General features: G+C 70.4%; 53 protein-coding genes (2 of these 53 running past the window's edge). 18 read left to right on the top strand and 35 right to left on the bottom strand.

The genetic code is table 11. The features are described 5' to 3' along the window. The 5 genes from NOSIN_RS25085 to NOSIN_RS25065 form a co-directional block, all read left to right on the top strand. Positions 1-219: the 3' portion of a DUF6507 family protein gene (locus NOSIN_RS25085; protein ID WP_077693089.1), read on the top strand. The gene continues 144 nt to the left of window position 1, outside the view; only the last 219 of its 363 coding nucleotides appear in the window; its start codon lies beyond the left edge, outside the window; the stop codon is at positions 217-219. Between the two features lie 159 nt (positions 220-378). Next, a complete protein-coding gene (locus tag NOSIN_RS25080; protein WP_227014623.1) occupies positions 379-3,372 on the top strand; it encodes a DNA/RNA non-specific endonuclease in 2,994 nt (997 codons plus the stop codon). Next, positions 3,369-3,836 (top strand): hypothetical protein, encoded by a 468-nt coding sequence (locus tag NOSIN_RS25075; RefSeq protein ID WP_077693087.1) that lies wholly within the window; start codon positions 3,369-3,371, stop codon positions 3,834-3,836. The genes NOSIN_RS25080 and NOSIN_RS25075 overlap by 4 nt, the downstream gene beginning before the upstream one ends. Before the next feature lie 61 nt (positions 3,837-3,897). Continuing rightward, the gene (locus NOSIN_RS25070) at positions 3,898-4,104 is read left to right on the top strand and encodes a hypothetical protein (protein WP_077693086.1); all 207 of its coding nucleotides are present in this window, start codon (positions 3,898-3,900) and stop codon (positions 4,102-4,104) included. A gap of 115 nt (positions 4,105-4,219) precedes the next feature. After that, the gene (locus tag NOSIN_RS25065; RefSeq protein WP_077693085.1) at positions 4,220-5,104 is read left to right on the top strand and encodes an immunity 49 family protein; all 885 of its coding nucleotides are present in this window, start codon (positions 4,220-4,222) and stop codon (positions 5,102-5,104) included. Positions 5,105-5,222: 118 nt separating this feature from the next. On the opposite strand, the gene NOSIN_RS25060 is transcribed toward NOSIN_RS25065, so the two are convergent. Then, a complete protein-coding gene (locus tag NOSIN_RS25060) occupies positions 5,223-5,711 on the bottom strand; it encodes an ATP-binding protein (protein WP_077693084.1) in 489 nt (162 codons plus the stop codon). 205 nt (positions 5,712-5,916) lie between these two features. Here NOSIN_RS25060 and NOSIN_RS25055 point away from each other — a divergent pair, with 205 nt between their 5' ends. From NOSIN_RS25055 to NOSIN_RS25045, 3 genes are all read left to right on the top strand, one after another. After that, complete coding sequence (locus NOSIN_RS25055; protein ID WP_077693083.1) at positions 5,917-6,753, top strand: helix-turn-helix domain-containing protein; 837 nt, start codon at positions 5,917-5,919, stop codon at positions 6,751-6,753. Next, positions 6,740-6,925, top strand: coding sequence for a DUF397 domain-containing protein (locus NOSIN_RS25050; protein WP_073700589.1), 186 nt, complete (start codon positions 6,740-6,742; stop codon positions 6,923-6,925). The genes NOSIN_RS25055 and NOSIN_RS25050 overlap by 14 nt, the downstream gene beginning before the upstream one ends. A gap of 910 nt (positions 6,926-7,835) precedes the next feature. Further along, positions 7,836-8,714: a metallophosphoesterase gene (locus NOSIN_RS25045; RefSeq protein ID WP_077693082.1), complete on the top strand. Its 879-nt coding sequence runs from the start codon at positions 7,836-7,838 to the stop codon at positions 8,712-8,714. Positions 8,715-8,909: 195 nt separating this feature from the next. Here NOSIN_RS25045 and NOSIN_RS25040 read toward each other — a convergent pair whose 3' ends face one another. Next, entirely contained in the window at positions 8,910-9,374 is a 465-nt protein-coding gene (locus NOSIN_RS25040; RefSeq protein WP_077693081.1) for a hypothetical protein, read from the bottom strand. Between the two features lie 874 nt (positions 9,375-10,248). Here NOSIN_RS25040 and NOSIN_RS25035 point away from each other — a divergent pair. Then, on the top strand, positions 10,249-11,538 hold the full coding sequence (locus NOSIN_RS25035) for an NHL repeat-containing protein (protein WP_077693080.1): 1,290 nt from the start codon (positions 10,249-10,251) through the stop codon (positions 11,536-11,538). 453 nt (positions 11,539-11,991) lie between these two features. On the opposite strand, the gene NOSIN_RS25025 is transcribed toward NOSIN_RS25035, so the two are convergent. After that, the gene (locus NOSIN_RS25025; RefSeq protein ID WP_077693079.1) at positions 11,992-12,249 is read right to left on the bottom strand and encodes a hypothetical protein; all 258 of its coding nucleotides are present in this window, start codon (positions 12,247-12,249) and stop codon (positions 11,992-11,994) included. Positions 12,250-12,398: 149 nt separating this feature from the next. Here NOSIN_RS25025 and NOSIN_RS25020 point away from each other — a divergent pair, with 149 nt between their 5' ends. Both NOSIN_RS25020 and NOSIN_RS25015 read left to right on the top strand, forming a co-directional pair. Then, the gene (locus NOSIN_RS25020; protein WP_143833004.1) at positions 12,399-13,016 is read left to right on the top strand and encodes a winged helix-turn-helix domain-containing protein; all 618 of its coding nucleotides are present in this window, start codon (positions 12,399-12,401) and stop codon (positions 13,014-13,016) included. Then, the gene (locus NOSIN_RS25015; RefSeq protein ID WP_077693077.1) at positions 13,013-14,251 is read left to right on the top strand and encodes an MFS transporter; all 1,239 of its coding nucleotides are present in this window, start codon (positions 13,013-13,015) and stop codon (positions 14,249-14,251) included. Before NOSIN_RS25020 ends, NOSIN_RS25015 begins: the two co-directional genes overlap by 4 nt. A gap of 22 nt (positions 14,252-14,273) precedes the next feature. Here NOSIN_RS25015 and NOSIN_RS25010 read toward each other — a convergent pair whose 3' ends face one another. Further along, positions 14,274-14,669, bottom strand: a complete 396-nt coding sequence (locus tag NOSIN_RS25010; RefSeq protein ID WP_375539654.1) for a DUF4229 domain-containing protein — start codon at positions 14,667-14,669, stop codon at positions 14,274-14,276. A gap of 473 nt (positions 14,670-15,142) precedes the next feature. Between NOSIN_RS25010 and NOSIN_RS25005 the strand changes: the two genes are divergently transcribed. Next, entirely contained in the window at positions 15,143-15,343 is a 201-nt protein-coding gene (locus tag NOSIN_RS25005) for a BldC family transcriptional regulator (RefSeq protein ID WP_017535950.1), read from the top strand. Between the two features lie 168 nt (positions 15,344-15,511). Next, positions 15,512-15,868, top strand: a complete 357-nt coding sequence (locus NOSIN_RS25000) for a PLD nuclease N-terminal domain-containing protein (RefSeq protein WP_077693075.1) — start codon at positions 15,512-15,514, stop codon at positions 15,866-15,868. 144 nt (positions 15,869-16,012) lie between these two features. On the opposite strand, the gene NOSIN_RS24995 is transcribed toward NOSIN_RS25000, so the two are convergent. Continuing rightward, on the bottom strand, positions 16,013-17,296 hold the full coding sequence (locus NOSIN_RS24995; RefSeq protein ID WP_077693074.1) for a pectate lyase family protein: 1,284 nt from the start codon (positions 17,294-17,296) through the stop codon (positions 16,013-16,015). Positions 17,297-17,482: 186 nt separating this feature from the next. Here NOSIN_RS24995 and NOSIN_RS24990 point away from each other — a divergent pair, with 186 nt between their 5' ends. Continuing rightward, complete coding sequence (locus NOSIN_RS24990; protein WP_077693073.1) at positions 17,483-18,472, top strand: LacI family DNA-binding transcriptional regulator; 990 nt, start codon at positions 17,483-17,485, stop codon at positions 18,470-18,472. 232 nt (positions 18,473-18,704) lie between these two features. On the opposite strand, the gene ccsB is transcribed toward NOSIN_RS24990, so the two are convergent. The 9 genes from ccsB to NOSIN_RS24940 form a co-directional block, all read right to left on the bottom strand. Beyond that, the gene (gene ccsB, locus NOSIN_RS24985; protein ID WP_077693072.1) at positions 18,705-19,715 is read right to left on the bottom strand and encodes a c-type cytochrome biogenesis protein CcsB; all 1,011 of its coding nucleotides are present in this window, start codon (positions 19,713-19,715) and stop codon (positions 18,705-18,707) included. A 3-nt stretch (positions 19,716-19,718) separates the two neighbouring features. Beyond that, positions 19,719-21,377 (bottom strand): cytochrome c biogenesis protein ResB, encoded by a 1,659-nt coding sequence (gene resB / locus NOSIN_RS24980; protein WP_077693071.1) that lies wholly within the window; start codon positions 21,375-21,377, stop codon positions 19,719-19,721. After that, positions 21,377-22,195, bottom strand: a complete 819-nt coding sequence (locus tag NOSIN_RS24975; RefSeq protein ID WP_077693070.1) for a cytochrome c biogenesis CcdA family protein — start codon at positions 22,193-22,195, stop codon at positions 21,377-21,379. Before NOSIN_RS24975 ends, resB begins: the two co-directional genes overlap by 1 nt. Next, entirely contained in the window at positions 22,195-22,956 is a 762-nt protein-coding gene (locus tag NOSIN_RS24970; protein ID WP_227014595.1) for a TlpA family protein disulfide reductase, read from the bottom strand. The genes NOSIN_RS24975 and NOSIN_RS24970 overlap by 1 nt, the downstream gene beginning before the upstream one ends. A 252-nt stretch (positions 22,957-23,208) precedes the next feature. Further along, positions 23,209-23,412: a helix-turn-helix domain-containing protein gene (locus NOSIN_RS24965; protein ID WP_013155995.1), complete on the bottom strand. Its 204-nt coding sequence runs from the start codon at positions 23,410-23,412 to the stop codon at positions 23,209-23,211. Positions 23,413-23,664: 252 nt separating this feature from the next. Beyond that, the gene (locus NOSIN_RS24960) at positions 23,665-24,462 is read right to left on the bottom strand and encodes a phosphatase (protein WP_077693069.1); all 798 of its coding nucleotides are present in this window, start codon (positions 24,460-24,462) and stop codon (positions 23,665-23,667) included. A 258-nt stretch (positions 24,463-24,720) separates the two neighbouring features. Continuing rightward, on the bottom strand, positions 24,721-25,881 hold the full coding sequence (locus NOSIN_RS24955; RefSeq protein WP_077693068.1) for an acetoin utilization protein AcuC: 1,161 nt from the start codon (positions 25,879-25,881) through the stop codon (positions 24,721-24,723). Positions 25,882-26,074: 193 nt separating this feature from the next. Next, a complete protein-coding gene (locus NOSIN_RS24950) occupies positions 26,075-27,637 on the bottom strand; it encodes a DUF1109 domain-containing protein (RefSeq protein WP_227014619.1) in 1,563 nt (520 codons plus the stop codon). A gap of 578 nt (positions 27,638-28,215) precedes the next feature. Then, entirely contained in the window at positions 28,216-28,812 is a 597-nt protein-coding gene (locus NOSIN_RS24940; RefSeq protein ID WP_077693066.1) for a TetR/AcrR family transcriptional regulator, read from the bottom strand. 177 nt (positions 28,813-28,989) lie between these two features. Here NOSIN_RS24940 and NOSIN_RS24935 point away from each other — a divergent pair, with 177 nt between their 5' ends. Beyond that, entirely contained in the window at positions 28,990-29,949 is a 960-nt protein-coding gene (locus NOSIN_RS24935) for an alpha/beta hydrolase family protein (protein WP_077693065.1), read from the top strand. Between the two features lie 53 nt (positions 29,950-30,002). On the opposite strand, the gene proC is transcribed toward NOSIN_RS24935, so the two are convergent. From proC to NOSIN_RS24915, 4 genes are all read right to left on the bottom strand, one after another. Further along, a complete protein-coding gene (proC, locus tag NOSIN_RS24930) occupies positions 30,003-30,797 on the bottom strand; it encodes a pyrroline-5-carboxylate reductase (RefSeq protein WP_077693064.1) in 795 nt (264 codons plus the stop codon). Positions 30,798-30,876: 79 nt separating this feature from the next. Next, entirely contained in the window at positions 30,877-31,821 is a 945-nt protein-coding gene (locus NOSIN_RS24925) for a sugar phosphate isomerase/epimerase family protein (RefSeq protein ID WP_077693063.1), read from the bottom strand. A gap of 277 nt (positions 31,822-32,098) precedes the next feature. Further along, entirely contained in the window at positions 32,099-32,707 is a 609-nt protein-coding gene (locus NOSIN_RS24920; RefSeq protein ID WP_077693062.1) for a C40 family peptidase, read from the bottom strand. A gap of 227 nt (positions 32,708-32,934) precedes the next feature. Then, positions 32,935-33,852, bottom strand: coding sequence for an SGNH/GDSL hydrolase family protein (locus NOSIN_RS24915; protein ID WP_077693061.1), 918 nt, complete (start codon positions 33,850-33,852; stop codon positions 32,935-32,937). A gap of 299 nt (positions 33,853-34,151) precedes the next feature. On the opposite strand from NOSIN_RS24915, the gene radA reads away from it, so the two are divergent. Then, positions 34,152-35,534: a DNA repair protein RadA gene (gene radA / locus NOSIN_RS24910; RefSeq protein ID WP_077693060.1), complete on the top strand. Its 1,383-nt coding sequence runs from the start codon at positions 34,152-34,154 to the stop codon at positions 35,532-35,534. Positions 35,535-35,599: 65 nt separating this feature from the next. Here the strand turns inward: radA and NOSIN_RS24905 are convergent, their stop codons facing one another. The 3 genes from NOSIN_RS24905 to NOSIN_RS24895 form a co-directional block, all read right to left on the bottom strand. Next, complete coding sequence (locus tag NOSIN_RS24905) at positions 35,600-35,974, bottom strand: SSI family serine proteinase inhibitor (protein WP_077693059.1); 375 nt, start codon at positions 35,972-35,974, stop codon at positions 35,600-35,602. 150 nt (positions 35,975-36,124) lie between these two features. After that, positions 36,125-36,856 carry a histidine phosphatase family protein gene (locus NOSIN_RS24900; protein WP_077693766.1) on the bottom strand — a complete coding sequence of 244 codons (732 nt, stop codon included), beginning with the start codon at positions 36,854-36,856 and terminating at the stop codon, positions 36,125-36,127. Positions 36,857-37,152: 296 nt separating this feature from the next. After that, on the bottom strand, positions 37,153-37,884 hold the full coding sequence (locus tag NOSIN_RS24895; protein ID WP_171986683.1) for a hypothetical protein: 732 nt from the start codon (positions 37,882-37,884) through the stop codon (positions 37,153-37,155). Positions 37,885-38,013: 129 nt separating this feature from the next. Between NOSIN_RS24895 and NOSIN_RS24890 the strand changes: the two genes are divergently transcribed. Beyond that, the gene (locus NOSIN_RS24890; RefSeq protein WP_077693057.1) at positions 38,014-38,889 is read left to right on the top strand and encodes an HhH-GPD family protein; all 876 of its coding nucleotides are present in this window, start codon (positions 38,014-38,016) and stop codon (positions 38,887-38,889) included. A gap of 41 nt (positions 38,890-38,930) precedes the next feature. Here the strand turns inward: NOSIN_RS24890 and NOSIN_RS24885 are convergent, their stop codons facing one another. The 7 genes from NOSIN_RS24885 to lysX form a co-directional block, all read right to left on the bottom strand. Continuing rightward, positions 38,931-39,629 (bottom strand): DUF3105 domain-containing protein, encoded by a 699-nt coding sequence (locus NOSIN_RS24885; RefSeq protein WP_143833003.1) that lies wholly within the window; start codon positions 39,627-39,629, stop codon positions 38,931-38,933. 275 nt (positions 39,630-39,904) lie between these two features. Then, positions 39,905-42,415 carry an ATP-dependent Clp protease ATP-binding subunit gene (locus tag NOSIN_RS24880; RefSeq protein ID WP_077693056.1) on the bottom strand — a complete coding sequence of 837 codons (2,511 nt, stop codon included), beginning with the start codon at positions 42,413-42,415 and terminating at the stop codon, positions 39,905-39,907. An 818-nt stretch (positions 42,416-43,233) separates the two neighbouring features. Next, complete coding sequence (locus NOSIN_RS24875) at positions 43,234-43,575, bottom strand: histone-like nucleoid-structuring protein Lsr2 (RefSeq protein ID WP_077693055.1); 342 nt, start codon at positions 43,573-43,575, stop codon at positions 43,234-43,236. A 215-nt stretch (positions 43,576-43,790) separates the two neighbouring features. Then, positions 43,791-44,072, bottom strand: a complete 282-nt coding sequence (locus NOSIN_RS24870; protein ID WP_077693054.1) for a hypothetical protein — start codon at positions 44,070-44,072, stop codon at positions 43,791-43,793. Between the two features lie 433 nt (positions 44,073-44,505). Beyond that, positions 44,506-45,120: an amino-acid N-acetyltransferase gene (locus NOSIN_RS24865; protein ID WP_077693053.1), complete on the bottom strand. Its 615-nt coding sequence runs from the start codon at positions 45,118-45,120 to the stop codon at positions 44,506-44,508. A gap of 121 nt (positions 45,121-45,241) precedes the next feature. Then, entirely contained in the window at positions 45,242-45,565 is a 324-nt protein-coding gene (locus NOSIN_RS24860) for a helix-turn-helix domain-containing protein (protein ID WP_077693052.1), read from the bottom strand. Between the two features lie 704 nt (positions 45,566-46,269). Then, on the bottom strand, positions 46,270-47,772 hold the full coding sequence (gene lysX, locus NOSIN_RS24855; RefSeq protein WP_077693051.1) for a bifunctional lysylphosphatidylglycerol synthetase/lysine--tRNA ligase LysX: 1,503 nt from the start codon (positions 47,770-47,772) through the stop codon (positions 46,270-46,272). A 192-nt stretch (positions 47,773-47,964) separates the two neighbouring features. Between lysX and NOSIN_RS24850 the strand changes: the two genes are divergently transcribed. After that, entirely contained in the window at positions 47,965-48,912 is a 948-nt protein-coding gene (locus tag NOSIN_RS24850; protein ID WP_077693050.1) for a cation diffusion facilitator family transporter, read from the top strand. A 50-nt stretch (positions 48,913-48,962) separates the two neighbouring features. Here the strand turns inward: NOSIN_RS24850 and NOSIN_RS24845 are convergent, their stop codons facing one another. The 7 genes from NOSIN_RS24845 to NOSIN_RS24815 all read right to left on the bottom strand — a co-directional run. Beyond that, positions 48,963-49,745 carry a type III pantothenate kinase gene (locus NOSIN_RS24845; protein ID WP_077693049.1) on the bottom strand — a complete coding sequence of 261 codons (783 nt, stop codon included), beginning with the start codon at positions 49,743-49,745 and terminating at the stop codon, positions 48,963-48,965. A 64-nt stretch (positions 49,746-49,809) separates the two neighbouring features. Beyond that, positions 49,810-52,494, bottom strand: a complete 2,685-nt coding sequence (locus NOSIN_RS24840) for an L-aspartate oxidase (protein WP_077693048.1) — start codon at positions 52,492-52,494, stop codon at positions 49,810-49,812. Between the two features lie 79 nt (positions 52,495-52,573). Next, positions 52,574-53,452 carry a pantoate--beta-alanine ligase gene (gene panC / locus NOSIN_RS24835; protein WP_077693047.1) on the bottom strand — a complete coding sequence of 293 codons (879 nt, stop codon included), beginning with the start codon at positions 53,450-53,452 and terminating at the stop codon, positions 52,574-52,576. A gap of 64 nt (positions 53,453-53,516) precedes the next feature. Continuing rightward, on the bottom strand, positions 53,517-54,401 hold the full coding sequence (locus NOSIN_RS24830; RefSeq protein WP_077693046.1) for a Rossmann-like and DUF2520 domain-containing protein: 885 nt from the start codon (positions 54,399-54,401) through the stop codon (positions 53,517-53,519). Positions 54,402-54,570: 169 nt separating this feature from the next. After that, positions 54,571-54,813 carry a hypothetical protein gene (locus NOSIN_RS24825; protein ID WP_077693045.1) on the bottom strand — a complete coding sequence of 81 codons (243 nt, stop codon included), beginning with the start codon at positions 54,811-54,813 and terminating at the stop codon, positions 54,571-54,573. 454 nt (positions 54,814-55,267) lie between these two features. Beyond that, positions 55,268-55,507, bottom strand: a complete 240-nt coding sequence (locus NOSIN_RS24820; protein ID WP_077693044.1) for a chaplin family protein — start codon at positions 55,505-55,507, stop codon at positions 55,268-55,270. A 244-nt stretch (positions 55,508-55,751) separates the two neighbouring features. Further along, on the bottom strand, positions 55,752-56,758 hold the 3' portion of the coding sequence (locus NOSIN_RS24815) for a PH domain-containing protein (protein ID WP_375539653.1). It continues 493 nt past the right edge of the window; 1,007 of the gene's 1,500 nt are visible here — the last part of the coding sequence; the start codon falls outside the window, past its right edge; the stop codon is at positions 55,752-55,754.

The raw sequence follows: 56,758 nt of genomic DNA, 5'->3' as shown, positions 1-56,758 counted from the left end.
GCCAACAGCGCACCCGTCAGCGTCGCCCTGGGCGAGTTCGCCCAGCACAACTTCGACCTCATGGGCGACATGGCCTCGCTGACGGTGAGCGCCGTCAGCGGAGCCAGCGAGGCGACCACGCAGTACGTCAACGGCAACCTGGACATGGCCGCCGAGGCACAGGAGAACGCGGGCGTGGTCCCCGAGCCCCCGACGTACGGCCCCAACGTGCCCGTGTAGGCGCCGTGCGGGTGCCGTGTCAGGCACCGCCGCGCGGGCGCTCCTCCCCCGCCTCCCGTCCCCCGCCGTTCCCCTTCCCTCCCGTACGGTCCCCCGGCCCCGGAGACCCCCACCACGATCCTCCTCCGGCTCTCAGATGGAGACATCCCCGTGACCGAGATGTGCACACCCACCGGTGGTCTGATCAACCCCGCGAACTTTCCGGTTCCCACGGCCAGTCCCGGCACCCTGGAGATGCACGCGAGGGCCCTGCGGCGCAAGGGGTCCACGGTGTCCGGGCTCGGCAGCGACATCAAGAGCGACTGGGCGGGGCTGACCTCCTGCTACTCCGCTCCCGAGGCCGAGACCCTGTACGCGGTGGTCGACCCGGTCGCCGCGGACGGCGACAAGGTGGAGACCTCCTTCGGCAAGGCCGCCACCGCGCTGGAGAACTTCGCCGACGCGGTCCGGGACATCCAGGGCAAGTGGGCCACGCTCAAGACCGACTCCTACGCCTTCCTCAGCTCCATCGAGGGCGACGAGGACTGGCGCGAGGCCGACGGGTTCATCGACGGCCTGCTGGGGCGTGAGAGCGACAAGGTCGGGGAGCACCAGGCGCTGCTCGACCGGGCCGACGCGCTGCGCAGGGAGTACGAGACGGCCGAGATCGCCTGCGCCAACGCCCTCAACGCCGACATCCAGGGACGCACCAGGTTCGTCGCGGGCGACGGCGACGGCAAGCCCCCCGCGCCGGGCGTGTACGAGCACGGCTACGACGGCTACCTCGGTGACGTCGACATGGCCTGGGGCGGTTCCGTCGAGACCGACCACGGCTGGTGGGTCGACGCCGGCTCCGCGGTGAAGGACTACGCCGTGGGCATCGCCGAGGACCTCGGCGGCATGACCGGGATGTACAGCTCCGAGGGCTGGTTCCAGAAGTCCTGGGGCGACGCGCTGTTCGAGTACCACGAGGGCAACCTGCAGTCCCTGGCCTCCCTGGCGGGCATGTACGACTCCGAGAACGACAGCTGGGGCTGGTCGGGCTGGGACACCGTCGGCAACGCCTGGAAGGACGCCGCGCACGCGGTGGTGCCCTGGGAGGAGTGGGGCGACCGCCCCGGCTACGTCATCGGCACCGCCCTGCTCAACATCGGCGCGACCGTCGGCGGTGCCGTCCTGACCGCGACCGGCGTGGGCGCCGTCGTGGGTGTGCCGCTCATGGCCTGGCGCGGTTCGGCGATGCTCAACAAGATGGGCGGCGACGGACCGGGCACGCCCGACGTGGACGTCCCCGACATGAGCCAGATCAGGCTGCCCGACCTCCCGCGCTTCGGCGGCAACTCCCTGGCCGACCTGAACATCGACCTGAGCCGCTTCACGGGGGGATCGTTCAGCCCCTCCCAGCTCTCCGGGATGCGGACCCTCCTGGAGCGGCTGACCAGTCAGAACGCGATCGACAGCGGCGGCGGGAACACCCCGCAGACGCCCGACTCCTCCGTCAGGCCGGTCGTGAACGACGGCGGCGAGGACACCCCCGCGAACAACCGCCGCAACGTCGACCCCACCACGCAGAACCTCCAGGACACCGCCGACTTCCTGGAGATGATGAACAACCCGGACATGAACTCCCTCGACGTGGAGCTGGACCGGCGCTACCAGAACGGGTTCGCCGAGAACGACGGCAAGCCCCAGCCCGACCGGGGCCGCGGAGAGGGTCCGTGGGAGGGCGACGACATCGGGCCCGACCGTCCCGACGACGGCCTGGAGAACGAGCCCGCCCTGGTCCGCGTGGGCGGCGACGACACCCTCACCGCGGAGGCCGACGCGCCCCGCGACCGGACCGACCAGGTCATCGGCGACCGCAGCGCCATCGACTCCGACGCCCTCGGCGACCTCGGCGACGGGTTCGACGACATCGTCGGCGACCGCTTCGACACCGACGGCCCGCAGATGCGCGACCGCACCTCTCCCGTCATGAACAGCGACGGTGACGGCGGCGACCCGCTCGACGGCACCGGTGACCCCCGTGGCGGCACGGACGTCCCCGACGAGTCGCCCTCCGGTGACGGCGGCGGTACGGGCAGCACCGGAGGCGGCGGGCAAGGGGCGGGCGACACACGGCCGACCAACGTCGGGGGCGACCTCATCGGTGGCGGGGGTGACCAGAACGGCGGCTCGGAGAACACGTCGATCAAGGACCAGCCCGAGCTTCACCGAGGCAGCACGGACGACCCCAGAGTCCAGAGGCTTCTCCCGGAGAACGGCCTGCGCTTCGCGGAGTACAGGGACGACAGCGGTGATGTCCAGAACATCAAGCTGGAGGAGGACAGCAGGTACGTGGTCGTCGAGGAGGACGGCAACCGGCGTACCGAGTACATCACCGACGGAGAGGGGAACATCAAGGAGATCCGTGCTGGTTCCCAGGGTTGGGACTCCAAGCACCCGGAGTTCTTGGCCCCCCGGCCGGACATGACCTACAACGTGGACGGCTACACGTACAGGACTGATGAGTACGGTCGTACGGTCTCCGTCGAGGGGACACTGCACAAGGACCCGAACGTTCGCAACGACGACGAACAGTCCAAGGTCAACAGCCAGGGATCGGATTACTACAAGGAACTCAACAAGCAGAACAGGGCTCAGTTCGAGGCGGATCACGGCCGTCCACCGGAGCCGGGCGAGATCCCTGAGTACCAGGGCATCCAGTGGGACGGCGGCCATCTGATCGGATACGCCGAGTTCTTTGGGATCGGTGAGCGCCTGAACCAGGTCCCCATGCGGTACGACGTGAACCAGAACAGGACCGAGACCGCCCTGGATGACATTCCGGAAGATGTGCGCGGCGGCATCGAGGGAAGTTACAGAAACATCGAGCGGTCCTGGCGCGGGATCATGAACCATGGCGCCAATTGGCATAATTTCGACAACCCGAAGTTCAACGACGGGAGCTGGAATGACGCACTTGCGCTGAATCCGGACAGCCCGAAGGTCGAGGTCAAGATCACGAACATCTACAATCCCGAACTGCCCGTGTTGGAAGACAAACACGGAAATCCGCTCCCGCCTCCACCAAGCAAGATCGTAGTAGAGTGGAGCCTGAATGGGGTGGACATGAAACCGCAGGAATACAATAACATTCCACCTAAAGTAAAAACGGGAGGACGAGAGGCATGATCAGCCCTTACGCCAAGAAAGGCCATCTAGGGCCAACTGAGCAGCAGGATATCCTTCAGGAGGTCGGTGTCCGAATACTGGACCGGGCACCGAAGGGATGGGCGAAGATTACCTATACCAGGGAATCTGTCATCGAGCACGCTTCCAGTATCATTATTGTCGAGTTCGAGGACGGGACGACCCAGAGGAAATCTCCACCTCCGGAGATCAGCGTTATGCTCGACAACCTCAGGGCTGGAATGTACCAGGAGGGCAAGGGCACCTGGTTCTCCCTTGAGTACGTCATAACTCCGCCCGGGAAGTTCAACGTCAACTACAACTACGACGAGGACCCCGGTATCACCTTCCCCACCGCTTTCGGCTTCACCAACGATCTGGAGTATTTCCCCCGCAACGAGGAATACATGACCGACTGGCTCCGCGAGAAGCTCCAGGAAGAGGCCGAGGGCCGGGCGATGGAGTGATCCGAATGCCCGAAGCACCTCCATCGGCCACGGCGGGGACCCTGACACGTTTACCGCCGGCATGAGCGACCAGGCGTCCCGGTTCCGGAACAGAGCCGACGGCGACGAAGCGGGTGATGGCAACGGTGCCGCTGGCCGCATCCGTGGCGTGGCGGCTCCGGGCCGCCGCGCCGTTCAGGCACGGTCTGTCGTGGTCAAGGCGGGGCTGATGGACGACCTGCTCACCGGTCGGGTCCGCGTGAACCAACTCAAGGACCTCCCCGTCTGACCACCCCAGACACACGTGTGGCCCGGGAACAAGAGGAGGGAGAAGAAGGAACTGGTCCTGCCCGAGATCAAGGTGCGTCCCGAAACCGGTTCGACCTGTCGGAGAAGAAGGCTTCATGACCACCCGCGTGTCCCGTCATGAGATCGACCACGGAGTGGACCAGGATTTCATCGAGCATGAGACCAAGCGTCGCGCGAAGCTGATCCGCAGGCTCGAACGGGACTGCTCCAACATCGACCTGTACCTCTTCCCCGTCTACGACCTCGCGGAGACGATGCTCCTGCTGGACCCCGAGGCCGCGACGGTGGAGACATGGGAGTCGTGGGCGATCGCCATGCAAGTGCATGGCACGGTCTTCGCCGTCTCCGAGGCCGAGAAGGGCTCCCGGGTCGAGTACATGATCGACCACGAGGTCCGCGAGCTCACCGCCCCCGACATGCTCTACTGCGCCGACCCCTCCACCTGGGAGATGGCTTTCCACCTGGCGGTGGTGTGCCGGGACAACGCGCACGCCGAGGCGCTGTGCAGGGTCCCGGTGGAGCGCCTGCGCGAGGCGGCCCGGGGCGCGAAGGTGGAGTACAACGACTACCTCTACCACTGGGTCGCCGCCCTCCAGGCCTTCGTCAACGGCACCGACGACCTGGCCTCCGAACTGCGCCGGGCCATGGAGCTGTCCGATCCCCGCGGGGGCGCCTTCGGCGGCGAGACCCTGGACCTGCTGGTCTTCCCGAAGATGGAGGTCTTCCGTCAGCTCCTGTCGGGGGACTCGGCCAAGTTCAACGAGGCCCTCGCACACGCCCTGGAGAGCCACAAGCGCTACCACACCAGCCGGGAGGACGAGAACAGGGTGAGCGGCATCGTTCCGCTGTCTCTGCTCGCCCTCGCCTGCCTGGCCCACGACACCGCCGAGCGCACCCCGGGCTTCTCCCTGGACGTGGAGTCGGAGTACCTGCCCAAGCACCTCGTGCAGAGGTCCTGGTACGGCGAGTTCCCCGTCTGAGACCCGTAGAGGCCTCCTGAGGACTCACCACACGGCGGTCGGCGGCGGTCGAGGCTCCACCGACCGCTGCCGTCGCCTTCTCGGGCCGGACACGGATCCGGGCCCGCCGCCACGAACCTCACGCCTGCGCGTGCGGCAGGTCCAGCTCGAACCACACCGTCGTGCGGTTCCCGTCGTGGAAGGTGCCCCAGCGGTCGGCCTCGGCGTCCACCAGGCGCAGGCCCAGCCCGCCCTCCCGTCCCGGGTCGACCGGACGCAGGTGCGGGGAGGAGGCGCCCGCGTCGCGCGGTCCCTGGTCCACGACCTTGACCTGGATCCGGCCGGGCAGCCGGTTCACGGCGACGACGACCTCGCCGCCCTCGTCCCCGCTGCGCGAGTGGGTGACGGCGTTGTTGAAAAGCTCGCTGGCCAGCGTCAGCACCGTGTCCGTGACGGAGTACGGCACCACGGCGGTCAGGCGACCGCGCAGCGCGTGGGCCTGCTCCGGCAGCCCCGGCACCCTCATCGCGTGGCCGGGGTGGTGCGACGGTGACCGGCTCAGCGTGATCGGTGCCCGCACCTCGGAATCGGTGACCCGCTGAGGCAGAGTTCCGACCATGTCGGTCATGTGGCTTTTGCTTAGATTTATGTGAATCACTGACCCACCTTGAATTCATCCCCCGGTCGCCACACCCCCTGTGGCTCGTGGCACCACCTTGGGCAGCGCCGTTCGGGCGCGCCACGGATATCACCAAAGGGTCACACTTCGTCGTTCTCCGCACTATCGAGTCGTGCCCTGGTCTTGCATTGGTGATAGTGGCGATAACCCGGAAATGGGGGTCGTATTGAGTCGCAGTGCCAACCCCAGGTGGAGACGTCTGGGGAAGAAGGTCAGCAACTGCCGCAGGCAGGCCGGGATGACGCAGGGCCAGGTGTCACAGGCGCTGCGGGTGGTGCAGTCGACCGTGTCGGCGTGGGAGCGCGGCACCCGCGGGCTGCCCTCCGACCGGGCCGCGGAACTGGACGAACTGTTCGGTGCGTCGGGTGCGATAAAACAGGCGTGGAACACCGCGAACGCACCCGACGCACTACCGCCCTGGTACACCGAGGTCGGCCAACTGGAGCGCGAGGCGGTCGAGCTCCGCGAGTACCAGCCGGTGATCTTCCCCGGCCTGGTGCAGTGCGAGGCGTACACCAGGGGCCTCCTCGCCGACACCGTCCCCTGGTTCTCCGCGAAGAAGGTCGGCCAGATGGCCTCCCTGCGGATGGAACGCCAGGAGATCCTGAAGGGGGCGAGCCCACCGCTGGTGTCGGTCGTGGTGGAGGAAGCGGTACTCCGACGGACCGTGCAGGGTGGAAAACCGGTTCTTCGTGAACAGATCGGTCGGGTTCTCACATTAATCGACAAAGGGGTGATCCGTTTCCAGGTGATCCCGTCGGACACCGAGTGCCATCCGGGAGGATCAGGCCCGTTCCGACTCTATACATTTCCCGACAAACCCACAGTCGCGTCCGCAGAACACATGGAGGGTGAGCAACTCATGGATGACATGATGCGGGTACAACACTGCGCAACTCTCTTCGGCGTTCTCCAGTCGGAGGCGATGTCGCCCCGTGCGAGTCGGGAACTGATCAGGAAGGTCAAGGAAGAACTCGATGACAAAGCGTGAGCCCCACTGGCACAAGAGCAGCTACAGCGGCGGATCCGGCAGCTGTGTGGAGGTGGCAGAGGGGGAGGCGGTCCTGGTGCGCGACACGCAGAACCGCGGACTCGGACACATCGACTACACGCCGGGAGCCTGGACCTCGTTCCTGCACTGCGTCAATCTCCCCACCCCCTGAAACCGGGACATAACAACGGCCGTCCGGCATTCCGGTCGGCCGTTTTCTCGACTCGCACCACATTACTTACCAGTACCGTTCCACCCCACCCCCTCCATCCCTTACTCTCTGTTTCGAAAACGTAACTCGACCAAAGACCCCGCGGCGGCTGAGTACCGCCCGGGGCCGTGGCCAGCAACTCCAACCTTTAACCAAAGGACTGCCAGCATGCGTCAGTTTAGCGCTGCCCTTCTCGGCAGTGCCCTCGGGACGGCCAGGGCCCTCTTCGCTCCTTCGCGCGTACACCGCTCCGCCTCCGCGGCCGGGCGCCGTCACCGTTCCACCCGGGTCCGCCGCTACGTGTCCACGCCCGTTCCGGCCTCCGCGCCACCCGGCGAGGCCGTCCCTGCCGGACCCGTCGCCCTGGACCGGCCCGGACACCCGCGTGTGGGCCGCCCCGCCACGGTTCCGGCTCCTCCATCTCGATGAGCACCGGCCAGAACAGGAAGTCCTCGTCAAAGGTTCCGTCTCCTGAGGAATCCGGATTCCGGCGTACCTCGACGTCCATGCCGCGAACATCCGCCTCGCCCTCCTGGGAGAGGGCGCCCGACTCCGGGGAGAGGAGTCTCTGAGCGGAACGCACGTCCGCTCCGGCAACGAAGACCTTGCAGTACAAGAAATCCACCGACGTCTGGAGAGGCCCCGCAGGCCGCCTTGACTCGATCGGCCCTCCAAGGGATTCGGCCGGCCAGCCCCGCCGCAAGCGCCTGGCAGCCGTGCCGTCCGTGGCACCTGAGACCTCCGGCACCAGGGCTGTGCCTTGTCACGGGGATCCGGAGAACGGTGACGACTGCACGCCGGCGCGTGGTCCACGCGGCACAGGGTAGTCCTGGCTCTGACCGGGGACCGAACTGCCAGGAGGGGACCACGGATGAAGCGTCTGATCACGCGGGCGGGGGCCGTGCTGCTCACCGTGCTGGTGCTGTTGGTGGGCTACGGAGTACTGATAGAGCCGCGGTTCCTGCTGAACGAGGAACGGTTCACGGTGACGCTGCCGCAGTTGCCCGCCGACGCGCCGGAGAGGACCGTCGCGGTGTTCTCCGACCTGCAGATCGGCATGTGGTTCTCCAACGACGACATGGCGGAGGACATCGTGGAGAAGGTGGTCGAGGAGCGTCCGGCCGCCGTGCTCATCGGGGGTGACTTCGTCTACAGCCGCAGTCCCGAGCCCGCCGAACAAGTGGACGAGGTCGTCGAACTGCTCGCTCCGCTCACCGAGGCCGACATCCCGACCTTCGCGGTCCTCGGGAACCACGACTACCGCGTCGACGCGTCGGAGGAGGTGGTCTCGGGCCTGGAGGGCATCGGGATACGCGTCCTGCGCAACGAGGCGGCCCCGATACCCGGTGCCGGGGCGGGCGACACGGCGCTGCACGTGGTCGGGCTGGGTCCGGCTCGGCCCGACCGCACCGACGTCGACGCGGCGCTCGCCGAGCTGCCGGACGGTGCGCCGAGGGTGGTGCTCATGCACAATCCGACGTCGTTTCCCAGGCTGCCCGCGGGCAGTGCGCCGCTGGCCTCGGCCGGACACACGCACTGCGGCCAGATCACCATCCCGTTCTTCCCGCTGTGGTCCTATGCCGAGCTCACGAGCAAGGAGCGCACTGTCACCGACGGATGGGCTCCCTCCGGATACGGTGCCGACGGAAACCGGCTCCACGTCAACTGCGGCATCGGGTTCAGCCTCGTCCCCATGCGGATAGCGGCGTTTCCACAGGTGGTGTTCTTCGACCTGCGCGGAGCGGCGTGACGGATCGGAGAGCCGCACCGCCACAAGCCTCTCCCCGTCACACCGGTGCCGTATGCGATAAACGCACTAGATGGGGAACTCGCCGTACCAGGAACGCTGGAGAACGTGCTTGGGCAGGTCGTCCGGGCTCAGACCGGGGGCGGAGTCGGGAACGACCTGGCTGAGGCCGCAGGCCAGGCAGGCGTCACCGATGCGTCAGTTCCCGCGATCAGAATTTGCCTCATCGATTTTCTCACGCAACCATTCTGGCATAAAATCTTCACTACGAGGAAAGAGCTCCACCTCCCGAATATACTCGCGAAGATCGGGCTCGAAGAGAAACTGAGGATGATCATCATAGTCGAACTCAGACCTATACCTTCCTTCACTCCAAAGCATCAGCCTGAGGGAGAACCAAGCACCCTCGCCCTCCTTGTACATCCCGGCCCTTAGCTTCATGCACTTCATTCCAGAGTCAGGCGGAAGTTCAGTTCTGACAAATTCCCCATCCTCTTTCTGCACCTCGATTACTTCATTAGCATAGGCTCCCATGATTCTCACGTGGTAAACCGCGGACCCCCATTCATCGGGAAAGAAACCCGGAAGTCCGGAGGCGATGCCGACGATCGCTTCCTGCTCTTCGGTCGGCCCCATGTGGCCCTTTTCCCTGCCGTACATCATCTATTCCTCGGCCAACTCGCCGGCGATACGGTGCGCCCTGCCCTGCGTGAAGCACCCGCCCGAGAGCAGACTTCCTCCACGTGAGTTCGCTTCGAACGCGAACACCGTATTACTTGTTCCTCTGCGACACATACCATTCGACCCCGGGCCCTGCGGCTCTGGATGTGCTGACTCTCCATAGGCCGGTTTCAGTCCAGTCTTGCCAGGACCACCACCTCCGCCGGCTGCTATCGACCCTCGCACCCCCTGTCATTTTGAAGACCCCACACCCGGCACCGGAAACCGGGCCTCCCTGACCAACCCTCTTCTTGGAATCCGACGACAGGCCCCTCAGGATCTACGGGGTTCACTCCTTCGTTGAACCCAGGGCCGGACTCCTCCATATCCTCAACGGACCCTGCCGGATAAACCTAAAAGGTTCTCCCGCGGGAGTTCGCGCCCCATCGCCCCCTCGCGCGCTACTCCCCGGACGTTCGCTTCCGTATTCGATTCGGGCGGAACCGTCGCCGTCGCCGTCACCGTCGCCGGACGTCGAGCCGGTATCGAAGGTGCCGCCCCGGGGTGTCCTGGACGGGCCGTCGCCGTTGCCGGAGTCCGGGTCGCGTGAGGCCGCGCTCCCCGTGTTCACCGCACACGTCCCATCCGAGCCGCTCGTGGGCGTCCGCCTGAGACGGGAGCCGCCCGGGAGCCGCTCCGGCTCCCGTCCCCGGCCTCCGGCCTCCCGGGCCCTCCGGCGAGGGAACCGCGAACGGCCACGACAAGGCCCGATACTCACCGTGATTATGTTGCGACTCTTTGCAAGAATATGGTCACGCTCCGAACAGGCCAGTTCTCCAGCGCGCCCGTACGACCGCACGACCAGGAAGAGTCCTCCGTGAAATCCAGCCGCCCGTTCCTCGCCCTGACCATGGGCACGATGCTCCTGCTCCCCGTCGGAGCCGCGACGGCCGCGTCCGCGGCACCGACCGCGCCGGCGGCACCTCCGGCGGACCACTCCCGCGTGGTCGGCGAGCAACCCGTGCGGTGGACGCCGCACGTCCTGGACGGAGCGGTCAAGGACATCCTGCGGATCGGCGACACCGTCGTCGTCGCCGGGAGCTTCTCACGGGTCGCCGAGGCCGGAGGCGGACGCACCCACGACCTCCACCACCTGTTCGCGTTCGAGCACGGCACCGGTCGGATCCTCCGGGGGTTCTCGCCGAACGTGGACGGCACCGTCACCTCGCTGGCCCCCGGGCCCGGCCGGACGGTGATCATCGGCGGCGAGTTCGACTCCGTCGACGGCCGCGACTCGGAAGGGCTGGCCCGCCTGTCGCTCCGTGACGGCCGGGCCGCGTTCTGGTTCCGCGCCTCCCTCGACGGGGGCACCGCCCACCGCGTCGCCAGCGACGGCGAGCACCTGTACGTGGGAGGCGACTTCACCGGGGTCAACGGCGTGGAACGCACCGCGCTGGCCCGTCTCGACGCGCGGACCGGCGCGGTGGACGAGGAGTTCGCTCCGCGCGTGTCCGACCCGCGCAGGAGCGTCCTCAAGGTGCAGGAACTGGCGCTGAGCCCGGACGGGCGGCGACTGGTCGTCAACGGCACTTTCACGAAGGTGGACGGGCACGACCGCTACCAGATCGCCATGATCGACACCGCCGACGGCTCGGTCACCCCGTGGTCCACGTCGGCCTACGCGGCGGACTGCGACTACTCGCTGATGCAGACCTACATGCGGCAGATGGACTTCTCCCCCGACGGCTCGTACTTCGCCGTGGTGACCGCGGGCGGGCCGAAGGTCAAGCCGGGCCTGTGCAAGTCCGCGGCGCGCTTCGAGAACACCGACACCCCCGACTCCGAGCCCACCTGGAGCAACAAGACCGGTGGCGACTCGCTGTACTCGGTGGAGATCACCTCGTCGGCGGTGTACGTGGGCGGGCACCAGCGCTGGATGGACAACCCCGAGGGCGCGCTCAACCCCGGACCCGGTTCGGTGGCGCGCGAGGGCATCGCGGCGGTGGACCCGGAGACCGGCAAGGCCCTGCCCTGGAACCCCGGCCGCACGCGCGGGCACGGCGCGGAGGCCCTGCACGCCACCTCCGGCGGGCTGTACGTGGGCAGCGACACCGAGCGCCTGGCCGGCGAGTACCACGCCCGCCTGGGGATGTTCCCGCTCTCCTGAGGCCGGGGCGGATCAGGCCGCGGGGTGCGCGAGCGCGCCCCCCGCGGCCGCGGTGCCCGGACTCGTCCGTTCCGCTGAGCGACTGCTGGACGCGCTGGGGTGAGAGGCCGACGACGTCCGCCATGGCCCGCTGTGTGAGACCCGCCTTCCGCAGGGTCTCCAGCGCCCGGGCCCGACTGCGGTCGCGCTCGTCTTGGGACCGCCGGAACTCCTCCTCCGCCACGAGGTACTGGAGGACTTCCTCGGTCGCGTCCTCACCGCCGGACTCGTAACGCCAGGTGATCGTGAAGTCCTCGGGATCGCTGCCCGCCAGACCGGCGATGAACTCCGGCGCCTCGTCCTCGATCTCGGAGAAGTGCGGATAGTCGGCCACTCCCGCGACGTTCTCCGGCAGGCCGTCGATGGTGACGGCCCACAGGTCTTCGTCCCGGATGACGGTCACGGTGTAGCCGGTCACGACTTCTCCATCCACTTCTCTCCGAACGGATGCTCCAGGCTGTCTTCGATACCTTGCGGCACGGTCCGGCCCAGCCCCCTGGGATGGTCCGTGAGGCCGAAGCAACCGGTCGTTTCCCCGTCGGCGCCGACGACGTAGTGCTTGTGCGAACCCTCCCACCGGCCCTTGAGCTCCTCCACACGCAAGCCGTTCTTCCGCGCCATCCGGCGCACCAGGGCGAGTAGGACCCGCGCCCTCGTCCGCTTGTCGACCATGGGTCGAAAGCCGGCCCCTGGCCGGGCAGGCATCCAGCGAACTAGACCATCCTGCCTACGACCTCGTCGGTCAAGGATTGCCGGAACCAACCAAGACTCCTTGGCCAACGACCCTTGGCCAAGAAGCCTTGGGCATCTACGGTGACGTCATGAACGACGACACCTCCCGCGACACCGGCGTTCCCGACCCTTTCGCGAAGGCCGCCACCCTCGACGCGCGCTCCCTCCGGGGACTGGCCCATCCCCTGCGCATACGCATCCTCAACCTCCTCCAGGACCGGGGCCCCGCCACCGGCAAGACCGTGTCGGAGTGGGTGGACACCTCCTCGGCCTCGGCCAGCTACCACCTGCGCCGGCTCGCGGCCCACGGGTTCATCGAGGAGGACCCGGACATGGGCACCTCGCGGGAGCGCTGGTGGCGCGCCCGGCACGAGGGCTTCCGCTTCCCCGAACACCTGGACACCGAAGAACCCGAGCTGAGCACCGCCGTGCGCATGGCCCTGGCCGTCGGCTGGAGCGAGCGGCTGGCCGCGGCGGTCAACATGTGGGCGGTCCAGCCCGAGGGCTGGCGCGAGGCCCAGGTCATGTCCGGGCGGCGCACCGAGCTCACGCTGGAGGAGTTCGCCGCCTTCCGTGAGGAGGTCCGCGCGCTCTTCGACCGCTACGCGCGCGAGGGCGAGGCCCCCGGGAGCCGCCCGGTGCACATCCAGCTCGCCGCCTTCCCCGACCCGGAGGACCGGGGCTCCGACGGGGAGGGGAGGACGTGAGGGGCGTCGCGGGCCTGGTCACGGCCGAGGCGCTCTGCTACACCGCCACCCGGGTGGCGATGATCGCCATCCCCTGGTTCGTGCTGGAGAGCACCGGCAGCCCGGTGTCCATGGGGCTGGTGGCCTTCTTCGAGATCGGCTCCTACACCCTGGCGCGGCTGTTCGGCGGGCCCCTTCTCGACCGGGCGGGCCAGCGCGCGGTGAGCGTGCGCGCCGACCTCGTCGCCGCCGGCGCGGTGGCCTGTGTCCCGCTGCTGTACTCCGCCGGGCTGCTGCCCTTCCCCGTGCTCCTGGCGCTGGTGACCCTGGTCGGCCTGGCCACCGGGCCCGCGGAGGCCGCCAAGGTGTCCATGGCGCCGGCCGTCGCCGAACGCACCGGCACCCGCGTCGAGCGGGTCACCGGGCTCACCGGCACCGTGGACCGGCTCTCCATGACCGTCGGCCCGGTTCTCGCGGGCGGGTTCGTTTCCCTGGCCGGACCGCTTCCGGCCCTGTACGCGAACGCCGTCCTGCTGGTCGCGGCGGCGGCGACCCTGGCCGCCACCCAGCCCCGGGACCGGCCCGCACCGGGGACGGACCCCGAGGCCGGATCGGGCTACCTGGTCCGGCTGCGCACCGGGTGGAGGGTGATCTGGACCGACACCACCCTGCGCGCCCTGGTGGTCATGCTCGCGGTCACCAACATGATCGACATGTCCGTGACGTCGGTGCTGCTGCCGGTGTGGGTGCGGGAGAACGGCATGGGACCGGCGGTCGTCGGCCTCATGGGCGGAGTGCTGGGCGCGGCGTCCGTGGCCGGCTCGCTCGTGGCCACGGCGGTCGGGCACCTGCTGCCCCGGCGGGCGGTGTTCTTCGCGGGGCTGGTGGTCGCGGGACCGCCCCGCCTGCTGGTGCTGGCGCTGGACGTGCCGCTGTGGGCGGTCCTGGCCGTGTGGGGCCTGTGCGGGCTCGGCGGCGGCGTGCTCAACCCGATCCTGAGCACGGTCCTCTTCGAGCGCCTGCCCCGCCACGTCGTGGGGCGGGGAACCGCGATGATCGGCGCGCTGACCCGTGTGGCGGCCCCGCTCGGCGCCCCCGTGGTGGGCGCGGCGCTGGGCCTGGCCGGAGCGGCGCCCGTCCTGGTGGCGTGCGCGGCCCTCTACCTGGTCGCGGTCCTGGCTCCGCTGGCCGGCCGCGCGGTCGGCGGACTCGACGCACCCGAGCCCGACCCCGGTCGGGCGCAGACCCCCGGGTGAGGCGGTCCGGGGGCGTGTCCGGTCAGGACTTCCGGGCCGCCGCCGGCGCGCCGGGGTCCTGCTTCTCCGCGTCGGTGGGCGCACCGTCGTCCGCACGCGCTTCGCCGTCCCCGTCCCTCGCGCCGTCCGCGCCCCTCGTGTCCGCCTCGGCGGCGGGGGCCTCGTCGGCCTCCCGGACGTGCTCCTCCTGGAGGGCGTCCTCACGGGCGGCGGCCTCCGCCAGACGGGCGCGGCGGTTCTCCATCCGCCGCACCGCGCTGATGGAGACCTGGTCCCGCAGCTTGGACAGCAGGACGTAGGAGGCCAGTCCACTGATCAGCCAGGCGAGGAGGATCGCGACCAACGAACGGGCGCCGAAAAGATAGACCACTCCGAAGGCCACCGCGAACAGTCCCAGACGGGCAGCGGTATAGGTCAACAAGCTACGCATCCAAAAGCCTCACAACAGATGATTACCTGGACTAGATTGGTCGCTACGCCCATCGATGACACGGGACGACCGGCCATACCCGCGGTCCGCGCCGTCCGCGGCCCCGACCGGGGTCGGGCGGGTGGCGTCCCACGTGCTCTTATCTCCAGGTTAAGGGCGTGCCCGGTACGACGGGCATCGGGGCGGCGTGTCGTTCTCCGCACAGGTGAACGGAATCCGCACAGGTGAACGGAATCCGCACAGGCGAACAGGACGTACGCGGGCTCGATTCACACAGTCATGGGATGTTTCCAATCCCGACAGCAGGGCCTGAACATTACGTTCCGGTCACATATCCCGTACTCCTCCCCCCAACACCGCAATTTCTCCGAAAACTAGGGAGGAAACGGACCAACTCATGCACACTAGGGGATCAAACGCCCGCCGCCCCCACAGTCCGAGGCGGGCACGATTGGGGGAACGTGAAGGTGGAACGAGCAAGCGAACGCCTGTTGACCCCCGGGGAAGTGGCCTCACTCTTCCGGGTTGATCCCAAGACCGTGACGCGCTGGGCCGCCTCCGGGCGGATCAGCAGCATCCGCACTCCGGGCGGACACCGCCGCTTCCGCGAGTCCGAGGTGCGCGCCCTACTTCTCGGCGAGCCGAGTGAGAGCACCCCCTGAGAACGGGTACCACCCTGAACGGGTATCGCCCTGGGAGCAGATCCGGGCCGGCACTCCTGGGGCGGGGCGGCGACCCGACCGCTACGGCCGCGCTCCGCACGCGGCCGCAGGCGGCCCGGCCAGGTGTGCCGACCGTGAGGAGTGGACAGCAAGAGTTAGGCTGGAACCATGGTGTGGCTTGGTGGCCTGATCACGCTCGTATCGATCGTTCTCTGGGTGTACGCGTTCTTCGACGCGCTCACCACCCCTTCCCACGAGGTGCGTAATCTGCCGAAGATCCTCTGGGTGGTCGTTATCGTGCTGTTCATGCCCGTCGGCTCGATCCTGTGGCTCTTTCTCGGCCGTCCACGCGAGACGGCCGCCGTCGAGGGGTTCGCGTCCGCCCCGGCTCGGGACGCCTCCTCGGTCGACGACCTCGACCCGTCCGACTTCGCCGAGCCCTCGGGGAGCCCGCATCCGCTCGGACCGGATGACGACCCCGAGTTCCTGAGACGCCTCGACCGGCGCATAGATCCGGACGAGTGACCGCACCGGCACGCTGACGACACAGCGGTGGGGCCGCGCCCGAACAGGGGCGCGGCCCCACCGCTTTCCTCTCCCGTCCCCGCGGACCCGCCCCGGGTCCGCCGCCGGGCCCGCCTCCCTGTGCGGACCCGGCTCGGGGCCGCCTCAGAGCCGTCCGGCGCCCACCTTGCGCGGCAGTCCGCGGATCGCGTGCACCGGCTCCACGCGCGTGGAGAACTCCGGCGTCCAGGTCCGCTCGGTGCCCAGCGCCCGGCCCGGGTCGGCCTCGTTGTGGGCCTCGACCAGGTCGACCCCGGTGATGCGTCCGCGGCCGTCCCTCATCAGCGCGTTGCCGTGCTCCACGATGTCGGTACCGCCCCAGTTGCCGATGATCTCCTCGGCGCCGATGCCGTCACGCATGTCGAACAGGTTGTTCTCCGCGTAGAGCTGCGACTCGAAGCCCACGCCCAGGCTGTACTGGTACATGCCGGTGGCCACCGTGTAGTGGTTGTTGTAGACGTGCACCTGTCCGTAGCGCACGCGCGGGGCGCGCTGGCCCAGCCCGTCGAAGTGGTTGTGGTGGAAGGTGACCCGCAGGAGCCCGCGGTCGGTGGTCCGGCCGTCGCTGTTACCGACCAGGATGGCCTTGTCGCGGTCAGCGAAGCGGTTGTAGGACACCGTCACCAGGTCGCTCGCCCGCACGACGTCGAGCAGGCCGTCGTGCACCTCGTACCTGCGCCCGAAGCGCTCAGGCAGCTCCGAACCCGGGTTGTCGCCGTCGTCGAACGTGTTGTGGTCGATCCACACGTTCGTGGACCCGGAGACCTCCAGGTGGTCGTACTCGGAGTTCCAGTTGCCCTCGCCGCCGTCGCCCGGATCCCATCCGGGGAAGCAGTCGTACGTGTCGGAGAGGGTCAGGTTCCTGAGGATGACGTTCTCCTGGTTGACCACCCGGATGCTCATCCCGGTGATCTCGGCGTCGTCGCCGGCGCCCACCACGGTCGTGTTGGAGCCGACCTCCACCCGGACCCGCTCCGCCTGTGCGTCGGCCGACGCCTCCCGGGCCTCCTCCAGCGGTCCGCTCGGCTCCTCCCAACCCCACACGTCGGGGTCGTACGCGGCCAGGTAGTCCTCCAGCGTGTAGCCGCCCACCGCGTAGTCCTCGCACGACAGGGGCGTGCCGTCCGGCGCCGAGTTGGCGTCGATCGTGCCCTCGACGTGGACGATCTTCGGCTCGTCGCCGCTCACCGCCTCGCGGAACTCCTCCGCCGTGGAGACGCGGAAGACGTTCTCGGGAGAGGCCTGCGACCCTCCCGTGGTCCCGGCGCCGGCCGAGCCCCAGCCGTCACCCTCGGGCAGGACCTGCCTGCCCGTGTCGGGTGCGGCCTGGGCGGGTGTCACGGCGGTCATCACCAGCGCCGCGCTCAGAGGGAGTACGAGCCTTCTCATGGTCCTGCTCCTCAGGGGGGAAACTGCAAACGGTTGCATGAACATCTCCCACCACGCCGATCCGCGTCAACCCTTCCCCTCAGGGAAAACCAGGGAAAACCAGGCACCAAACAACAAACCACTCAGTAGCGGACCACAACCGGTTGCCGTTAGTCTCTCTCCATACCAACGCAAAGGAGGCCACGGGTGGCCGTGACCATCAAGGACGTCGCCCACGCGAGCGGCGTCCACGTCTCCACCGTCTCCCGGACCTTCTCCGCGGCGCACCTGGTCAACCCCGAGACACGCGCCCGCGTCGTCGCCGCGGCCAACGCCCTGGGCTACCGCCCCAACCGCGCCGCCCGCGCCCTGTCCACCCGCCGTACCGGCAACCTGGGACTGATCGTCGCCGACATCGCCAACCCCTTCTTCCCGCCCCTCATCAAGGCCGCCCAGGCACACGCGCGCAGAAGCGACCACCACGTGTTCGTCGCCGACACCGACGAACAGGTCCGCGCGGAGGAGGAGCTGATCCGCTCCATGGCCACCCAGGTCGACGGCGCCCTGCTGGTCGCCCCGCGCCTGAGCAACCGCCTGATCGCCGAACTCAGCGCCGACGTGCCCTTCGTCGTCGTCAACCGGCAGCCCGCGAACCTGCCAGCCGTCCTCATGGACGTGGCCTCGGGCGCCCGGCAGGCCCTGGAACACCTCGTCTCCCTCGGCCACCGCGAGATCGCCCTGCTCACCGGCCCCCGCGCCTCCTGGACCAACCAGCGACTGGAGCGGGCGGCCACCGACGCCGCCGAGCACCACGGGTTGCGCCTGCACCGCCTCGGCCCCAACCAGCCCACAGAGGGAGGCGGAGCCGGTGCCGCCCCCGGCGTACTCGCCAGCGGGGCCACCGCCGTCCTCGCCTACAACGACCTGGTCGCCCTCGGCCTCCTACAGGAGCTCCGCGGCCGGGGCCTGGCGGTCCCCGGCGACCTCAGCGTCATCGGCGTGGACAACACCCACACCGCCCGCCACTGCGGCCTCACCACGATCGACATGCCCACCGCCGCGGCCGGACGCGCCGCCATCGACCTGCTGCTGCGCCGCATCACCAGCGAGGACGCCCCCGGCACGGTCACCCTGGACACCCGCCTGGTGGTGCGCGGATCCACCGCGCCCCCGGCGGACGGGTTCCAGGGGCCCTAGGTCCTTGTTCGGTGGACTGGGTCCTGTGCTACCAGGGGTGGTGGCGAGGGCGCCGACGGGGTTCTGGAGGTCCCGCAGGTGTGCCCGTGAGGTACGAGCGGGCGCACCGCAGGGGCCGAAGGTTCCCGTGCCTGCGGCGCCCGAGCACGAGGCGAAGCGCAGCGCAGCCTCAAGGAAACACGTCGCGGGTGTGACGTGCGGGACTCCTCCGCCTCCCGGGCGGGTACTCCCGTCAGGCGTAGGAGTGCAGGCCGCTGAACATGTAGTTCACCGCGAAGAAGTTGAACAGGATGGTCACGAAGCCCAGCACGTTGATCCAGGTCGCCTTGGGGCCGCGCCAGCCGCCGGTGGCGCGGGCGTGCAGGTAGGCCGCGTAGATCACCCAGGAGATGAACGACCAGACCTCCTTGGGGTCCCAGCCCCAGAAGCGGCCCCATGCCTCGTCGGCCCAGATGGAACCGGCGATGATGGCGAAGGTCCACAGCGGGAAGGCGAAGAGGATGAACCGGTGGGAGATGCGGTCGAGCAGCTCGGGGCTGGGCAGGCGGCCGGCGATACCGGCGACCTTCTCGCCCAGGGCGCGCCTGGCCTCGGCACGGTGCGAGACCAGGTAGGTGACGCCGGCGGAGCCCGAGACCATGAACGCCCCGCCCGCGATGATGGCCGCGGTCACGTGGATCGGCACCCAGTAGGAGTGCAGGGCCGGGATCAGCGGACCCGGTTCCACGTACAGCCACCGGACGCCGACGCCCAGCAGGATCAGCACCGGAACCAGCACGAAGGCGCCGAGGAAGCGGGCCTGGAAGCGGAGGGACGCGTACAGCAGCCCGCCCACGGCGACCAGGCACAGGGCCACGACGAACTCGAACATGTTGCCCCACGGCCACCGGTCGGCGGCCAGGCCGCGGCTGACGATCTGCGCCACGCCCGTGAGGAAACCGAACCCCGTCACGCCTAGGGCGATCCCGCCCAGCACGCTCCGGGGGGCCTTCGCCTCGCCCTCGGCGGTGCGGACGTTCACCTCGATGCCGTCGTCCTCCGTGCCGTCGCCCTCGGGGCCCCCGTCGGCGCCGGCGCGGACCGGCATGAGCCGACCGGCCCTGAGCCTGGTGCGTTCTCCGTAGGCGGCCTCGATGGCGAAGAGGAACAGGGCCACCGCGTACGTGACGATCATGACGATGATCAGCGAGTCACTGGCTGACGCCATCGCCTCGTCCATCGTTGCGGCGAACGTGTACGTCACCGGTCACTCCCTCGTTGTCGTCGACTCTGGCGGGTCGGTTGGTGTGTCGGTCTCTGCTCCGGCGGAGGTGCCCTCCGGGTTCGGGGACCCGTCGTCCGAGCCGCTCCGGAGCCGTTCGGCGAGTGTCTTGGTGAGCTCGTGGAACTCGGCGTTGTTCCCGGCGACCTCGGTCTTGCCGAGACCGGCCAGCTCCACCCGGGTACGGCCGTCCTCGCCCGGCACCGCGCGCACCCACACGCGGCGGGGGCGGACGAACAGGGTGATGACCAGGCCGAGCACGGCCAGGGAGGCCGCGGTCAGCGCGGGCAGCCGGGCACCGTCCCGGTTGGCCTGGAGGCTGATGTACTCGCTGTAGCCCGAGAAGGTGATCGACCCGGCGCCGTCCGGCAGCTCCCAGGTGTCACCGATCTCCATCACGGGCGAGCCGCCGAGCTCATCCATTCCGCTGGTGTTCAACTGGTAGACCGACTGCGGGCCGACCAGCCCCAGGTCGCCCTGGTAGCCCTCCAGCGTGACCCGCGGGTTCCTCGCCCCGGGGAAGTCGGAGACCAGTTCGCCGCCCTCGGTCTCCGTGGCGCTGGGCAGGAACACGCCCACGAAGCCCAGTGCCTCGCCACCGGTGTCGGGCACCTTGACGACGCCGTCGGAGGTGAAGGTCCTGGTCTCGCGGTGCAGGAACGGGACCGCCTGGTCGAAGACCACGTCCCCGTCGGCGTTGCGCACCTCGAACTCCGGCGCGTACCCGTGGCCGAGCAGGTAGACCTGCACCCCGTCCACGGTCAGCGGGTGGTTGACCTCCAGCCGGTGCCGGGCCTCCTCCGAGCCCGGGGACCTCACGTAGGTGATGTCGGCGACGTAGGACTCGGCTTGGCCGCGCAGGTCGCCCTCCTCGATGAAGGAGGCCTCGAAGTCGTCCAGGTGGAGGCTGAACGGCTCCAGGTCGCCCGTGTCCGTCCAGTGGCCGGGGTAGAAGGCGTCGTAGGAGGTCAGGGTGTTGGCGAACCCCTGCTCCTCCACCAGCAGCATGTTGCCCCGGTAGCCGAAGAAGGCCCCGGCGGCCAGGGCCAGCAGCAGGCCGAGCAGTGCCAGGTGGAACAGCACGTTCCCCGCCTCGCGCAGGTACCCGGTCTCGCTGGAGAGGGAGTCCCCGTACCTCTCGGTCCGGTAGCCCCTGAGGATCCCTCGGGCCTGCTCCAGGACCGTCTCGGGGGCGGCGTCCGTCGTGAACCTCGCCGTGTACGGCATGCGGCCCAGGTTGCGGGGTGTGCGGACCGGCCTGGCCCGCACCGCGCGGGCGTGCGCGATCGCGCGCGGGATCACGCAGCCCGCCAGGGAGACGAACAGCAGCAGGTAGATCGCCGCGTACCAGGGCGAGGAGAACACGTCGAAGAGGTAGAACCGGTCCAGCCAGGGGGCCAGCTCCGGGTGCTCCTGGAAGTAGGCGTTCACCTCGTCGACGCTCACCACGTTCTGCGGCAGGAACGAGCCGGGGATGGCGCCGACCGCCAGCAGGAACAGCAGGATCAGGGCGGTGCGCATCGAGGTGAGGGTCCGCCAGGTCCAGCGCAGCCAGCCGATCGGGCCCAGCCCCACGGGCCGGTTCGCGGAGCCGGTCTCCCCGGCCTCGGCGCGGGCGGCGTCGTCGTTCGTGGTCGTGCTCATCAGATCACCGTCTGGAAGTCGGCGGCCCATCCCTGCATGGCGATGGTCAGTTGCGTCCACAGCCCGGTCACCATCGCCAGGCCGACCAGGACGAGCATGGCCCCGCCGGCCACGGTGACCGCGCGGGTGCGGCGCTTGAGCCAGCCGAAGGCGCCCAGGGCGCGCCGGTACAGGAGCGAGGCGAGGACGAAGGGCAGGCCCAGCCCGACACAGTAGACCAGGGACAGCAGCATGCCGCGTCCCGCGCCGCCCTCGACGAAGGCGAGGGTCTGCACGGCGGCCAGGGTCGGCCCGATGCACGGGGTCCAGCCGAGGCCGAAGAGGACGCCGAGCAGGGGCGCCCCCGCCAGTCCGGCGCGGGGCAGCCGGTGGAAGCGGAACTCGCGGCCGAAGCCCGGCACGAGGCCCATGAAGGCGAGGCCGAGGACGACGGTGAGGACTCCGAGTACCCGGGTGATGGGCTCGGTGTGGTCCATGAGGACCTCGCCGAGCCAGCCGACGAAGCCGCCGACGGCGACGAACACGAGGGTGAACCCGGCGATGAAGAGGACGCTGCCGGTGACCATGGTCCAGCGGCGGGAGGCCAGTTCGGCGTCGGCTTGGGCGACGGTCGCCGTGGCGGTCCCGCCCCCCGCGCCGTCGGCCCCGGCGGCGCGCTCGCGCATGTGGGCGCCGCTCATGCCGGTCACGTAGGACAGGTAGCCGGGCACGAGCGGGAGAACGCACGGGGAGAGGAAGGAGACGAGCCCGGCGGCCAGGGCCAGCGGGACCGCGGCGAGCAGGGAGCCCGTGAGGACGGTGGTGCCGATCGCGCCCATCAGCGGCCGTCCCCGGAGGACTCGCCCTCGGCGTCCTCCTGGGGAGGGGCCTCGGACGGGTCGCCGGAGGGGTCTCCACCGGTCGCCTCGGCCTCCTCGGCCGCCTCGGCTTCCTGCTCCGCGACCCTGGGGCGCTCCTCCGGGTCGCCGAAGCCGGACTCGACCACCAGCGGGTTGAGCAGTTCGGTCAACTGGCCGTAGGTGGTCGGGCCGATGACGCGTGCGGCGATGCGGCCCTCGGGGTCGATGACGAGCGTGCTGGGGATGGACCTCGGCGGGACGGTGTCGCGGAAGGCCTGCGGTACCTTGCCGGGCTGGTCGTACAGGCTCGGGTAGGCGACGTCCTTGCTGTCGACGTAGGACCGGGCGGCGGTCTCGTCGTCCTTGATGTTCACGCCGAGGAAGTCCACGCCCAGGTCGGCGTACTCGGTGTGGACCTCGTCCAGGACGGGCTGCTCGGTGCGGCAGGGGCCGCACCAGCTCGCCCAGACGTTGAGGACGAGGATGCCGCCCTCGTAGTCGCCGAGGGAGATCTCGTCCCCGTCGAGGCTGGTCCCCGTGACCTCGGGCGCCTCGACGCGGTCGGCCGCCTCGAAGGAGGTGGCGCTGCCGTCCCCGGAGACGAAGCGGCTGTCCTCGTCACTGGCCTGGATCTCGTTGCCCCCGGCGCATCCGGTCAGGGCGAGTGCGACGGCGAGTGCGCTCGCCGCCAGGCGCGGCACGGCACGGCGTCGGCGCGCACCGGTGCTGTTGCTGGGCATCGAGGGACCTCGCGAACGGGGTGTGAACAGGGCGGACTACAACAACGACAAAGTGTAGTAGATGCCCTGGCCGCCGTCTCGCCGCCCCGGCACAAGCGTCGACGCGGGTGGCCGGCCCCGTACGGCGGGGCGTGTGGCGGGAGGAGCCCCGGAGAGGGGGAGGAGGGGGTGGGGGCGATGGCCCTGAGGGCACCGCCCCCCGCGTTGTGGCTGACCGGAGGCTGGGGGCAGCCCCGGTCGGCCCGGCCCGGATCAACCAGCCTCGACGAAAGCCTCGCGAAGGTAGTCGTGTACGGCCCGCTCGGGGACCCGGTAGGAACGCCCCACGCGAATCGCGGGGAGAACTCCCGAGTGCACCATTCGGTAAACGGTCATCTTGGACACACGCATGATCGTGGCGACCTCCGCCACCGTCAAGAACCTGACCTCTTCGAGAGGCGGCTTGCTCCCGTTCATCTTCCGACGCCCTCATTCCCGGACGTGAGCATTGTCTACCGTTCAGCCCGGCGTGGTGCACGGCGGGAAGGACGACCCCGGTGTGCCCGTCCCAACGCCACGCCAGCGTGTCGTGCTTTCACTACTGACACGTCCGTTTTCAGGGTAGAGCCGAGTCCCCTCCAGCGAAAGGCCGTTCGTACTGTCTTCGCCGATATGCGTTGATGGCGGGGCGGTTGAGGTTTAACGCTGGGTATAAATGGTGCTCCCCTGTCACAACAGACCGGCCCGAGCGAGAACGTACTGGCGTAGCGGCGCATAGTCCTCGGTCAGATATCCGTCGTCCAAAGGCACGGTGACCAGTAGTTTTCCCTCGGACTCGGCAAGGAACAGCGCGGGGTCGTTGCAGTCGGCGAAGCCCACCGTGGGCACCCCCGCCTCCCCTGCCGCACCCGCGAACCCGTGATCCGCGATGACCAACTGCGGCCACGCCTCACCGCGGTCCGCGAGGTCGGCCAGGATGGCACGCATGGCGAAGGGGTGGTGGCTGTGGCGCGCGAGGTGTCCGTCCGTGACGATCGCGACATCGTCCTCCCAGACAACGATCCGGCGGTTCGGAGGACGTTCTGTGGTCACCTCGTAGGAGTAACCGCCTCCCGCGGTGACGACCGGGCAGCCGCGTTCGGCGAGGGCGTCCTTCCAGGCCCGGTAGGTCTCGCGGAGGTTGCGGGGGTGGCCGGTGGCGAACATGACCCGCTCCCGGCGTTCGGCGGCCAGGGCCATCCGGTCGGCGAGGCCCTCCAGGGCGTCGATGGTCAGGTCGGGGTCGATCGTGTCGATCCCCCACACGTACTCCTCGTCGGAGACCACTCCGCAGCGCTTGCTCATGAGGGCCAGGACCTCGGGGTAGGTCCAGTCGTGGGCGAACGTGAGGCCGAACTGGTGGTAGGGGTCCTTCTGGACGAGCCGCCGGTAGTGCCGAAGGTTGTTCTGGCGTGGGGTGTCGACGTGTCCGGCGATCCCCGTGCGCACCAGATAGGTGATGAGTTCAGCGCGTGTCGGCGGCGTCACCTGGTGTTCCCCTTCCTCGTCTGCGCAGCGAGCGTGCGCCACGCCGTGCTGCCACCACGACGCCTGCTCCTGTTCGCCCGGTATTCAACCTCTGTCCTACCCGCTCGGGGCGCGTCACGCGCGGGTACCCCGGAATTCGCGCCGGTCGACACCGGGGTGTTACGGAAGGGTCCGCGCCGCCGGTTCCGGTGCGGGAGAAGGGGACGGGGACGCGGTCCGGGGCCGCCGGAGGCACCGCCGCGTCCCTCCTCCACTCCGCTACAGGCTCGGGTCGATGCCGTGGCTGGGGAAGACCGCGGTACGGGTCGCGTGGATGGCGCGGTCGACCGGGTCGCCGGGGTCGTAGCCGTTCTCGAAGGGTTCGAAGGACACGTCGCGTCCGTCGGTCATGTACAGCGGCGCCAGTTCCCCGGTGCGCCGGCGCACGAAGTCGCGCCAGCTCTGCGGGGTCTCGGTGTCGGGGTGGATCGGGTGCCCGGCGGCCTCGCCCAGCAGGTGGGTCCAGGCGCGCGGGACGACGTGCACCAGACCGTACCCGCCGCCGCCGAACAGCAGCCACCGGCCGCCGGCGGTCTTCTGGGCGAGCTTGTGCAGCTCGGTGTAGGCCCGGCGCTGGCCGTCCACGCTCAGTGTGAGGTTGGCGAGCGGGTCCAGGGCGTGGGTGTCGCAGCCCTGCTGGGTGACTAGTATCTCCGGCTGGAACTCGTGCAGCAGCGGCGGCACGACGGCGTCGAAGGCGCGGTGCCAGCCCGTGTCGCCGGTCCCCGCCGGGAGGGCGACGTTGACCGCGTAGCCCTCGGCGTCCGGCCCGCCGGTCTCCGAGGCCTGGCCGGTGCCGGGGAACAGGGTCGCCGGCGACTCGTGGAGACTGATGGTGAGTACGCGCGGGTCGTTGTAGAAGGCCTTCTGGACACCGTCCCCGTGGTGGACGTCCACGTCCACGTAGGCGATCCGCTTGGCCCCCTGCTCCAGCAGCCAGGCGATGGCCAGGGCGGGGTCGTTGTAGACGCAGAAGCCCCACGCGTTGCCGCGCATGGCGTGGTGCAGGCCGCCCGCGATGTTGGCGGCGTGCGCGCACTCGCCGGACCACACGGCCCGGGCCGCGGCCACGGACGCGCCGGAGATGAGCGCGGAGGCGTCGTGCATGTTCTTGAAGACGGGGTTGTCCGGGGTGCCCAGCATGTGGGCATCGTCGGGCTCCATGGTGCGGCCCGCGCGTTTGACCGCCTCGATGTAGGCGGGGTCGTGCACCAGGGCCAGCAGTTCGTCCGAGGCCGGCTCGACGTCGAGCAGACCGACTCCCGCCGCGTCCAGGACACCGAGATCGCGGCTGAGCGCCATGGTCAGCTCGACGCGGACCGGCGCCATCGGATGCTGGGGTCCGAAGTCGTAGGCGGTGAGTCCGTCATCCCATGCCACCCGAAGCGAGCAGGACGTGCGTCCTCCCATGTGGTGACCCCCGTTTCAGGTGTGCGTGCTCCGAAGCACACAGTACGCAAAACCGGACGGCGACCCGAACCCCGGGGTGGCACGTCGACCCGCGGGACCGGGGCCGTGGCGGGGCCGCCGGGCCCGGCGCGGGGTCCCTCCCGCGCCGGGCCCGGGTACCCGGCTACTCCTCGGTGACGTAGTAGCAGGACTCGTGCTTGTCGCCCGCCTTGAAGTCGACGTTGCCGTGCAGGGGCGCCGCGAAGAGCGAGTCGTTGGAGGTGAGCAGCACCCGGTACTCGCCCGGCTTGAGCTCCAGCTTCATCACCTCGCCCTTCTCGAAGCAGGAGTTGCCCGTGGGCGGCGAGCTGTAGGCCTCGCAGTCCTCGCACGCGGGGGTGAGGATCTCGTCGTGTACCTTGCCCGGCCCGACGTAGAGGAACCGCATCTCGTACGGCGAGTTGTTGGTGATCTCCAGAACGGTCTTGTCGTTGCCGGAACTGCCCGTGGGGGTCGGGGAGAACTCGACCTCGCCGATGGCGGTCATGGTGTCCATCTCGGACTCGATGCGGCCGGCCCCGATGTGGACGACCATCTTCTCGACGTCCTCGGCCTCGTGGTCGGGGTACTCCGCCTTCAGGAGGTCGACCATCTCCTCGGCCGGCGCGAAGCCGCCCTCCTCGACGTGCTCCCAACCGCACTTGAGCGCGGCGTTCGGGCGTTCGGCGGCCATGCGCTCGGCGACCTCGGGGACGGTGTCCCAGGCCAGGTCGGAGAACATCTCGATCTGGTCGAAGCCCGCGCACCAGTTCTCGGCGGCGTACTGGCTGGTCCCGGTCTCGTACAGCTCGGTGAGCGCGTCGGGCACGCTCCCGGCCGCCTCGGTGCCCTCGTAGTCCACGGGGATCACGCTGTAGATCTCGTGGGCCTTGCGCATGTTCGCGCGGTAGTCCTCGGTGACCTCGCCGCCGAAGTCCTCCTCGGCCGTGGACACCAGGTTGGCGGCGTAGGAGAGGTGGATGCCGGCGACCTCGCCGTCGGTGTCCTCCCAGCGGGAGGCGGGGTGCTCGAAGTAGGAGCCGTAGGAGCTCAGGGCCTGCTCGTACTCCTCGGCGGCCACGTCGGCCTGGGCCTGCTCCAGCAGGGCACAGGCCTCGGCGCCCGACCGGGCCCGCTCCATGAGCGACGGGGAGAAGGAGAGCTGAAAGAGGTCCTCCACGCTCCCGTAGGCGTCGACGGCCTCGGTCTCACCGCACTCGCCGCGGGCGTGGGCGGCGTCGGCCACACGCAGCCGCCACTCACCCGCCTGCCACACGCCGGTGAGGGAGGCGAGCAGGGCGACCACCAGGCCTCCGGCGACGAGGAGGGGCATCACGCCCCTGCCCGGCTGCTCTCCCCGGTTGAGGGCGTGCTCGTCCCGGGAGCGCCCGGCGAAGAGGCCGTGCACGGCGGCGGCGACGAACCATGCGGCGAAGACCGCCACCCAGAGCAGGACGTTGTCGGCGGCGCCGATGACGGCGGCGGTGACCAGCAGGCCGACGGTGATGATGAGCGCCGCGGCGAAGAAGGGCCACTGGCGCAGGTAGAAGTATCCGGCGCCCATCCCGGAGGCGTTGAGCAGCGAGGCACGCACCGCCGAGGGCGAGGAGAACAGGCCCAGCCTGCGCGGCTTCGGGGGCGGGGGCGGGGGCGGACCGCCGAACTGGCCCGGGGGCATCCCGCCCGGAGGAGGGCCGTTCGGAGGCATTCCCCCCGGAGGCATTCCTCCCGGAGGGGGGCCGTTCGGAGGCATTCCGCCGGGGGGCGGACCGCCTGGAGGCATACCTCCGGGTGGAGGTCCGCCCGGGGGCATCCCGCCCCGGGGAGGGCCGTTCGGAGGCATCCCGCCGGAGGGCGGGCCGCCGGGGGGCGGGCCGCCGGGGGGCGGGCCCGGCACACCGCCGGCGTACATCCCTCCGGAGGGGGTCCCGCCGTAGGGGGCTCCTCCGGTCGGGCCGGCGCCGGTCTGGCCGTGGGGCGCACCGCCTGCGGGCGTACCGCCGTGGGGGTTCGCCTCGGGAGGAGTTCCGCCGGGGGGCGTGCCGCCCGACTGCGGGGAGCCCTCACCCTGCGACGGGGACGGATCGGACGGAGGAGGGGATGAAGTCATGGAGGACCCTGGGTTCGGCGACGGGGGAGACCCCGTACCGCACGGGGCCGAAAGGGGCGCGTACACCCTTTACCTATGCACATTACCCATGTGGGCCGACGCGTTCCCCCGTGGGGCGGACCGCTTCCGGCCATCTTCGGGCCCGGCGATCCTCCTGGTCCCGCCCCTCGCCGGCGTCAGGACGGCCGCGGCCGCCGTAGCCCCCGGAGGAGCAGTTCGACCAGCCGGCGGGGGTCGTAGCGGGGATCGTCGTCACGTCCGGCGCAGAGGTTGCCGATGCCGCGCATCAGTTCGTAGGCGTGCGTACCGGGCCTGGCCTCGCCGGCGTCGACCGCCGCGTCGAGCAACCGCGCGCAGACGGGCACCAGGCGGTCGAGGAAGTAGGCGTGCAGTGCCTCGAAGCCGCCGCTGTCCGACTGCATCGCATTGGCGAGTCCGTGCTTCGTGACCAGGAAGTCGACGAAGAGGTCGACCCACTGGCGGAGTGCCCCGAACGGAGAGTCCGCCTCGGCCAGCAGGGTCGGCCCGGCCTCGGCGCAGGCCTCGACCTGGTGGCGGTAGACGGCGACGACCAGGTCCGCCCGGGTCGGGAAGTGGCGGTAGATCGTCCCCGTCCCGACGCCCGCCCGGGCCGCGATCTCGCGGATCGGCGCGTCGACTCCGGAGGCGGTGAACACCGCGGCGGCGGCGGCGAGCAGCTTCTCCTGGTTGCGCCGCGCGTCGGCCCGCCTGCCTCGGGCGGGCTTCTCCCCGGACTCGCCTGTAGTGGGCACCACGCTCTCCTTCCGACGGCGCTTGACAAAGCGGAACATTGTTCCGCATGCTAAGAGGAACAGCGATCCGCTTTTCAGTCTAGCCGAGGCGGACTGAGGCGGGACGCTTCCGAACGCCTCGCCCGCCGCCGACCGCATGGGACCGGCGGCAGAGGCCATCGAAGGGAAACACGCGTCATGAGCGAACCGACCGGCACGGCCGACACCCTCGGCCCGCCCGTTCCCGTCCTCTCGGTCAGTCCGGTGGTGCTGTCGGCTCCCGACCGGGCCGTGGACCTCCGGGTCCGGGTCTCCGCGCCCGTGACCGGGAGCGAACTGCCGATCCTTCTCCTCTCACACGGCCAGGGCCACTCGAACCACCTCTCCTCGCTGAACGGCTACGCCCCGCTCGTCGACTTCTGGGCGGCACACGGCTTCGTCGTGATCCAGCCCACCCACCTGAGCTCGACCTCGCTGAACCTGGACTCCGACGCCCCTGACGCGCCGATGCACTGGCGGTCGCGGGCCGAGGACATGACACGCGTCCTCGACCGGCTCGACGAGGTCGAGGCCGCCGTTCCACAGCTCCTCGGGCGACTGGACCGGGACAGGGTCGCCGTGGCCGGGCACTCGATGGGCGGGCACACCGCGAGCCTGCTGCTGGGAGCCCGGCTCACCGATCCGCACGACGGAACGGAGGTGGACTTGGCCGAGCCCCGGATCAGGGCGGGTGTACTGCTCGCCACGACCGGCGGAGGGGGCGACGCCCTCACCGGGTTCGTGGCCGAGAACTACCCCTTCCTCCTGACCAGCGACTTCTCCGGGATGAGGACGCCCGCGCTCGTGGTCGCCGGCGACAAGGACGCCTCCGCCCACCTGACGGTCCGGGGACCGGAGTGGCACGCCGACCCGTACTTCCTCTCCCCGGGCCCCAAGTCCCTGCTCACCCTGTTCGGCGCGGAGCACGGGCTCGGCGGGATCTCCGGATACGACGTCGCCGAGACCACGGACGAGAGCCCCGAGCGGGTGTCGGCGGTACAGCGGCTCACCTGGGCCTACCTCCGCACCGAGCTCTATCCCGGGGACCCCGCCTGGCGGGAGGCGCGTGAGGCACTGGCGTCCGACCCGCACCCGCTCGGCCGGGTCGAGTCCAGGTAGGCCGGGGAAGCGCCGCCGCCCAGCGGCACAGGACCGGGTCCACCGGACGGGGCCTAGTCTCCCGAGAGCGCGTTGCTCCGGTCGCGGGCCGCCTCGATGGCGTCGGTGAAGGCCGTGCGCACACCGTGCCGCTCCAGCTCGCGCAGTGCGGCGGCGGTGGTGCCGCCCGGCGAGGTGACGGCCTCGCGCAGCACCACGGGATGCTCCCCCGAGTCGGTGAGCATGGCGGCGGCGCCCGTGATGGTCTGGCCGACCAGCCTCTGCGCGGTGGCGCGCGGCATCCCCATCGCCACACCGGCCTCGATCATCGTCTCGGCGATGAAGTAGAAGTAGGCGGGGCCGCTGCCGGAGATGGCGGTGACGGTGTCCATGTGCTGCTCGCCCACGCGGACCACCTCGCCGACCGTGCCCAGGAGCGCCTCGGCGCGGTCCAGGTGGGCCCCGCCGGTGTGCGCGCCGCCCGCGACGGCGGTCATGCCCCGCCCCATGAGCGCGGGGGTGTTGGGCATCGCGCGGACCACGGGCGTGCCGGTGGGCAGGTGGCCCTCCAGCACGGCGGTGGTGATCCCGGCGGCGACCGAGATCACGAGGTGCGCGGGCGACAGGTACGGTGCCAGCTCGTCCAGCAGCGACACCATGTCCTGGGGCTTGAGGGCGAGCAGCAGCGTGTCGGCGCGCTTGGCCGCGTCCGCGGCCGTGACGACCTCGACGCCGTAGCGCCCGCGCAGCTCCTCGGCGTGGTCCTCACGCGGCTCGGTGACGAGCACGTCCTGTGGCGCGTGGCCCTTGGCCAGCATTCCGGCGAGCAGCGCCTCGCCCATCTTCCCGGCACCGATGATCGCGATCATGAGGGTTCCTTCCTGCGGATACCCCCACGCTAGCCGCATCCGCGGCTCCGGGTGGACGGTCGTCCCACTCCGTGGACACTCAGTCCGAGTCCGGGTCGACTGCGCCCTTGTCGTCGGCGGTCCCCCCGGTGTCCACGGCGAAACGGCGCGGCGGCTCGTCCGGGGCGCGGCGCAGCAGCGCCACGCGCTCACGCCGGTCGCGGGGACGGTCCCCGTGGCCGGTGGTCCGGGCGAAGTGCAGCCGGGTGAAGGCCAGCGCCTCGGCCAGCTCGCGCATGCGCGCCTGGCGGTCGGGGGCCTTGCGGGTGCTGACCTCCAGGACCAGCTGGCCCTCGTAGCCGCCCCCGGCGAGGTACTCCAGGAGCTCGCCGACGGGTTGGCGTCCGCGCCCGGGGATGAGGTGTTCGTCGAGGTTCTGGCCCCCGAAACCGTCGGCGACGTGGACGTGGGAGAGGCGGTCGCCCAGGCGCTTGGCCATGTCCATGGCGTCGGAGCCGGACATGGCGGTGTGCGACAGGTCGAGCGTGACGTCGGGGTAGTCCCGGTCCAGCGGGTTCCAGCTCGGCGCGTAGGGGACGACCTCGCGGTCGCGCACGCGTACCGGGTACATGTTCTCCACCGCGAAGACGACGTCGGTCTCGTCCTGCATGCGGGCGATACCGGTCTCGAACTCGCGGGCGTACTCGCGCTGCCAGCGGAAGGCGGGGTGGACCACGATGGTCTTGGCGCCCAGGGCCTCGGCCATCTCCTGGGAGCGGACGAGCTTGCCCCAGGGCTCCCTGCCCCACACACGCTGGGTGAGGACCAGGCAGGGCGCGTGGACTGCGGTGACGGGCATCTGGTGGTAGTCCGAGAGGCGCCTCAGGAGTTCGACGTCCTGGCTTGCCGGATCGGAGGAGACGAGTACCTCCACGCCGTCGTACCCCAGCTTCGCGGCGATCTCGAAGGCGGCCGGGGTCTTCTCCGGGTAGACCGACGCCGACGACAGGACGACGGGCGCGTCTGGGACCTGGATAGGGCTCACGGGACACAGACTATGTGCTCCCGCCCCTCGGGTGTGTACCGCCCGCGTGAACGCGGCGTGCCGTTCCCGTGCGCGGGGCCGCCCGCCCGTGGACGGGCGGGCGGCCCGGAGAACATCTGTGTGTCGGACGGGGCGGCCCGGCGCCGCCCTCGCGTGGACCGGTCCGCGGTGAAGGCGGTACCGAGCACCTGGCACAGGGGTGCTTGTCAGAGTCGGCCGGGTTCACTCCCCGGGGCGTGTGGGCGGCCGTCAGCGCGCTGCGCGAGGCCTGCCCGTCTCACAGGCGGACCGCGCCGCCGAGGTTGTAGTGGTGGACGTCCCGCTCACGGACGTGGTCCCCCGAGCGGGGCGCGTCGATCATGCGGCCGTCACCGAGGTAGATGGCGACGTGGTAGGCGTATCCGCCGCTGTTGGCCCAGTAGAGGAGGTCTCCCCTGCGGGCCTCGGAGTAGGGGATCCGGGTTCCGGCCCTGGACTGGTCGTGGGCGATGCGGGGCAGTCCCACCCCGGCCTGCTGGTAGGCCCACTGCACGAGGCCGGAGCAGTCGAAGCCTCTGGGGCTCTCCCCTCCCCAGACGTAGGGGGTGCCCTTCTGCGACTCGGCGGCGTCGATGGCCCTCTCCGCCTTCGGCGCGGAGAGCGCCTGGTGGACGCGCCGGGAACCGTCGGATGCCTGCTCGGCGGCCGACAGGTGCTGTACCGGCCGCAGCGGCTGGACGGGCTGGGCGAGGGCGGGCGCCGAACCGGCGGCCAGGGCGGCCGCGGTGAGCGCGGCGACGGCGATCGCTCGCGGTCCGCTCCGCCGTGTGGGAACGGGCGAGGCCTGCCGCCCCGGGTCCGTGGGACGGCAGGCCTGCGTTTGCTCGTAGTGTCGCTGTATTCGCATGACGGTGGTTCTCCACATTCGGTAGGCGCGTCGCGGCGCCCACGCCACTGTGGCGTGAATCCCTCCGCCGCGACGTCCTCACCATTCGTCACACAATCAACACAGAAAGTCACTCTCTGTAGTGCGATCGACCGCCAAAGAAGGCAAAGAGTCCTTGACCTTTGCGGGATAAAACGGTCGAGAACGGGTCAATCTGACTCGCTTTCACAAGAGCCGTTCACAGTGGGCTACGCCGCGTCGTCCACGGGCAGACCGAGCTCGGAACCCACGAAGTCGGCCGTGGCCCTCATGCCCAGGTAGTTCGGGTGCACCGGAGCCCCGTTCTCGGGGATCAGGCCCTCCACCCAGCGGACGTCGGAGGACGTGCAGACGTCGTGGCCGCGTTCGAGGACGTCCACGAAGATCGCGCCCTGGGCCTGCGCCTCCTCCGCGATCATCTCGTTCAGGGACGTCTGCGCCTCGTCCAGGAACGGCACGTCGCCCACCGCGATGGGCGTGCTCGGCCAGCAGCCCCACTTCTCGGGCAGGATCTGGAGGTAGCCCACGGCCAGGACCGTGGCCTCGGGGCTGCGCTCGTTGATGTCGGCGTAGACCTGGGAGACCTCGGGACGCAGGTTCTCGATCCGCTCGTCCAGTTCGTCGCCGTAGTGGTCGGCGCACGGGTCGCCCAGAGGGTTGCTCAGGCTCTGCTTGGCGCACTCGACCAGGACGTCGGAGAAGCCGAAGTCGTTGCCCGAGATGCCGACCGTGACCAGGTCGGTCTCGGGGGTCAGCGCGTCGAACTGGGGCAGGGTGTCACTGAACTGCCGCTCGTAGAGGTCGTTGATGACCGCACCGGAGCAGCTCGCGTCCGTGAACTCGGCGACACCGAGCCGCTCGGCGAGCATGGTCGGGTAGTTGTTGGACGTGCGCATGCAGCCCAACAGGGGCATCCGGGTGCTGACCCTCTCCTCACGGATGAGCGGACCGGCGACGAAGGAGTCGCCGAGGGCGACGTAGTGCTGGAAGGACTCGGTGGCCTCCGCCTGCTCGGCGGCGGCGGGCGCGGCGGCCAGGGACACTCCCAGCGCGGCGGCGGCCAGCGGGGCCAGCACGCGGCGCAGGGCTCGGAACGGTGACACGGTGACAGCGGATGTACGGGGCACTCGGGCTTCCTCTCTCAGGAGCGGGGGCGTGAAGCTTCGGACCCTAAGAATTCTTTAACACGACCTACGGAGAAAGACTCCTAACCCGTAGGTAACTTTCGTGTGTCCCCGAGTCAGTGTCGCCCCTGGGCCTCCGTTTCACTTCGGTCCGTCCGTCGCCCTCCATCGCCCGCCGGGGCGCTTCGCGCCTTGGCGGACTACCACCCCCAACGGACGCTCCGCGCAGCACTCTCCGTGTCCGGGCGCCCGAACCGCGCCGTGCGCCGGAGCTGTCCCCGGCAGCCGCTAGCGTTGCGAGCATGGCAAAGGCAGCGAAGACCACGTTCCGGTGCGTGGAGTGCGGATGGAGCACTCTCAAGTGGGTGGGCCGCTGCGGCGAGTGCCAGGCCTGGGGCACGGTCGAGGAGGGCGGTGCCCCCGCGCCCTCCGCCGTCGCGCCGGCGCCCGTCACCTCCCGGGCCCGGCCCATCACCGAGATCAGCGTGGAGAGCGCCGAGGCCGTCCCCACCGGCGTCGACGAGCTCGACCGGGTCCTGGGCGGCGGCGCGGTCCCGGGCGGCGTGGTGCTGCTCGCGGGCGAGCCCGGCGTGGGCAAGTCCACCCTGCTGCTGGAGGTCGCCGCGATGCGGGCGGCCGAGGGCCCCGTTCTGTACGTGACCGGCGAGGAGTCGGCCGGTCAGGTGCGGCTGCGCGCCGAACGGCTCGGCGCGCTCTCCGACAAGCTGTACCTGGCCGCCGAGACCTCCATCGCCTCCCTGGTCAGCCACGTGGACGCGGTCGCGCCCCGGCTGCTCATCGTGGACTCGGTACAGACCATGGTCTCCCCCGACACGGTGGGCGTACCGGGCGGTGTCACCCAGATCCGGCAGGTGGCCGGCGCGCTGATCCAGACCGCCAAGGAGCGCGGGATCGCCACCGTGCTGGTCGGCCACGTCACCAAGGACGGGTCCATCGCCGGCCCCCGCATGCTGGAGCACCTGGTGGACGTGGTGCTGCACTTCGAGGGCGAGCGCCACTCCCAGCTGAGGCTGCTGCGCGCGGTCAAGAACCGGTACGGGCCCACTGACGAGATCGGCTGCTTCGAGCTGACCGAGAGCGGCATCGTCGGCCTGCCCGACCCGAGCGGGCTCTTCCTCACCGAGCGCACCGCCCCGGTGCCGGGCACGTGCGTCACCGTAACCCTGGAGGGACGGCGCCCGCTGATCACCGAGGTGCAGGCGCTGGTGGCCACCAGCCCGCTGCCCGCACCGCGCCGCGCCACCTCGGGCCTGGACACCTCACGGGTGAACATGATCCTGGCGGTGCTGGAGAAGCGCACCGGCATGCGGCTGGCCAACATGGACGTGTACGCGTCCACGGTGGGCGGTGTGAAGCTGACCGAGCCGGCCGTGGACCTGGCGCTGGCCATGGCGGCGGCCAGCTCCAACAACGACGTGGCCCTGCCGACGGGGTTCATCGCGATCGGCGAGGTGGGCCTGGCGGGCGACGTGCGCACCGTGACGGGGGTGCGGCGCCGGGTGGCCGAGGCGCAGCGGCTCGGGTTCACCGAGGCCGTCGTGCCCAAGCACTTCGGCGACCCGGTCCCGGGTATCCGGGTCCACGAGGTGGAGGAGCTGAGCGAGGCCCTGTCCAGGGTGGCCAAGCGGCCGAGGCGGGCGCGCGCTTCCCGCGACGAGGACTGAGGACCGCGGCCGGGACCGCGGGACGGGAACCGCCCCGCGGCGCTCCGGGGCCGTGGCGAGCGCCCCTAGAAGTCGAAGACGGCGCCCTTCCCGGCCGTGAGCAGGCAGCGGTTGGAGAACTCCCGCTGGTACTCCTCGGCGCCGGAGGCCGTGGCGACGACGGGGTCGTGGATCATCGTGCAGTCGCCGCCCGGCCCCTCGACGCCCTCGATCGAACCGCCCTCGGCGATGGCCTCGCAGGCCTCCTCGGCCTTGGGGTGGGTGCCGCCGGCGGGGTGGCACTGGAGGCTGATCGCCTTGGTCGCGCCGCTGGAGACGTCCCGGACGCTCAGGACGTAGATCGCGGGAGAGGTCTGTGCGGCCTCGGCCGCGTGCACGGGCGCGGCGAGTACCAGTGCGAGGACGGGAGCGGCGGCCAGGGCCGGGATGGTGCGCTTCATGACGGACTCCGGAAGTGTGGGAGCAAGGTTCACCACGCATGGTAATCGAGTCGACACGAAAGGTTTCCGATTTCGCGCAAGATCGCCGGAACCCGGATCAACCGTGTTCCGGCCCTGCCCGAATACGAAGCGAAACGCCGAGAAAGCGCACTACGTCCGGACTCTCCGGACTCCTTCTCCCATCCCGGCCAGATGGGCCACGACCCCGTAGCCGTCGGGCCGCAGGTCGCCCGCGGCGTCGGCCGCCCACCGGCTGACCGAGGCCGTCCCCAGGGGCTCCTCCCTGCTGATCCGCCACACCTCTTCCTCCGGCAGGCCCTCCAGCGCGCCGCGGAGGAGGACCACGACCGGTTCGTGGGAGAACAGCAGCACCCGTTCGCCGGGGTACTCCGCGCACACGTCCCGCAGGAAGGAGCGCAGCCGCAGCAGGACGTCGGCGAGGGACTCCCCGCGCTCTGGGCGGTGGTGCATGCGGTCGGCGAGGCGCCTGGGCATCTCCTCCGGGTCGTACTCGCGCACCATGGCCGGCGTCATGAAGCCGAACAGGCCGGTGTCGTGGTCGCGCAGCCGCTCGTCCGGGTGCACCGTCAGGCCGAGACCGGCCGCCTCCAGCGCCAGCTCGGCGGTGCGGCGGGCGCGCAGATAGGTGGAGGAGAACACGACACCGGGCACGCGGTGCGCCGACAGTCCCGCGAGCCAGCCCGAGCCCACCGCGCGGGCCTGCGACTCGCCCAGCGGCGTGAGGTCCACGTCGGCGTTGCGCGCGGGCAGGCCGTCGGTGTCCAGGCGGCCGCCGTCGGGCCCCGCGGCGGCCAGCGCCGCGTTGACCCTGCTCTGGCCGTGGCGGACGACGACCAGCTCCGCCGGTCCCCGATAGCGCATGTCACGCCCTCCTGTGTTTCGGCCGCACACGCCACCGGTGTGGCGTTCGGGCTCCTCCTCCCGCACCATACGGAGTCCTGGGGCCGTGTGCCCTCCCGGCCGGAGCGCCGGGCGGAGGAGGTCGGCCTCCGGGAGTCCCGCGACCGAGAGCGGGCGCCCCCAGAGGGGAGCGCCCGCTTGGGAGCGCTCCCAATCGCAGGAAGGCTATCCCCTGACCATGTCAGGAGTAAAGGGCGCACCCCCTCGACGTGCCGCGGGGCCGGGGGCGACGCGCGCTCCCGGCCCCGTCGGACCGCTCAGGCCTTCAGTTGGAAGACCAGTTCGGACTGGTCCCCGACGTAGTCCCCGTGCAGGTTGGCGCGGTACCAGCCGGGCTTGACCTTCGACGTGCCGCCCCGGCAGTCCTCGAAGGAGCGCTCGCGCTCCCACTCGACCGTGTGCTCGTACGGGACGCCCCGGCTGAGCTGGCGCTCGTCGGTGCCCTCGCCCTTCACGCAGTCGGCGGTGGAGAAGATCCTGTCCTCACCGGAGTGGATGCGGATCTCCAGCGCCTTGCCGCCCACGTCCACGGTGCATGTCTGCTCGTTGGTGTTCACCACGGTGACCGTGAACTCCGGGCTGTCCCCCGCGCCGTAGATCTGCTGGTCCTCTTCGGCGAACTCGAAGGTGACCACGACGTCCTGCGGGCGGCAGTGGTCCTCGGGGCGCTCCGGAGCGGGCAACTCGCCGCCGTCGGCGGAACCGCCGTCACCGGCCGCCTCACCACCGGACTCCTCGCCGCCCTCGGCACTCTCGCCGCCTTCGGCTCCCCCGGCGCCCCCGTCCCCCTCCGAGGGCTCGGCGCTCTCCCCGGCCCCGTCGGCCCCGGATCCCCCGCTCTCGGCGTCGGAGGGTTCGGTAGGTGCGACACTGGGAGAGGACTGTCCGCCTATGCCCGCGTCCGACCGGCTCGGTTCACCGTTCTCCCCACCGGAGGGACGGCAGGCGTACACGATGATCGTGAGCGCCAGCATGATCCCAGCCAGCACGAAGGCACGCCGCCTCCAGTAGGTCTCACGGCTGACGGCTCCTGGATGTCCGGTACTTGACGCCATGCGCCGTAGTATTGCGGTTTTGCGTGGACCCCACCTACTCAACCCGCCGATTCCCGGTTAAAGATGAGCGATAACCCTTACAGCACCGCTGTTCTGGCGTGGTACGAAACCAACGCCCGCGACCTTCCCTGGCGACGGCCGGAGGCCTCCGCCTGGTCGATCCTCGTCAGCGAGATCATGCTCCAGCAGACGCCCGTCGTGCGGGTCCTGCCCGCCTGGCGCGCCTGGATGGAGCGCTGGCCCACCCCGGCCGACCTGGCCCGGGAGCCGTCCGGCGAGGCCGTACGCATGTGGAACCGGCTGGGCTACCCACGCCGCGCGCTGCGCCTGCACGCGTGCGCGGTGGCCGTCACCGAGGAGTACGGCGGCCGGGTCCCGGACGACCACGCGACCCTGCTCTCCCTCCCCGGCATCGGCGCCTACACCGCCGCCGCGGTGGCGAGCTTCGCATTCGGACAGCGTCACGCCATTCTGGACACCAACGTTCGACGTGTCCTCGCAAGGGCCGAAACAGGGATCCAGTACCCGCCGAAAACACAGACCAAGGCGGAGACCGCCCTGGCCGAGTCCCTGCTGCCGCCCACGCCGTCGGTCGCCGCCCGCTGGGGCGTGGCCGTGATGGAGCTGGGCGCGCTGGTGTGCACCGCCCGCGCGCCCGCGTGCGCGGACTGCCCGATCGCCGGCCAGTGCGCCTGGCGGCTCGCGGGCAAGCCCGCCCACGAAGGCCCGCCCCGGCGCGGTCAGACCTACGCGGGTACCGACCGGCAGGTGCGCGGAAAGCTGCTGGCCGTGCTGCGCGACTCCGTCCATCCGGTGTCCAAGGACGCGCTGGACGTCGTCTGGGACGACGGCGTCCAGCGCGAGCGGGCTCTGGACGCGCTGGTGTCCGACGGGCTGGTGGACCCGCTCGACGACGGCCGGTACGCCCTTCCCGGCTGAAACGCCGTCCGGGCGCCGTGAGGGGCCCGGACGGGCCCGGTCTAGCCGGTGAACTCCGAGGCGTCGATCCCGGCGCCGACGGCTCCGGTGCCGGTGCCGGTGGTTCCGGTCCCGGAGCGGCCGCCGCTGCACGCGGCGCCCGGCTCGGGGGTGTTCTCCCCCCGCACGTACTCCACGAGGTACTCGACCAGGCGCGGGTCCGCGGGGTCCTCCAGGCGGATCTGGGAGCCCCAGGCCGACGCCACCACCGGGGCGGGCAGGTCCTCGGCGGGGCTGATCACCAGGTAGTCGCCGGGCGAGTAGTGGCTGCGCAGGATCTGGACGTCCGCCTCCGACAGCCCCGGGTCGTAGGTGATCCACACGGCTCCGTGCTCCATGGAGTGCACGACGTACTCCGAGCGCAGCGGCTCCCCGTAGACCCCGCAGTCCTGCCAGACGGGATAGTGCGGCCCTCCCGCGGGCGGGTACACCTCGTACTCGACGGTCTCGCCCTCGTCGACGTGGTCGGCGGCCAGGGCCGAGAACTGGCGGACCGTACCGATGCCCTCCGCGGAGGCGGTGCCGCTGTCGTCCGGGGAGAGCGTCCAGAACGCCACCGCGCCGCCGCCCGCCATGAGGACGAACACGAGGAGCACCGCGCCGATGATCAGGCCGGTCCCGGCACCGCTCCTCTTCTGCGGCGGCTGGTACGGGTAGGCGCCGTGGGGTCCGTGGGGTCCCTGCGGGCCCGTGGGAGGCATGCCGCCGGGAGGGCCGGCGGGGGGAACTCCGGGGGGACCGGTGGGAGGACCGGCGGAGGGCGTTTCGCCGTGGGGGGCCGGGCCGGGCCGCGGGGCTCCCCCGCCCTGCTGGGGACCGTGGGGGACATGTCCGGGCTGCGGGTACCGTCCCTGTGCCTGCCACGGACCGTGCTGTCGGGGATCTGGATGAGTCACGCTCGCACACTAGCCCTCCAACGCCGACGGGGGCACCCCCGAAGGGATGCCCCCGTCTCAGACGTGGACCGGCGGAGCGGCTACTCCCGCTTGCCGGCGGCCGACTCCTCGACCTCGGGCGTGTCCGGCACCTCGGCCGGCTTCGGCACACCCTTGAAGAGGAACTTGGCGTCCTTGCCCTCGCCCTCGGCGTCGATCACCACGATCTGACCGGCCTTGAGGTCGCCGAACAGGATCTTCTCCGACAGCTGGTCCTCGATCTCCCGCTGGATCGTCCGGCGCAGCGGCCGGGCGCCCAGCACCGGGTCGAACCCGCGCTCGGCCAAGAGCTTCTTGGCCTTGGGCCGCAGCTCGATCCCCATGTCCCTCTCCTTGAGGCGGGTGTCGAGGTTGGCGATCATCAGGTCGACGATCTGGAAGATCTCGTCCTCGGTCAGCTGGTGGAAGACGATGACGTCGTCCACACGGTTGAGGAACTCGGGCCGGAAGTTGTTCTTGAGCTCCTCGCTGACCTTCGCCTTCATCCGCTCGTAGTTGGTGTTGGCGTCGTCCTCCTTGGCGAAGCCCATGGCCACGCCCTTGGAGATGTCCCGCGTACCCAGGTTGGTCGTCATGATGATGACCGTGTTCTTGAAGTCGACGTTGCGACCCTGGGCGTCGGTGAGACGTCCCTCCTCCAGCACCTGGAGCAGCGAGTTGAAGATGTCGGTGTGGGCCTTCTCGATCTCGTCGAACAGGACCACCGAGAACGGCTTGCGGCGCACCTTCTCGGTGAGCTGGCCGCCCTCCTCGTAGCCGACGTATCCGGGCGGGGAGCCGAACAGCCGCGAGACCGTGTGCTTCTCCATGAACTCGGACATGTCCAACTGGATCAGCGAGTCCTCGTCCCCGAACAGGAACTCGGCCAGGGTCTTGGACAGCTCGGTCTTACCCACACCGGACGGGCCGGCGAAGATGAACGAACCGCCCGGACGCTTGGGGTCCTTCAGCCCGGCACGGGTACGGCGGATCGCCTGGGAGAGCGCCTTGATGGCGTCCTCCTGGCCGATGACGCGCCGGTGCAGCTCGTCCTCCATGCGCAGCAGCCGGGAGGACTCCTCCTCGGTGAGCTTGAAGACCGGGATGCCGGTGGAGGCGGCCAGGACCTCGGCGATGAGCTCCTCGTCGACCTCGGCCACGACGTCCATGTCGCCGGCCTTCCACTCCTTCTCCCGCTGCGCCTTCTTGTTGAGAAGCTGCTTCTCGTCGTCGCGCAGCGACGCCGCCTTCTCGAAGTCCTGCGCGTCGATCGCGGACTCCTTGTCGCGCCGCACGCCCGCGATCTTCTCGTCGAACTCGCGCAAGTCCGGCGGAGCGGTCATCCGGCGGATGCGCATCCGCGAGCCCGCCTCGTCGATGAGGTCGATGGCCTTGTCGGGCAGGAACCGGTCGCTGATGTAGCGGTCGGCCATCTGCGCCGCGGCCACCAGGGCCCCGTCGGTGATGGAGACCCGGTGGTGGGCCTCGTAGCGGTCGCGCAGACCCTTGAGGATCTCGATCGCGTGCTTGATGGAGGGCTCGTCCACCTGGATGGGCTGGAAGCGCCGCTCCAGGGCGGCGTCCTTCTCCAGGTACTTGCGGTACTCGTCCAGCGTGGTCGCGCCGATGGTCTGCAGCTCACCCCTGGCCAGCATGGGCTTGAGGATGGAGGCGGCGTCTATGGCACCCTCCGCCGCACCCGCGCCGACCAGCGTGTGCAGCTCGTCGATGAACAGGATGATGTCGCCCCGGGTGCGGATCTCCTTCAGCACCTTCTTGAGGCGTTCCTCGAAGTCACCGCGGTAGCGGCTGCCCGCCACGAGGGCGCCCAGGTCCAGCGTGTACAGCTGCTTGTCCTTGAGCGTCTCGGGGATCTCGCCCTTGACGATCTTCTGGGCCAGGCCCTCGACCACGGCGGTCTTACCGACGCCGGGCTCACCGATCAGGACCGGGTTGTTCTTGGTACGCCGCGAGAGCACCTGCATGACGCGCTCGATCTCGTTGTCCCGGCCGATGACCGGGTCGAGCTTGCTCTCACGGGCAGCCTGGGTCAGGTTGCGACCGAACTGGTCCAGCACCAGCGAGGTGGAGGGGGTGGACTCGGAGGAGGCCCCCGTGGCCTGCGGCTCCTTGCCCTGGTAGCCGTGCAGCAGCTGGATGACCTGCTGGCGCACGCGGTTCAGGTCGGCGCCGAGCTTGACCAGCACCTGGGCGGCGACGCCCTCACCCTCACGGATCAGACCCAGCAGGATGTGCTCGGTCCCGATGTAGTTGTGGCCGAGCTGAAGCGCCTCGCGCAGCGACAGCTCCAGGACCTTCTTGGCACGCGGGGTGAAGGGAATGTGCCCCGACGGAGCCTGCTGGCCCTGGCCGATGATCTCCTCAACCTGCTGCCGAACCGCTTCGAGGCTGATACCAAGGCTTTCCAGAGCCTTGGCGGCGACGCCCTCACCCTCGTGGATGAGGCCGAGCAGGATGTGCTCCGTACCGATGTAGTTGTGGTTGAGCATCCTGGCCTCTTCCTGGGCCAGAACCACCACTCGCCTCGCGCGGTCGGTAAACCTCTCGAACATGTCTCGTCGCTCCTCTACAGAGCGGTCAGGCAGGGACGGTTCACTCCGACCCAACTCTTCCGCATATCGGCCCCACAGGGATTAACCGCCCCGGGGAGCACTGTCGCACCCGTCCGAACAGCCGACCGGAGGCCGACCGGACGGACGTCTCCGCACCGGCGGCCGAAGCCGCCCGTGCCAGAGACTTTCCCCGACGATAGGGCGTTCATCCACATCCAACTACCAATTGCCGCGTCAGATTTCCCTGTACGCCGAAGGCGAACGGCCCGGGCACTCTCGGGAGTGAGAGTGCCCGGGCCACACGCGTGTAAGCCTTTTCGGCCCTGAGCGAACAGGGCGGCATTGTTGACCGACCGATGGGGGAAAGCGTGAAAATGCGCGCCGCCGGATCGGCCGGCCTCGCGGGGGCGGCCCCGGGTCCCGCGGCTCGTCGGTGCCGCGGGACCGGGAGCTGAGGGCCTCCGCGGGAACGGGGAACGCGTGGCGGTTCCGCGTGTGTGCTCGACCGGGCGTGTGGTCGGCACGCGACCAGGGTCTCGCGGCGGCTCGGCGGGAATCCGGTCCCGCCGGGACTCGCCGTCCGGCCCACCCCGTGGGTGTGGCGGCGGAGACCCGAGGCCGTGACCGGTCACCGCTGGCACCGGTCGGGAACCTGTTCCTCAGTCACGTCCGATGAACCCGTGTATCCCCTGGCGTCCCCGTGTCACTGGGCCGCGCACGGCCTGGGACGGGTCGGGTTCGGGTGTCCTCCGGAGCGCTCTGGTCGCCATTCGGTCAAGACCTGGCAACATTCCGGCGGACGGGGGCCATCGGCAAACCTAACCCTTGACGGCCTCATATTCGGCGACGATCGCCGCGGGGATACGGCCGCGCTCATTGACGGGCTTGCCCGCGGCCTTCGCCCACGCGCGAATCTCGGCGCTGCGCTCACGGCTGGGAGCATTCCGGCTGGTACCCCTGCGACCCGTACCGCGGGACGCCTTGGCCGGGGCCTTGCGGGCGGCTTCGACGAACGGAGTAAGGGCCTCGCGGAGCTTGGCGGCATTACCCGCGCTGAGGTCGATTTCGTACACGGAGCCGTCCAGACCGAACGTCACCGTCTCCTCGGCCTCGCCGCCGTCGAGGTCGTCGACCAGGAAAACCTGGACCTTCTGTGCCATGGATTCAAACCTTTCAGAAGAGCGGTGTCTTCACACCTGAATATAAAGCTATCTCGCGAGAACGCAGAAGACAATTCCCGGCGTGCCTGAAATCACCCGGATCCGGCGCCGGGTTTCAGGGCTCGCTTGAGCAGCGCGGGGCGGCGGGATGGCCCGCGCACGTGTGCGGCTACTGGTCCGGGCCCCGCGGAGCCCGTGATCGGTCAAGTACCGTATCAACGACCGTCGGATTCGGCGCGTTCCCCGTCGCGGACAATCGGCGTACCGTCCTCGGCCGCGGTCTCCCCGTCGGCGTCGGCACTCTTACCGTCGTCCGCGCCCTCGGCCGCATCACCCTTGCTGACCAGGCTTCCGTCCATCCGCCGGGGTGCCATCTCCTTGCGCAGGAGCTGGATGACGAAGGTGCAGAAGACCGCGCCGACAACCACTGGCGGGATGAGCGCCGACAATACGTCGATCAGTCCGGCGGGAAGCACCGAGGACAAAAAGTCACCCATCGAAGCGGTCCACCCTTCCTGGTTGTTACTTATTGCAGCAAATACCCGACTCAGTGTCGGCTCGCTCCTGGGGGATGGCCGTCGGGGACCCGGTCAAACGCATACCCGACATCATAGACATCGTTTGCCCCCGGTTTGACACCGGACGTACCCGGGCGACCTCCGGCAAACCCGGTGCGGGCCAATGTCCGGCCGTGTGTTCGGCGTCCTCGTACGGCCCCGGCGGGAACACGTCTCCGTGAGTCTGAATCGCGACCCTTCGTCACCGTCACTTCAACGCGCGGGAGGGTCTCCCCTCGTACACGGACACATTACCCGCCCCCTTCGGTTCCCCCACCATCCGGTTGTGCATAAGCGCGTACGGTCGAGGGCACCGGTGTTGGCCCGTGGGGCGCCGTAAGGGAACTGGGTCCCCTAGTGAGCGCGAAAACCTTTAGGCGCGGGCGGTTCGCGTTGCCTCGTCGAGGTACACAAGCATCCGTGTGTTCCCGAGAGTGTTGGGCTTAACCCGCTCCAGGTCGAGGAATTCGGCGACTCCCTCGTCATAGGAACGCAGGAGTTCCTCGTACACACGGGAGGACACGGGTGTCCCCTGGATCGGGGCAAAGCCGTGTTTGGCGAAGAAACCGGTCTCGAATGTCAGACAGAACACACGGCGTACGCCCAACTCGCGCGCGGTGTCGAGCAGTTCCGCCACGATCCGGTGTCCGACGCCGAGTCCGCGCAGAGAGGGGTCGACGGCGACGGTGCGCACCTCCGCCAGGTCCTCCCAGAGCACGTGCAGGGCTCCGCAGCCCACCACACGGCGCTCCGGCCCGGGGTCGGCGGCGGAGGCGTCCAGGGGGTTCTGCGCAGGAACCGCTCCCGGAAGGGGTGCGTCGGAGGCGGTCTCCACCTCGGCCACCCAGAACTCCTGGATGTCCTCGTAGAGGTTGACGGTGCTCTTGGAGAGCACGCGCCGGTCGGTGGTGTAGGTGTCGACGAGCCGGCGGATGTGGGCGACGTCGCGCGTCCTGGCTCGGCGTACGTGAACATGGCGAACGGGCATAGCCGGACCAGACTATGCCCATGCCCCGTCCCGGCGGGCGCCGTGCGGGCGCGGACGGGCCGGACGAACACGTCGGCACCCGCCGGATGACTCCGGCAGGTGCCGCTGGGATGGGACCGCCTCAGATGAGCTGGCGCCGTGCGGCCCAGACGACCGCCTCGATGGGTGTGTTCACGCCGAGCACGTCGCAGATGTTGCGAATGCGGCGGCGCAGGGTCCTGGCGCTGAGTTCGAGGTGCCGTGCGGCCACCTCGGTGGTGACCCCCGTGGCGATCTCGGCGAGCAGTTCGAGATCCTCGTGGTTCAGTTCCACCGGCGCGTAGTGGCTGCTCACAGCCGCTTCACGCGGGCGGGTCTGAATGGGGACCACGTTCTCCCGGTGCTCCCTGGTCCGAAGAGCGCCCTGGTCCTCAGCGGTACGTCGTACGAGTGTGGCCTGTTCCACTCCGTCCTCCCTCATCCATGTGAGTGCGGAACATCAACTCGTCACCTGGTGGAGGCGAGTACACCGGAGGCGAGGGGCCACCCCTGCCAACCGGTTTGACGGAGTACGCCGTGCACCGCGGAGTCCCCGCGGACCCCTCTGGCACAGGGGTCGGGGGTGGGCGCACGGGTAGCAGGGCCGGTTCGCTGGGGTCTGGGACGGACAGACTCCACCGAGGGCGCGCATGCGCGCGGGACCGGCGGGCCGCTTCGGGGCAGCCCTGGTCCCGCTCACCGTCGTTCTCGATCCACTTCGGCAAACTCGCGGGCCTTGACCCGCCCTCAGCACGCTAGGCCGCCGAGATGATACCGTCAAGGCCCAATAAATCACCATGTGTGATTATGACACTTCCCTCCGTCACAATGTCACGGAAGGGAAAATTCCTTGGCCATGCTGACCTGCGTAAACAATCTTCACCGGAGAGTGTCCGCCCACGGGGCCCGAACACGGGGGAAAACACCGCCCTGTCGCGGGGGTCACCCACCTCTGGCCGCGGGTTCGTGCCCTGTGTCCTTCCGGTGAGGCGTGTCCCGTGGTCCGCTCCGCGTTCCGGCCGCGGACGGCGGGGGCCGCCGCACCCCCGGTGCGACGGCCCCCGGCCTGTCTTTCGGACATCTGGTGGAGCCCTTTATGCCCCCGGTAAAACCGGGGCACAGTGATCCGGGTCAGTCTCCGGAGGGCTTCACGATCGGGAAAAGGACAGTTTCCCGGATGTTCTTTCCCGTGAAGGCCATGAGCAGCCGGTCGATACCGACGCCCACCCCGCCGGTCGGCGGCATGCCGTACTCCAGCGCGCGCAGGAAGTCCTCGTCCAACTGCATCGCCTCGGGGTCGCCCTCGGCGGCCATCAGCGACTGCCGGGTGAGGCGCTCACGCTGCTCGACCGGGTCGACCAGCTCCGAGTACCCGGTGCCCAGCTCCATGCCGAAGCCGATCAGGTCCCACTTCTCGGTGAGCAGCGGGTCCTCGCGGTGCTGGCGGGTGAGCGGGCTCGTCTCCACCGGGAAGTCCCGTACGAAGGTGGGCTGGACGAGCGTGTGCTCCACCAGCTCCTCGAAGAGGTGCTCGACGAGCTTGCCCTGGCCCCAGTCGGGGCCGTACTCGACGCCCCTGGCGTCGGCTAGGCGCCGGACCTCCTCGATCGGGGTCCGCGGACCGACCTCGGCCTCCAGCGCCTCGGAGACAGCGCCGTACAGGGTGACCTGCGGCCACTCCCCGCCCAGGTCGTAGGACTGGCCGTCACGCTCGATCACGGTGGAGCCGAACACGGCACGCGCCGCCTCCTGGAAGAGCTCCCGGGTCACGTCGGCCATGACGTTGTAGTCGGCGTAGGCCTGGTAGAACTCCAGCATCGTGAACTCGGGGTTGTGCGTGGAGTCCGCGCCCTCGTTGCGGAAGTTCCGGTTGATCTCGAAGACCTTCTCCAGGCCGCCCACCACCAGCCGCTTGAGCGACAGCTCCGGGGCGATACGCAGGTACAGGTCCATGTCGTAGGCGTTGATGTGGGTGACGAACGGGCGCGCCGTGGCGCCTCCGTGCACCCGCATCAGCATGGGCGTCTCGACCTCGATGAAGTCGCGGGAGCTGAGCCCCTCCCGGATCGCCCGGATGGCGGCCGAGCGGCGGCGCACCATCTGCTGGGACTCGGGGTTGACGATGAGGTCGACGTAGCGCTGGCGCACCCGCGCCTCGGGGTCGGTCAGGCCCTTGTGCTTCTCCGGCAGCGGGCGCAGGCACTTGGCCGTGAGCGTCCAGCCGCGTACCAGGATCGACAGCTCGCCGCGGCGGGAGGTGATGACCTCTCCCTCCACGCCCACGTGGTCGCCGAGGTCGACGTCGGCCTTCCAGGCGTCCAGGCGCTCCTTGCCCACCTGGTCCAGGGAGAGCATGATCTGGACGTCGCCGGTCTCGTCGCGCAGCGTCGCGAAGCACAGCTTGCCGCCGGTGCGGTAGAGCATGACGCGGCCGGCGACGGAGACCTCCACACCCGTACGGGTGTCCGCCTCCAGGCCCTGGTGTTTGTCTCGCACGGCTCCGATCGACGTCGTCCGCGGGAAGGTCACGGGGAAGGGGTCGGTGCCCTCCTCACGCAGCCGGTCCAGCTTCTGCCGCCGGACACGCATCTGTTCGGGCAGGTCGTCGTAGGTGTCGTCGTGCGCGTGGTTCACGCGCACGATCCTACCGGCGTCCCGGCGCCCGGCCGACCGGTCCGCCGGTCGCGCCCGGCCCCGCGGGGGCCGGGACGGCGGGGGCGCGGGACGGGCCCGGGCGAGTCCGGTCACTAGTATTGCGCTGCCCCACCCCGGCGTTTTTCCGGCGTTTTCCGACCAAGAGCAGTACCTACGAGAGATGGACCACTGGTGAGTGTTGAGGGAAGCACGAAGGCCGTCGTCATGGCCCTGTGCGCGAATCTGGGAATCGCCGCGACCAAGTTCGTGGCCTACGCCCTGACCGGATCGTCGTCGATGCTGGCCGAGGCCATCCACTCGGTCGCCGACTCCGGCAACCAGGCGCTGCTGCTCATCGGCGGCAAGCGTGCCCGCCGGGGCGCCACCGCGGAGCACCCCTTCGGGTACGGCCGCGAACGCTACGTGTACTCGTTCATGGTGGCGATCGTGCTGTTCAGTCTCGGCGGCCTGTTCGCCCTCTACGAGGCCTGGCACAAGCTCTCCCACCCCGAGCCCATCACGAGTTGGCAGTGGGTGCCCGTGGCCGTGCTGCTGGTCGCGATCGCGCTGGAGTCGTCCGCCATGCGCACCGCGATCAAGGAGTCCAACGCGGTCCGCGGCAACGCGAGCTGGGTGCAGTTCATCCGCCGCTCCAAGTCCCCGGAGCTGCCCGTCATCCTGCTGGAGGACGCGGGCGCGCTGGTCGGCCTGGTGTTCGCCCTGATCGGCGTCAGCCTGACCCTGGTCACCGGCAACGGCGTGTGGGACGGCCTGGGGACCGCCGCCATCGGCGTCCTGCTGGTGGTCATCGCGATCGTGCTGGCCATCGAGGTCAAGAGCCTGCTGATCGGCGAGTCGGCGACCGTCGAGAACGTCCAGGCGATCCGCAGGGCCATCGAGTCGGTCGACGCCGTGGACCGCCTGATCCACATGCGCACCATGCACGTGGGCCCCGAGGAGCTGCTGGTGGCCGCCAAGGTCGCCGTGGACGCCCGGGACGACGCGGGCCGGGTGACCGAGGCGATCAACGAGGCCGAGGACCGTATCCGCTCCTCGGTGCCCATCGCCACGCTGGTCTACATCGAGCCGGACCTGTTCCGGGCCGACCACGCCGTGCCGAGGACGCCCGGATCCGTCTGACACGGGCTCCGGGGCGGGGAGCGCCCGCCCCGGAACCGGCCCCGGCCGGGTCAGCCGACGTTGCGCGCGAAGACCAGCCGCAGGCCGATGAGGGTCAGCCACGGCTCGTGCAGGTCGACGGTCTCGCACTCGCCGACGACCGTGGAGGCGAGCCCGCCGGTGGCGACCACGGTCACGTCGTCGGGTGAGTCGGTGAGTTCGGCGACCATGCGGTCGACGATCCCGTCTACCTGGCCCGCGAAGCCGAACACGATGCCCGAGCGCAGCGCCTCGGTGGTGTTCTTGGCGATGGCCGACCGCGGCCTGACGATCTCCACCATGTGCAACTGGGCGCCGCGCCGGGACAGTGCGTCCACGGAGATGTCGATACCCGGGGCGATGGCGCCGCCCACGTACTCCCCCCGGGCGCTGATGGCGTCGAAGGTCGTCGCGGTGCCGAAGTCCACCACCACCGCCGGACCTCCGTAGAGGTGGGTGGCGGCCAGCGCGTTGATGATCCGGTCGCTGCCCACCTCCTTGGGGTTGTCCATCCGGATCGGCACGCCGGTCTTGACGCCGGGTTCGACGATCACGGCGGGGATGTCACCGAAGTGGCGGCGGAACATGTCGCGCATCTCGTGCTGTACCGACGGCACCGAGCAGCACATGGCGATCCCGTCGATCTCGTCGGGCCCGTTCAGGCTGCTGCCCTCGACGAGGCCCCTCAGCACCACGGACCACTCGTCCGCGGTGCGCCGCGTGTCGGTCCCCACCCTCCAGTGTTCGAGAAGGTCGTCGGCTTCGAAGAGACCGAACACCGTCTCGGAGTTACCGACGTCGATCGCGAGCAGCATGCTGGGGGCCTCATCCGTGGTCGAAGTGGTGTGTTCTCAGGGAATCTTCCACCAACCGGGGCACTCACAACAGGTCGAGTGCGATATCCAGTGCCGGACTGGAGTGGGTGAGCGCGCCGACCGCCAGGTAGTCGACCCCGGTGCGGGCCACGTCGCCCGCCACGTCCAGGGTCAGTCCGCCGGAGGACTCCAGCCGCGCACGGCCCGCGACCAGCGCGACCGCCTCGCGGAGCCGCTCGACGGGGAAGTTGTCGAGGAGGATCTCCTCCGCACCCGCGGCGATGGCGTCCTCGATCTGGTCGATCCGGTCCACCTCGACCTCCAGGGGCAGGTCGGGGAAGCGCGCGCGGATGGCGCGGACCGCCTCACCGACGCCTCCGGCGGCGACCACGTGGTTGTCCTTGACCAGGCCGGCGTCGCTGAGGCCGTAGCGGTGGTTGACCCCGCCACCGCAGCGCACCGCGTACTTCTCCAGGGCGCGCAGCCCGGGCCGGGTCTTGCGGCTGTCGCGGATCCGGGCGCCGGTCCCGGTCACGGCGTCCACCCAGGCGCGGGTGGCGGTGGCGATTCCGGACATGTGGGTGAGGAAGTTCAGGGCGGTCCGCTCCGCGGTGAGCAGGTCGCGGGTGCGGGCGTTGACGGTCATCAGCACGTCGCCGCGCTTGACCGCGGCGCCGTCCTCCACGGTCCGGTGCGCCTCCAGGGCGCCGTCGCAGACCATCCAGAACACGAGCTCGGCGAGCGGGAGCCCGCTGACGGTGCCGTCCGCGCGGGCCACCACGTGCGCGGTGCGCACCTGGTCGGCCGGGATCGTGGCGACGGTGGTGACGTCGATGCCCGGACCGGCGGTGAGGTCCTCGGACAGGGCGCGGCGGACCAGGTCCACGTGGGACTCGGAGGGCGCGGTGTGGGCGAGGGTGAACTCGGCGCGGGAGTCCGGGTCCGGGCGCCCCGGAAGGCGGGAGCCCCCCGCCTCTCCCGTGCCTGGCTCGCTCCCCGCCGACGGCACGTCCGACGCCTCCGGAACCCCGCCGGCGCCCGAACCGGCGAGGGGAAGGGTGATGGCGTCCAGCTCCGCGACGAGCTCGGGCGGCAGTGAGGGCGTCCAGTCCTCGTCGGTGGTCACGGCGGTGTTCCCTTCCAGTCGGACGACGACGGGCCGGATCCGGAGTCCGGGCCGGGGCTCGGGGTGGTCGGCTCGCTGGTGGGAGCCCCTGCTCTCGGTCCTGTGCAGCGCGGCGGCGGCCACGAGCCGGGCCACGGTGAGCAGGTTGGCGGTCTCCCAGGCGGCCACGTCGGGGGTGGCCGGGGAGGACGGGCGGGCGAGGGCGTCGAGTTCGGCGGCCAGCCCGGCCAGCCCCTCACCGGTGCGCAGGACCCCGGCGTGGCGCGACATCAGGGTACGCACCCGGGCGGCGCAGGCGGGGTCCGCGAGCGGTGTGACGGTTCCGGAGGCGACGCCGCGCGCGGGCCGGGGCACGGGCGGCGCCTCGGCCAGGCGCCGGGCGATCCGGTCGGCGTAGACCAGACCTTCCAGCAGGGAGTTGGAGGCGAGCCGGTTGGCGCCGTGCACCCCGGTGCGGGCGACCTCGCCGACGGCCCACAGGCCGGGGACCGAGGTACGGCCGTCGATGTCGACCTCGGCGCCGCCGGAGGCGTAGTGGGCGGCCGGGGCGACGGGGACGGGCTGGACGAGCGGGTCGATGCCGTGCTCGCGGCAGGAGGCGAGGATGGTCGGGAAGCGCCTCTCCCAGGTGGCCCGGCCGAAGTGGCGGGTCTCCAGGTAGACGTGGTCGACGCCCTGCTCGGCCATGGTGCGGGCGATGGTGCGCGCCACCACGTCGCGCGGGGCCAGGTCGGCCAGCTCGTGGACGCCCTCCATGACGCGGTCTCCCCCGGCGTCCACGAGGTAGGCGCCCTCGCCGCGCAGGGCCTCGGAGACGAGGGGCTGGCGGCCGCGCGCCTCGGGGCCGAGCCAGAGCACGGTGGGGTGGAACTGGATGAACTCCAGGTCGCGCAGGCGCGCCCCGGCCCGGGCGGCCAGGGCGAGGCCGTCGCCGGTGGACACGGGCGGGTTGGTGGTGGCGGCGAAGATCTGCCCCATGCCCCCGGTGGCCAGGACCACGGCGGGGGTGAGGACGGCGCCGACGCCGTCGCGCGCGCCCTCGCCCATGACGTGCAGGGTGGCGCCGCGGACGGCCCCGGTCCCGGGGTCGCGCAGGGTGTCCAGGGCGACGGCGTGCTCGATGGCCTCGATGCGCTCCTCGGCGAGGACGGCGGCGACGAGGGCGCGCTGGATCTCGGCACCGGTGGCGTCGCCGCCCGCGTGCGCGACGCGGTCGGCGCGGTGGCCGCCCTCCCGGGTGAGCGCGAGGCCGCCGTCGTCGGTGCGGTCGAACTCGGCGCCCAGGCCGATGAGCCAGCGCAGGGCGTCGGGGCCCTCGGTGGCCAGGACGTTGACGGCGTGGGGGTCGGACAGGCCCGCCCCGGCCAGGTGGGTGTCGACCATGTGGGCGACGGGCCCGTCCTCGGGGGCCATGGCGGCGGCGATCCCGCCCTGGGCGTAGGCGGTGGAGCCGGTGGACAGCCGGTCCTTGGTGACGAGCACGACACGTCCGCGCTCGGTGAGCTGGACGTAGCGCAGTGCGGTGCTCAGGCCCGCGATGCCCGATCCGACGACCGCGACGTCGGCCTCGACGGTCCACCCGGGTTCGGGTGCGTCGAGCCGTGTCTGGGTGGATGTGCTCATCTGGGTTCTCTTTTCCGGGGCGCCGCCGGTGCGCGACGCGGCCGTGTCGTGGTCCGGACCGGTGGGGGGCCGGACACGGCTACAGGGTCACCGACACGTTGTCGATGAGCCGGGTCGTGCCCACGCGGGCGGCGACGGCGAGGACCGCCTCGCCCTCGTGGTCCGCGGGGGCTTCGGCGAAGGTCGCGGGGTCGACCAGCGCGAGGTAGTCGGGTTCGACGGGCGGTTCGGCCCCGGCGGCCTCCTCCAGGACGGCCCGCGCGGCGGCGCGGACGGCGTCGGGGCCGTCGGCCGCGGCGCGGCGGCCCGCCGTCAGGGCGCGGGACAGGGACAGGGCGCTGGCGCGCTCGGCGTCGGAGAGGTAGACGTTGCGGCTGGAGGAGGCCAGGCCGTCGGGATCGCGCTGGACGGGAACGCCGGCGATCTCCACGGGCATGTCCAGGTCGGCGACCATGCGGCGGACGAGGGCGATCTGCTGGGCGTCCTTCTCCCCGAAGACCGCGAGGTCCGGTCGGACCAGGTGGAACAGCTTGGCGACCACGGTGAGGACCCCGGTGAAATGCCCGGGGCGTGAGGCGCCCTCGAGCCGCTCGCCCATGGCGCCGGCGTCGACGGTGACCATCTGCGGGAGGGGGTACATGGTCTCGACGGCGGGGGCGAAGACGACGTCCACGCCCTCCTCGGCGCACAGCGCGGTGTCGCCGGGCAGGTCGCGCGGGTAGCGGTCGAGGTCCTCGTCCGGGCCGAACTGGAGCGGGTTGACGAAGACGCTGACGACCACGGTGTCGGCACGGTCCCGGGCCAGCCGCATGAGGCTGCGGTGGCCCCCGTGCAGGGCGCCCATGGTGGGGACGAGGGCGACGCTCCCGGCATCGGAGAGGGCGCCGCGCAGCTCGTCGGGCGTGTGCGCGACGAGGGGCCTGCCGGTGGTCGCGGAGTGGGGTGCGGGCTTGGTCATCGGTGGGTTTCCCGTGGTGGTGTCCTGTGCGCGGGCGGCGGGGGCGCCGTGGTCGGGGCAGGCCTCAGCGGCGGAGGACGTCGAGCAGGCGCGCGGCGTCCTCGGGTTTGAGCATCCCGGCGTTGATGGCGCGGTCGGCGGTGAGCCGGGCGAGTTCGACGTAGCTGGCCACGCTCTCGGGGGCGTTCTCGCGCAACTGCTCGATGTGTCCGGCGACGGTCCCGGCGTCACCGCGCAGGACGGGCCCGCTCAGGCCGTGGATGCCCAGGCGCAGGGCGTTGTCCAGGGCGGCGCTGAGCATGGGGGCGAGCACGCGTCCGGGTTCGGGTACGCCGGCGGAGACGAGCAGGGCGGCGCTGTCGGCGACCAGGGTGACCAGGTGGTTGGCGCCCCCGGCGAGGGCCGCGTGGTAGAGCGTGCGCTTGTCCTCGGGGATCCACACGGGTTCGGCGCCCATCTCGACGACGAGGGCCTCGGCGATGGGGCGCAGCTGCTCGGGCGCGGTGATGCCGAAGGCGCAGTTGGCGAGGCGGTCGACGTCCTCGTCGCGGCCGGTGAAGGTCATGGCGGGGTGGAGCGCGAGCGGGAGGGCCCCGGCGACGGTGGCCGGGGCGAGGACGCCGTAGCCGTGGGCGCCGCTGGTGTGGACGAGGATCTTGCCGCGCAGGTCGGTTCCGGTGGAGGCGAGGCCCTCGACGAGGTCGGGCAGGGCGTCGTCGGGAACGGTGAGCAGGACGAGGTCGCAGGCCTCGGCCACCTGGGCCGGTTCGAGGACGCGGGCGGTGGGCAGGCGGTCGGTGACGCGTTCCTTGGAGGACTCCGAGACCGCGGAGGCGGCGACGACCTTGTGTCCGGCCCGGCCCAGTGCCCGGCCGAGGACGGAGCCGACCCGGCCGGGGCCGATGACGCCGACCCGTAGACGGGCGGGGCGTCCCTGCGTCGTCTCCATGTGCGTGCCCCCTCGTGGTGCGGTGCGTCTGGTGCGTCCGAGTCCTGCCGCGACGTGACGCCTGAGCACACGATAGCCCTCTTGGAGCGGTGACCTGCCGCCCCGCCCCCGTGCACGCACGTGGGGACGGACACGGTGTGTCCGCCCCCACGTCCGGCCTCCGGTCCCCCTAGTTCTGGATGATCACTCCGGAGTTGAAGCAGGAGGCGAGGGACCTGCCCAGGACGGCGTTGGAGTTGCCGCAGCCCGTGTTCTCGTTCATGACGCCGTTGACGTAGGACAGGTTGTCGCTGAGGTCGGATCCGTGGTTGGAGGTCCAGGTGCCGACGTGCGCCGCCGCCGGTGCGGCGGTGAGGAGGACCCCGGCGGAGGCGAGGATCACGGCGCCGGTGGCGAGCGTCTTCTTGAGCACTGCGCGTCTCCTTCTGTGTCCGGTCGGGGGACCGCCGGACTGGTGGTCTTCCGTCGGCGCCTTGGTGCGCCGAGACGGAAGTTACCCCCGGAGGACCCTCGCCCACCCGCGTTGAACTGGGTTTATGGCGAGGACCCCTCCGGTGTTGACACTCTGTGGCCGCCCGTCCCGGGGTCGATCGGGACAAAGGTTCCACATCGTCGGGAGGGGTGAATCCGCAGCGTCACGGGCGGACGTGTTTCCAGACGGGTGCCAATGGGTGGTTGCGGTCGACCGGGACGGGCGGGACACGGAAGGGGCGGGCCCCGCCCTGTCCGGGACACGGCGAAGGCGCCACCCCGTTGTCACGGAGTGGCGCCTCACGCGTGGAACCCGCGGCTTCCGGCCGGTGCCCGGCTGGAACGCCTCCGGCCGGGCACCGCCGTCCGGCCGCGCCGGAGCGGCCGGCCCCGCGTCAGTCCTCGATGACGGTGGCGCCGGAGTCGACGCAGTTGGCGCCGGCGACGCCGAGGACGGCGATGGCGTTGCCGCAGACGTTGACCGGGACGTTCAGGTCGGCGACGAGCTGGTTGCCGCCGAGGACCGATCCGTTGCCGGAGGTGAAGACGTCGTCGGCCATGGCCGGAGTACCGGTGAACAGGACGCCCGCGGCGGCGGCGACGATGGCGCTGGCGGCGAAGGTCTTCTTCAGCATGTGTTTCTCCCGTCGGACCTGTTGGTGGGGGGTGCCAACCGGTCGATAACGTTGACGATGTGTATGACAGTGAACACTCGCCGTGTTCGGCCACCATTTAGCCATACTCAACCGCCCCGCGTGGCCAAAATGCCGAAGTGTTGCGCGCCCGCGAGCTGGAGTTATCACCTTCAGTGCGCATCCATGTCCGACATGTGAGCCATAACTGGAAGCACTCTGACCCCTTAATGTGATGCATGACACATCAGGGTTCGGGGGTGTCCTCCCGGCCCTCCGTCCGGCCCTCGGCAGGAGTGCCGAATGTGCCGGTCCTCCCGGTTTCCGGCTCCCCCGGTTCGGGCTCCTCCCGTTCGGCGCCCCGGCCTTCCGCCTCCGCGAACCGCGGCCGCCGGGACCCCTCCGGACCGCTCCCGGGCCGGGCGGCGGTCTCCTCGGCCGCGTCGGGCCGGCGGGTCAGGGTCGACCGGGTCGCCCAGCGCTCGGTGCCCGCGGAGGGCACACGGGCCCGGCGCCCGTACTCCACCAGTGCGTCCAGGAAGCGGCGCGCCTCCCCCGCCTCACGGCAGGACGCCTTCGCGCGTACCGGCCCCGGAGGCGTGTCCACGTCCACCGCCATCCGGCCGGTGAAACGGGCCAGCGGCCCCGCCACCAGGCGCACGGCCTGCACCCGCTCCACCGGAACGATCTCCGTCACCAGGCAGAACAGGCCGCGGGTGCTGACGAACAGGTGCTCGTCCACGCCCACCATGCTCGGCACCGGACTCCGGTTGGGCACCAGCGGCACGTACGCGGCCTCGCTCTCCGGGAAGAGTTCGTTGACCAGCGCGAAGGCCCTGCGGCGCGGTGCGGCGGGCAGCAGCGTGGCCGAGTCGCCCTGGCGGGCACCCGCGTATCCCGCGACGTTGGCCTCGACCCGAGCCACGCCCAGGGCGCGCCAGAGCAGGGGCTCGACCACGCGCACGGCCTGCACACGGCCCGGGGGGACCGTCTGCATACGGCGCTGGAACATGCCGTAGCGCAGCCGCAGGCCGTCGGAGGACAGGGAGGCGTAGTAGTCCGTGTAGCGGGCCAGCGGGCCCCAGAAGTAGCGCAGCAGCCCCAGGGTGAGCGGCAGGATCGCGCCGACCACACCGGGCTCGGTGAAGACCGCGCCGGCCGTGGCGAGCATGAGCAGCAGGATGAAGGACAGCAGGATCGGAACGCGGAAGGTGAGCGCGCCGAGCAGCAGCGGGAACGGCAGCCGGTAGAACG

The organism is Nocardiopsis sinuspersici, assembly GCF_001998325.1.
GTDB classification, from domain to species: Bacteria; Actinomycetota; Actinomycetes; order Streptosporangiales; family Streptosporangiaceae; genus Nocardiopsis; species Nocardiopsis sinuspersici.
The sequence above is the reverse complement of the archived record's forward strand: the minus strand, read 5'-3'. Positions and strand labels throughout refer to the sequence as shown.

Coding starts and splice junctions, on each gene's coding strand:
- NOSIN_RS25080 (WP_227014623.1), top strand. CDS start 379: ATGTGCACACCCACCGGTGGTCTGATCAACCCCGCGAACTTTCCGGTT.
- NOSIN_RS25075 (WP_077693087.1), top strand. CDS start 3,369: ATGATCAGCCCTTACGCCAAGAAAGGCCATCTAGGGCCAACTGAGCAG.
- NOSIN_RS25070 (WP_077693086.1), top strand. CDS start 3,898: ATGAGCGACCAGGCGTCCCGGTTCCGGAACAGAGCCGACGGCGACGAA.
- NOSIN_RS25065 (WP_077693085.1), top strand. CDS start 4,220: ATGACCACCCGCGTGTCCCGTCATGAGATCGACCACGGAGTGGACCAG.
- NOSIN_RS25060 (WP_077693084.1), bottom strand. CDS start 5,711: ATGACCGACATGGTCGGAACTCTGCCTCAGCGGGTCACCGATTCCGAG.
- NOSIN_RS25055 (WP_077693083.1), top strand. CDS start 5,917: ATGGGGGTCGTATTGAGTCGCAGTGCCAACCCCAGGTGGAGACGTCTG.
- NOSIN_RS25050 (WP_073700589.1), top strand. CDS start 6,740: ATGACAAAGCGTGAGCCCCACTGGCACAAGAGCAGCTACAGCGGCGGA.
- NOSIN_RS25045 (WP_077693082.1), top strand. CDS start 7,836: ATGAAGCGTCTGATCACGCGGGCGGGGGCCGTGCTGCTCACCGTGCTG.
- NOSIN_RS25040 (WP_077693081.1), bottom strand. CDS start 9,374: ATGATGTACGGCAGGGAAAAGGGCCACATGGGGCCGACCGAAGAGCAG.
- NOSIN_RS25025 (WP_077693079.1), bottom strand. CDS start 12,249: ATGGTCGACAAGCGGACGAGGGCGCGGGTCCTACTCGCCCTGGTGCGC.
- NOSIN_RS25020 (WP_143833004.1), top strand. CDS start 12,399: ATGAACGACGACACCTCCCGCGACACCGGCGTTCCCGACCCTTTCGCG.
- NOSIN_RS25000 (WP_077693075.1), top strand. CDS start 15,512: ATGGTGTGGCTTGGTGGCCTGATCACGCTCGTATCGATCGTTCTCTGG.
- NOSIN_RS24995 (WP_077693074.1), bottom strand. CDS start 17,296: ATGAGAAGGCTCGTACTCCCTCTGAGCGCGGCGCTGGTGATGACCGCC.
- resB (WP_077693071.1), bottom strand. CDS start 21,377: ATGAGCACGACCACGAACGACGACGCCGCCCGCGCCGAGGCCGGGGAG.
- NOSIN_RS24975 (WP_077693070.1), bottom strand. CDS start 22,195: ATGGGCGCGATCGGCACCACCGTCCTCACGGGCTCCCTGCTCGCCGCG.
- NOSIN_RS24970 (WP_227014595.1), bottom strand. CDS start 22,956: ATGCCCAGCAACAGCACCGGTGCGCGCCGACGCCGTGCCGTGCCGCGC.
- NOSIN_RS24965 (WP_013155995.1), bottom strand. CDS start 23,412: ATGAACGGGAGCAAGCCGCCTCTCGAAGAGGTCAGGTTCTTGACGGTG.
- NOSIN_RS24950 (WP_227014619.1), bottom strand. CDS start 27,637: ATGCCTCCGAACGGCCCTCCTCCGGGCGGGATGCCCCCGGGCCAGTTC.
- NOSIN_RS24935 (WP_077693065.1), top strand. CDS start 28,990: ATGAGCGAACCGACCGGCACGGCCGACACCCTCGGCCCGCCCGTTCCC.
- proC (WP_077693064.1), bottom strand. CDS start 30,797: ATGATCGCGATCATCGGTGCCGGGAAGATGGGCGAGGCGCTGCTCGCC.
- NOSIN_RS24920 (WP_077693062.1), bottom strand. CDS start 32,707: ATGCGAATACAGCGACACTACGAGCAAACGCAGGCCTGCCGTCCCACG.
- radA (WP_077693060.1), top strand. CDS start 34,152: ATGGCAAAGGCAGCGAAGACCACGTTCCGGTGCGTGGAGTGCGGATGG.
- NOSIN_RS24905 (WP_077693059.1), bottom strand. CDS start 35,974: ATGAAGCGCACCATCCCGGCCCTGGCCGCCGCTCCCGTCCTCGCACTG.
- NOSIN_RS24900 (WP_077693766.1), bottom strand. CDS start 36,856: ATGCGCTATCGGGGACCGGCGGAGCTGGTCGTCGTCCGCCACGGCCAG.
- NOSIN_RS24890 (WP_077693057.1), top strand. CDS start 38,014: ATGAGCGATAACCCTTACAGCACCGCTGTTCTGGCGTGGTACGAAACC.
- NOSIN_RS24885 (WP_143833003.1), bottom strand. CDS start 39,629: ATGCCTCCCACGGGCCCGCAGGGACCCCACGGACCCCACGGCGCCTAC.
- NOSIN_RS24880 (WP_077693056.1), bottom strand. CDS start 42,415: ATGTTCGAGAGGTTTACCGACCGCGCGAGGCGAGTGGTGGTTCTGGCC.
- NOSIN_RS24875 (WP_077693055.1), bottom strand. CDS start 43,575: ATGGCACAGAAGGTCCAGGTTTTCCTGGTCGACGACCTCGACGGCGGC.
- NOSIN_RS24870 (WP_077693054.1), bottom strand. CDS start 44,072: ATGGGTGACTTTTTGTCCTCGGTGCTTCCCGCCGGACTGATCGACGTA.
- NOSIN_RS24865 (WP_077693053.1), bottom strand. CDS start 45,120: ATGCCCGTTCGCCATGTTCACGTACGCCGAGCCAGGACGCGCGACGTC.
- NOSIN_RS24845 (WP_077693049.1), bottom strand. CDS start 49,745: ATGCTGCTCGCGATCGACGTCGGTAACTCCGAGACGGTGTTCGGTCTC.
- NOSIN_RS24840 (WP_077693048.1), bottom strand. CDS start 52,494: ATGAGCACATCCACCCAGACACGGCTCGACGCACCCGAACCCGGGTGG.
- panC (WP_077693047.1), bottom strand. CDS start 53,452: ATGACCAAGCCCGCACCCCACTCCGCGACCACCGGCAGGCCCCTCGTC.
- NOSIN_RS24830 (WP_077693046.1), bottom strand. CDS start 54,401: ATGGAGACGACGCAGGGACGCCCCGCCCGTCTACGGGTCGGCGTCATC.
- NOSIN_RS24820 (WP_077693044.1), bottom strand. CDS start 55,507: ATGCTGAAGAAGACCTTCGCCGCCAGCGCCATCGTCGCCGCCGCCGCG.